Origin of the sequence: Promicromonospora sukumoe 327MFSha3.1 (assembly GCF_000385135.1) — a bacterium.
In the GTDB taxonomy this organism is placed as follows: domain Bacteria; phylum Actinomycetota; class Actinomycetes; order Actinomycetales; family Cellulomonadaceae; genus Promicromonospora; species Promicromonospora sukumoe_B.
The window spans coordinates 1-45,563 of sequence record NZ_ARQM01000007.1 but is presented as its reverse complement, the minus strand read 5'-3'; the positions used below and the strand labels follow the sequence as shown (position 1 = coordinate 45,563).

The 45,563-nt window shown below is 72.3% G+C and carries 42 protein-coding genes and 2 riboswitches; of the genes, 14 read left to right on the top strand and 28 right to left on the bottom strand.

Features of this window, described 5'->3' with window-relative positions:
• Together H291_RS0103635 and H291_RS0103630 are read left to right on the top strand one after the other, a co-directional pair.
• The coding region (locus tag H291_RS0103635; protein WP_020013624.1) for a zf-HC2 domain-containing protein at nucleotides 1–1,108 on the top strand (1,108 nt) is incomplete at its 5' end.
• 199 nt (nucleotides 1,109–1,307) lie between these two features.
• On the top strand, nucleotides 1,308–2,705 hold the full coding sequence (locus H291_RS0103630; protein ID WP_033325650.1) for a zf-HC2 domain-containing protein: 1,398 nt from the start codon (nucleotides 1,308–1,310) through the stop codon (nucleotides 2,703–2,705).
• On the opposite strand, the gene rlmC is transcribed toward H291_RS0103630, so the two are convergent.
• The 6 genes from rlmC to H291_RS0103600 form a co-directional block, all read right to left on the bottom strand.
• Entirely contained in the window at nucleotides 2,672–3,850 is a 1,179-nt protein-coding gene (rlmC, locus tag H291_RS0103625) for a 23S rRNA (uracil(747)-C(5))-methyltransferase RlmC (protein ID WP_026365361.1), read from the bottom strand. The genes H291_RS0103630 and rlmC overlap by 34 nt on opposite strands.
• A 91-nt stretch (nucleotides 3,851–3,941) precedes the next feature.
• Complete coding sequence (locus tag H291_RS32200) at nucleotides 3,942–5,147, bottom strand: M15 family metallopeptidase (RefSeq protein ID WP_020013621.1); 1,206 nt, start codon at nucleotides 5,145–5,147, stop codon at nucleotides 3,942–3,944.
• A gap of 186 nt (nucleotides 5,148–5,333) precedes the next feature.
• Nucleotides 5,334–5,957, bottom strand: coding sequence for a DinB family protein (locus tag H291_RS0103615; protein WP_020013620.1), 624 nt, complete (start codon nucleotides 5,955–5,957; stop codon nucleotides 5,334–5,336).
• A 29-nt stretch (nucleotides 5,958–5,986) separates the two neighbouring features.
• Nucleotides 5,987–6,685: a DUF2306 domain-containing protein gene (locus H291_RS0103610; RefSeq protein WP_020013619.1), complete on the bottom strand. Its 699-nt coding sequence runs from the start codon at nucleotides 6,683–6,685 to the stop codon at nucleotides 5,987–5,989.
• A complete protein-coding gene (locus H291_RS0103605) occupies nucleotides 6,672–7,448 on the bottom strand; it encodes an ABC transporter permease (protein ID WP_020013618.1) in 777 nt (258 codons plus the stop codon). The genes H291_RS0103610 and H291_RS0103605 overlap by 14 nt, the downstream gene beginning before the upstream one ends.
• Nucleotides 7,445–8,428 carry a daunorubicin resistance protein DrrA family ABC transporter ATP-binding protein gene (locus H291_RS0103600; RefSeq protein WP_020013617.1) on the bottom strand — a complete coding sequence of 328 codons (984 nt, stop codon included), beginning with the start codon at nucleotides 8,426–8,428 and terminating at the stop codon, nucleotides 7,445–7,447. The genes H291_RS0103605 and H291_RS0103600 overlap by 4 nt, the downstream gene beginning before the upstream one ends.
• Before the next feature lie 125 nt (nucleotides 8,429–8,553).
• Between H291_RS0103600 and H291_RS0103595 the strand changes: the two genes are divergently transcribed.
• Together H291_RS0103595 and H291_RS0103590 are read left to right on the top strand one after the other, a co-directional pair.
• The gene (locus H291_RS0103595) at nucleotides 8,554–9,420 is read left to right on the top strand and encodes a TetR/AcrR family transcriptional regulator (protein ID WP_020013616.1); all 867 of its coding nucleotides are present in this window, start codon (nucleotides 8,554–8,556) and stop codon (nucleotides 9,418–9,420) included.
• Between the two features lie 120 nt (nucleotides 9,421–9,540).
• Nucleotides 9,541–10,179, top strand: a complete 639-nt coding sequence (locus H291_RS0103590; protein WP_020013615.1) for a DNA-3-methyladenine glycosylase I — start codon at nucleotides 9,541–9,543, stop codon at nucleotides 10,177–10,179.
• Nucleotides 10,180–10,182: 3 nt separating this feature from the next.
• Here the strand turns inward: H291_RS0103590 and H291_RS0103585 are convergent, their stop codons facing one another.
• Both H291_RS0103585 and H291_RS0103580 read right to left on the bottom strand, forming a co-directional pair.
• A complete protein-coding gene (locus tag H291_RS0103585; RefSeq protein WP_020013614.1) occupies nucleotides 10,183–11,055 on the bottom strand; it encodes an LLM class F420-dependent oxidoreductase in 873 nt (290 codons plus the stop codon).
• Nucleotides 11,056–11,134: 79 nt separating this feature from the next.
• Nucleotides 11,135–11,755, bottom strand: a complete 621-nt coding sequence (locus tag H291_RS0103580; protein WP_020013613.1) for a TetR family transcriptional regulator — start codon at nucleotides 11,753–11,755, stop codon at nucleotides 11,135–11,137.
• Nucleotides 11,756–11,904: 149 nt separating this feature from the next.
• On the opposite strand from H291_RS0103580, the gene H291_RS0103575 reads away from it, so the two are divergent.
• Complete coding sequence (locus tag H291_RS0103575) at nucleotides 11,905–13,161, top strand: NYN domain-containing protein (RefSeq protein ID WP_020013612.1); 1,257 nt, start codon at nucleotides 11,905–11,907, stop codon at nucleotides 13,159–13,161.
• A gap of 199 nt (nucleotides 13,162–13,360) precedes the next feature.
• On the opposite strand, the gene H291_RS0103570 is transcribed toward H291_RS0103575, so the two are convergent.
• Nucleotides 13,361–14,293, bottom strand: a complete 933-nt coding sequence (locus tag H291_RS0103570) for an AraC family transcriptional regulator (RefSeq protein WP_020013611.1) — start codon at nucleotides 14,291–14,293, stop codon at nucleotides 13,361–13,363.
• A gap of 139 nt (nucleotides 14,294–14,432) precedes the next feature.
• Between H291_RS0103570 and H291_RS0103565 the strand changes: the two genes are divergently transcribed.
• Nucleotides 14,433–15,185: an SDR family NAD(P)-dependent oxidoreductase gene (locus H291_RS0103565; RefSeq protein ID WP_026365358.1), complete on the top strand. Its 753-nt coding sequence runs from the start codon at nucleotides 14,433–14,435 to the stop codon at nucleotides 15,183–15,185.
• Between the two features lie 10 nt (nucleotides 15,186–15,195).
• Here the strand turns inward: H291_RS0103565 and H291_RS0103560 are convergent, their stop codons facing one another.
• From H291_RS0103560 to H291_RS0103545, 4 genes are read right to left on the bottom strand one after another with little or no spacing between them, the layout of a single operon-like run.
• Nucleotides 15,196–16,350, bottom strand: a complete 1,155-nt coding sequence (locus H291_RS0103560) for an App1 family protein (RefSeq protein ID WP_020013609.1) — start codon at nucleotides 16,348–16,350, stop codon at nucleotides 15,196–15,198.
• A 16-nt stretch (nucleotides 16,351–16,366) separates the two neighbouring features.
• Nucleotides 16,367–17,278: a carbohydrate ABC transporter permease gene (locus tag H291_RS0103555; protein WP_020013608.1), complete on the bottom strand. Its 912-nt coding sequence runs from the start codon at nucleotides 17,276–17,278 to the stop codon at nucleotides 16,367–16,369.
• Nucleotide 17,279: 1 nt separating this feature from the next.
• Entirely contained in the window at nucleotides 17,280–18,248 is a 969-nt protein-coding gene (locus tag H291_RS0103550) for a carbohydrate ABC transporter permease (RefSeq protein ID WP_020013607.1), read from the bottom strand.
• Nucleotides 18,249–18,262: 14 nt separating this feature from the next.
• Nucleotides 18,263–19,561, bottom strand: coding sequence for an extracellular solute-binding protein (locus tag H291_RS0103545; protein WP_020013606.1), 1,299 nt, complete (start codon nucleotides 19,559–19,561; stop codon nucleotides 18,263–18,265).
• Nucleotides 19,562–19,765: 204 nt separating this feature from the next.
• Here H291_RS0103545 and H291_RS0103540 point away from each other — a divergent pair, with 204 nt between their 5' ends.
• The 4 genes from H291_RS0103540 (at nucleotide 19,766) to H291_RS0103525 (ending at nucleotide 24,158) form a co-directional block, all read left to right on the top strand.
• Complete coding sequence (locus H291_RS0103540; RefSeq protein WP_026365356.1) at nucleotides 19,766–20,803, top strand: LacI family DNA-binding transcriptional regulator; 1,038 nt, start codon at nucleotides 19,766–19,768, stop codon at nucleotides 20,801–20,803.
• 118 nt (nucleotides 20,804–20,921) lie between these two features.
• Nucleotides 20,922–22,796, top strand: a complete 1,875-nt coding sequence (locus tag H291_RS0103535) for a glycoside hydrolase family 2 protein (RefSeq protein WP_051109375.1) — start codon at nucleotides 20,922–20,924, stop codon at nucleotides 22,794–22,796.
• Between the two features lie 152 nt (nucleotides 22,797–22,948).
• Nucleotides 22,949–23,590, top strand: a complete 642-nt coding sequence (locus H291_RS0103530) for a lysophospholipid acyltransferase family protein (protein ID WP_020013603.1) — start codon at nucleotides 22,949–22,951, stop codon at nucleotides 23,588–23,590.
• Nucleotides 23,591–23,603: 13 nt separating this feature from the next.
• Nucleotides 23,604–24,158 carry a hypothetical protein gene (locus H291_RS0103525; protein ID WP_020013602.1) on the top strand — a complete coding sequence of 185 codons (555 nt, stop codon included), beginning with the start codon at nucleotides 23,604–23,606 and terminating at the stop codon, nucleotides 24,156–24,158.
• A 54-nt stretch (nucleotides 24,159–24,212) separates the two neighbouring features.
• Here the strand turns inward: H291_RS0103525 and H291_RS0103520 are convergent, their stop codons facing one another.
• From H291_RS0103520 to H291_RS0103490, 7 genes are all read right to left on the bottom strand, one after another.
• The gene (locus H291_RS0103520; protein WP_020013601.1) at nucleotides 24,213–25,403 is read right to left on the bottom strand and encodes a golvesin C-terminal-like domain-containing protein; all 1,191 of its coding nucleotides are present in this window, start codon (nucleotides 25,401–25,403) and stop codon (nucleotides 24,213–24,215) included.
• 119 nt (nucleotides 25,404–25,522) lie between these two features.
• Complete coding sequence (locus H291_RS0103515) at nucleotides 25,523–26,434, bottom strand: methylenetetrahydrofolate reductase (RefSeq protein WP_232215981.1); 912 nt, start codon at nucleotides 26,432–26,434, stop codon at nucleotides 25,523–25,525.
• A gap of 37 nt (nucleotides 26,435–26,471) precedes the next feature.
• Nucleotides 26,472–26,588: riboswitch (SAM riboswitch) on the bottom strand.
• Nucleotides 26,589–26,682: 94 nt separating this feature from the next.
• Nucleotides 26,683–27,606 (bottom strand): carbohydrate ABC transporter permease, encoded by a 924-nt coding sequence (locus H291_RS0103510; protein ID WP_020013599.1) that lies wholly within the window; start codon nucleotides 27,604–27,606, stop codon nucleotides 26,683–26,685.
• Nucleotides 27,606–28,481: a carbohydrate ABC transporter permease gene (locus tag H291_RS0103505; RefSeq protein WP_020013598.1), complete on the bottom strand. Its 876-nt coding sequence runs from the start codon at nucleotides 28,479–28,481 to the stop codon at nucleotides 27,606–27,608. The genes H291_RS0103510 and H291_RS0103505 overlap by 1 nt, the downstream gene beginning before the upstream one ends.
• 73 nt (nucleotides 28,482–28,554) lie before the next feature.
• Nucleotides 28,555–29,799 (bottom strand): extracellular solute-binding protein, encoded by a 1,245-nt coding sequence (locus tag H291_RS0103500; protein WP_020013597.1) that lies wholly within the window; start codon nucleotides 29,797–29,799, stop codon nucleotides 28,555–28,557.
• Between the two features lie 255 nt (nucleotides 29,800–30,054).
• Nucleotides 30,055–30,273, bottom strand: a complete 219-nt coding sequence (locus H291_RS0103495; RefSeq protein ID WP_020013596.1) for a hypothetical protein — start codon at nucleotides 30,271–30,273, stop codon at nucleotides 30,055–30,057.
• A gap of 9 nt (nucleotides 30,274–30,282) precedes the next feature.
• A complete protein-coding gene (locus H291_RS0103490; RefSeq protein WP_232215980.1) occupies nucleotides 30,283–33,945 on the bottom strand; it encodes a phosphodiester glycosidase family protein in 3,663 nt (1,220 codons plus the stop codon).
• 155 nt (nucleotides 33,946–34,100) lie between these two features.
• On the opposite strand from H291_RS0103490, the gene H291_RS28485 reads away from it, so the two are divergent.
• Entirely contained in the window at nucleotides 34,101–34,922 is an 822-nt protein-coding gene (locus tag H291_RS28485) for a 2-phosphosulfolactate phosphatase (RefSeq protein WP_084467701.1), read from the top strand.
• Between the two features lie 25 nt (nucleotides 34,923–34,947).
• Here H291_RS28485 and H291_RS0103480 read toward each other — a convergent pair whose 3' ends face one another.
• From H291_RS0103480 to H291_RS0103455, 6 genes are all read right to left on the bottom strand, one after another.
• A complete protein-coding gene (locus tag H291_RS0103480; RefSeq protein WP_020013593.1) occupies nucleotides 34,948–35,373 on the bottom strand; it encodes a (deoxy)nucleoside triphosphate pyrophosphohydrolase in 426 nt (141 codons plus the stop codon).
• A 117-nt stretch (nucleotides 35,374–35,490) separates the two neighbouring features.
• The gene (locus H291_RS0103475) at nucleotides 35,491–35,715 is read right to left on the bottom strand and encodes a helix-turn-helix domain-containing protein (protein WP_026365353.1); all 225 of its coding nucleotides are present in this window, start codon (nucleotides 35,713–35,715) and stop codon (nucleotides 35,491–35,493) included.
• 207 nt (nucleotides 35,716–35,922) lie between these two features.
• Nucleotides 35,923–36,294, bottom strand: a complete 372-nt coding sequence (gene gcvH, locus H291_RS0103470) for a glycine cleavage system protein GcvH (RefSeq protein ID WP_020013591.1) — start codon at nucleotides 36,292–36,294, stop codon at nucleotides 35,923–35,925.
• Between the two features lie 20 nt (nucleotides 36,295–36,314).
• A complete protein-coding gene (gene gcvT / locus H291_RS0103465) occupies nucleotides 36,315–37,484 on the bottom strand; it encodes a glycine cleavage system aminomethyltransferase GcvT (protein ID WP_020013590.1) in 1,170 nt (389 codons plus the stop codon).
• 87 nt (nucleotides 37,485–37,571) lie between these two features.
• Entirely contained in the window at nucleotides 37,572–40,556 is a 2,985-nt protein-coding gene (gene gcvP, locus H291_RS0103460; RefSeq protein WP_084467698.1) for an aminomethyl-transferring glycine dehydrogenase, read from the bottom strand.
• Nucleotides 40,557–40,718: 162 nt separating this feature from the next.
• Nucleotides 40,719–40,836, bottom strand: a riboswitch (glycine riboswitch).
• A gap of 75 nt (nucleotides 40,837–40,911) precedes the next feature.
• The gene (locus H291_RS0103455; RefSeq protein ID WP_026365352.1) at nucleotides 40,912–41,817 is read right to left on the bottom strand and encodes a LysR family transcriptional regulator; all 906 of its coding nucleotides are present in this window, start codon (nucleotides 41,815–41,817) and stop codon (nucleotides 40,912–40,914) included.
• A gap of 190 nt (nucleotides 41,818–42,007) precedes the next feature.
• Between H291_RS0103455 and H291_RS28480 the strand changes: the two genes are divergently transcribed.
• Both H291_RS28480 and H291_RS0103445 read left to right on the top strand, forming a co-directional pair.
• Entirely contained in the window at nucleotides 42,008–42,403 is a 396-nt protein-coding gene (locus H291_RS28480; RefSeq protein WP_020013587.1) for a hypothetical protein, read from the top strand.
• A 219-nt stretch (nucleotides 42,404–42,622) separates the two neighbouring features.
• Entirely contained in the window at nucleotides 42,623–43,033 is a 411-nt protein-coding gene (locus H291_RS0103445) for a VOC family protein (RefSeq protein WP_033325648.1), read from the top strand.
• 41 nt (nucleotides 43,034–43,074) lie between these two features.
• Here H291_RS0103445 and H291_RS0103440 read toward each other — a convergent pair whose 3' ends face one another.
• Nucleotides 43,075–43,929 (bottom strand): endonuclease/exonuclease/phosphatase family protein, encoded by an 855-nt coding sequence (locus H291_RS0103440; protein WP_020013585.1) that lies wholly within the window; start codon nucleotides 43,927–43,929, stop codon nucleotides 43,075–43,077.
• 33 nt (nucleotides 43,930–43,962) lie between these two features.
• Entirely contained in the window at nucleotides 43,963–44,643 is a 681-nt protein-coding gene (locus tag H291_RS0103435; RefSeq protein WP_020013584.1) for a PAS and ANTAR domain-containing protein, read from the bottom strand.
• A gap of 136 nt (nucleotides 44,644–44,779) precedes the next feature.
• On the opposite strand from H291_RS0103435, the gene H291_RS0103430 reads away from it, so the two are divergent.
• Nucleotides 44,780–45,563 (top strand): SDR family oxidoreductase (locus tag H291_RS0103430; RefSeq protein WP_026365351.1); only part of this gene is annotated, 784 nt, incomplete at its 3' end.

The following is a 45,563-nucleotide window of genomic DNA, read 5'->3' as shown; positions in this document are numbered from 1 at the left end:
GGACCGCCACGTGCACGACATGGCCGTCACCGACATCGCCGGCGACCTCGGCGTACGCCCCCACGCCGTGACCATGCGACTGCGCCGCGCCGAGGAACGCCTCGCCGGCGCGTTCGCCGCCGCGCACGCCCAGAACGTCAACGAACCCGAGTGCCGCACCACCCGCGCCGCGATGCACGACTACCTCAAAGGACGCCTGCTGCCGCGCCGGCAGCGACGCCTGGAGGTCCACATGGACGGCTGCGGGGAATGCACCCGCGCGTTCATCGACGTGCGCGAGGTCTCCTGGATGCTCCGCGACCTCGGCCAGCACCTCATCGCCGGCGGACTGCTCACCGGCGCCGTCGGCACCGCCGCCGGCGCGGGCGGTGCGGGCGCGACCAAGCCGCGCTTCGGCAAGAAGGAGACCGCGGTGGCGGCGGGCGTGCTCGCCGCGCTGGCCATCGGCTCCGGCGCCGCCGCGATGATCCTGAACCAGCTCGACGACCCGCCCATCCAGGCCGTCGAGGACGCCGGGGCCGCGGGTGGCGGTTCCGGCGCCGGCGGGGCCGGAGGTGGCTCAGGTGCCGGCGGCGGTGGAGGCGACGGCGACTCGTCGTCCGCCTCGGACAAACCGTCGACGGACGAGAAGCCCCCGTCGATCCCGCCCGAGGACCCACAGCCGCGCCCTGCGACCACGCCGAAGGAGGACGCGGCGGCCACGCCTGCCGACACTCCCCCGGTGGTGGCCGAGCCGGCTCCCGCGCCCGAGTCCGACGGCGCGCAGGAGGAGACCCCGAAGCCCCCGTCCTCCGGCTCCGGGTCCGGGTCCGGGTCGAACGAAGGCAGCGGCACGGACAAGCCCGACCCGCCCAAGGAGCCCGAGGAACCGGCGGAGCCGCCGACGGAGCCCGAGAACCCGGCAGAACCGCCGGAGGTCCCGGAGGAGCCCGAGACACCCGAGACGCCGGGCCTCGGCAGCGCGCTGGACGAGCTGCTCGCCAGTCTCGGCCTCTCGGACCTTCCGGGCATCGATCTCGCGACCACCACGCTGGACGAGATCTGGAACCTGATCTTCGGCACGTTCTCGGACGCCGCCGAGGACGCCGAGTCGGCGACCGGGGACTGATGGGTGTGCGGGCCTCCTACCAGGCCCGCATCTCCTCGACGCTGTGCGGACGCACAGGCCTTCTGGGCGTGAGCCCAAGATCTTCCCGTGATCACACGGGTGCCTTCCATGCGCATGCATTCTTTGCGAGCATGCACGCCCGGGGGCACGCGCGACGTGGTGTCGCGGGGTGTCACGTCGCGTGCGGGAGGGGGGCAGCGTGACCGTCACGAGTGCCGACCTCAGCCTGTGGGCGGCTCACCGCCGCGCCGTGGTCTTCACGGTGTCCCGGCGGGTTCCGGGCGTCGACCCGGAGCTGGCCGCGAGCTGCGGCCTCGAGCTGCTGTGCGTGGAGCTCCTCAAGCAGGGCGACCTCGCCGACCCGCTCGCGTTCTGGACCACCGCGGCCGTCGAGGTGGCGCTGCGGATGACCCAGGAGGAGGAGCCGGTCGTCGGCGGTCCTGCGGGCGAGCCCGCCGCCCTGGCACCGGTGCGGCACGCGCTCGACTTCGAGGTGCTCAACCTGGCCATGGAGCGGCTCCCCGCCGGCGAGCAGCAGCTCCTCTGGGACCACCACGTGGGGTCCCGGCCCGTGTCGGCGATCGCCGACGAGATCGGTGTGCTGCCCTACGCCGCCAAGCGCCGGCTGCGCCGGGCCGAGAACCGGCTCGCGAGCACCATCGCCACGGCCCACGCCGGCACCACCGCCGACCTGGAGTGCCGGTCCACCCGGGCCGCCCTGCACGACTTCGTCCGGAACCGCCTGCTGCCGCGCCGACGCCAGCAGGTGGAGGACCACATGGTCGGCTGCCCGGGCTGCACCCGGGCCTTCGTCGACGTCCGCGAGTCCTACTGGATGCTGCGCGCCGGAGCGCCCGTGCTGCTGCTCGGGGCCGCGGCGGCCGAGTCCGGGCTGGCGACCGGGGCGGGCGCCGCCGCGACGGGAGTTGCCGCGGCCGGGGCCGGCGCGACGGGTGCGGCCGCGACCGGCGGGGCCGCGTCCGGCGCCGGGGGCTGGCTCACCAGCGCCGGGGTCCGCGCGGCCGTGACCGCCCGGACCCTGCTGACCGACCCGGTGAGCCTGACCGCGACCGTCGCCGGCGGCCTGTTCGTGACGACCGCCGTCACCACCGGCGTAGCGGGCAGCATCGAGGCCGCGCCGTCGTTCCACGAGACCGGGACGGTCTCGGTCTCGACGCAGGACCGGTCGCCCGCCGCGGCCCGGAATGCCACCCGGTCGGTCCAGGAGGATCCGACCCACGTTCCCGAGCTGACCGGCACGACCTCGACGGAGTACACGCCGCCCGGCCAGGCCAAGAAGGACGGCGTCCCACCGGGCCTCGCCAAGTCGGACGGCGTCCCACCGGGCCTCGCCAAGTCCGACGGCGTCCCACCCGGCCAGGCGAAGAAGGAGACCGTTCCGCCGGGGCAGGCCAAGAAGGACATGACACCGCCCGGCCAGGCGAAGAAGGACGCGTCGCCCGCCGAGTCGAAACCGAACATCCCGCCCGGTCAGGCCAAGAAGGACGTTCCACCCGGCCAGGCCAAGCAGGACGGCAAGGCCAAGGACCACACGCCGCCCGGTCAGGACCGTTCGAGGAGCACCAGCACCTCGTAGTGCGAGGTCTGCGGGAACATGTCGAGCAGCCGCGCCCGGACCGGCCGGAGCGACGGCATGGCGGCGAGGTCCTTCGCGAGCGTGGTCGCGTTGCAGCTCGAGTACAGGACGTGGTCGATCCCCGAACCCTCCAGCCACTGCGCCAGGTCCGCGCCGATACCGCGCCGGGGCGGGTTCACGATCACCATCTCGGGCAGCCCGGGCGCCTGCGGCCCGACGGCGAACGCCGTCGCGTCGCCCGCCGCGAACGTGACGTCCCGGAACCGGCCGGCCCCGTCGACCTCGCCGTCGCGCAGGCGCTCGACCGTGTCCGACGCCGCGACGACCGCCTCGGCGCTGATCTCGATGCCCGTGACGGTCCGGCCGGGCGCGGAGCAGTGCAGCGCGAAGCCGCCCACCCCGCAGTAGAGGTCCCAGAGGCTGCGCGGGTCCACCTCGTCGACCCAGGCGCGGGCCTGCCGGTACAGCTCGGTGGCGACCGCCGTGTTGGTCTGGAAGAAGCTCTGCGGACGCAGGTCGAGCGTGATGTCGTCGATGCGCATCGGGAGCGTGGTGCGCTCGGTCAGCGGGATCTCGAGGTCGCCCTCCAGCACCGCTGCGTGCGCGGGCTGGATGTTCGCCGACGCGACCGCGAGGGCCGGGAGGTCGGCCAGCAGCGCGGGCAGGTGCTTGCGGATCCGCGCGATCGACTCCTGGGAGCGCAGCACGAACCGGACCATCAGCTCGCCGTCCGGTGACAGCGTGACCAGCAGGTACTTGAGCTCGCCGCGCTGCTGCGCGCGCTTTCCCGTGCCCGAGACCTGGTACGGCTCCAGGTTCGCGCGCGTCACGAACGCCGCCAGCGGGCCGAAGGACGCCTGGAGCTCGTCGGGGTAGAGGCCGCAGTCGGTCAGGTCGACGCCGTGACCGGCCCGGTCGAGGATGCCCAGCACGGGCTCGGCGACGGTGCCGCTGACGACCATCTTCGCCTTGTTCCGGAAGGCGGACTCGACGCTGCGGACCGCCGGGAGCCAGGTCAGGCCGGCGGAGACCGGGTCGAGGAGCGTGGCGACGTGCCGCTCCTTGTCGAGCACCTGGGTGGGGTAGTCGATCTCCAGGAGGGTGCAGGAGTGGCAGCGTCCGGCGTCGTAGTGAGGGCACTGCACGCCCTCCATTATCCAGTGCCCGCGCACCACCGTGGTCGACGGCGGTGCGCGGGCACCGGACGAGCGGCGTCAGCCGCGGTGTCCGACGGCGTCAGCCCTGGTACTCGAAGTGCCAGGGCTCCTCGCGGCCGCCACCCGCCCGTGCCCAGTCCGGGTGCTCCCAGCCGAACTTCGGCCCGTTGGCCGCGAGCCACTCGAACTCGGGCTCGCCGAAGCGGAAGCCGTCGTCCACAGGCACGTCCACAGCGGCGGCCCAGCCGTGGTTGGAGGTGCCGGGCTCGGCGACCTGGCCGGCACCGAACTCGTCGAGCGCCTGGAGCTGCCAGTCGTAGGGGCGGTAGCCGTACTCCACGCGCAGCGGCTTGCCGAGCTCCGCCTCGAACGCCTCGGCCAGCTTCGTCCAGTCCTCGGCGGCGTCGCAGCGCAGGTACTGCTCCTGCCCCTCGGGACCCAGCCCCATCTTGCACAGGTCCTTCTGCGCGATCCGCCCGTTGCTGCCGTCCGCCAGTGTGGCCCGCACCGCCCACGCGCCGTCCTCGATCGCCAACCGCGCGGTCTCGCGACGGTCCAGGAGGTCCTGCACGGCACCGAGCTCCTTGGCTTCGGCCCGCGCCGCGAGCGCCGCGGCGCCCTCCTTGCGGTGCGCGAGGAGGGTCTTGCGGGGTCCGGTGGGGCCGTTCAGGCCGGCGGCCCAGTCGAGGGTGTACTGGGAGTCCCGCACCGAGATCTTGAGCTGGTCGGTCGTGGTCGACAGGGACTTCAGGGCCTTGTCGAGCTGGTCGGCGGCCTGCGCGGCCTCGTCGGCGGCCGCGTCGGCCTCGGCCTGGGCGTCCTTGCGGTCCTGCTGCCACTGCCGGTACGACTCCTGCACGTCCTCGGTCGCGGACGTGAGGGTGGTCGAGGCGGTGCGCATGGTCATGGCCCACTCGGTGGCCTGCGCCTCCAGGGCGTCCAGGTCCGCCGGGGCCTCGAGGCCCGCGGCACCGGCCTCGGGGACCGACGGCGGCTGCTGGTCGCCGAGCTTCTTGGCGGCGGCGATGTGCCCGGCGAGCTCGTCGCGGAGCGCGCTGTCGACCACCTTGCCCTTCGAGGCGACGAGCGTGCTCTCGGCGGTCTCGATCTGCGCGGTCAGCCCCTCCTGTGCGGCGCGCCCCTCGTCGACGGCCTGCACGACGTCGGCCCGTGCGTCGGCGAGCTGGTCCGCCTCGCGGTCGTTCGTGGCGTGCACGAGCGCGAACACGATGCTGCCGACCAGTGCCAGCGCGGCGACGATCAGGAAGACGAACAGCGGTCGCATGGAGCCGCTGTCGCGCCGTCCGCTCGGCGGGATGTCGGATCTACCGGCCGCCACCTCGGCTCTCGGTGCGGGACGTGCGGTCTTCGGTGCTTCGGCGAGGGCAGGTTCGGGCGCGGGCCCGGAGGATGTGGACGGCTCCACGTTGAGGGGCATGGCCCGCAGTTTGGCGAATCTCGGACGCGGGCGCTAGTTGCCTGCCCCCTCGGCGAGGGTCTTGAGCTTGTCGACGTACGCGGCCATCTGGTCGCCCTGCCAGTCGGGGATGTTGGTGTTGCCCGCGTAGAGCCCGACGGAGCTGTCGGTGAGCTCGCGCAGGATGTCCGCGTGACCGGCGTGCCGGGCGGTCTCGTCGGTGACGTGCACGATGATGCGGAACAGCGTGACCTCGCCGTTCTTCCACCACGGCACCCGGCCGACGGCGCTCAGCGGGAGCGTGTCGATGGTCTCGTCGCAGAATGCCCAGCCCCGCTTGTAGAGGTCGACGACGGAGGCGACGGTCTCGTCCGCGGTCGCGTACCAGTCGGCCTGCGGGTCCGTCTCGTAGATGTCGTCGGGGACGAGCTCCCCCGGGTCGGGCCACTGCCGCCCGAAGACCGGCCCGAGGTAGCCGATCTCCACGTTGGCGCAGTGCTTCACGATGCCCAGGAGGTTGTTGCCGGAGGCCACCAGGGGCCAGCGCGCCTGCTTCTCCGTGAGGCCCTCGAGCTTCCACACGAGGGCCTCACGGGTCTCCTGGAGGTACTTCTTCAGGATCTGCTTCTGCTCGAGCTCGGTCGCGTCGCTCGCGTTGTCGCTGGTCGTCTGTGACATGAGGACAGTGTGTCCCGAGCCACCGACACTTACCGAGCCTTTTGCACCCGGGCCCGCCCCTTCGGCCTCCGGTGGAGCCACCACTCGGCGAACAGGAGGTTCACGACCCAGGACATCCACGCCGAGGCGATGGCGGCCCCCTCGATCTCCGGGGAGCCGAACCCGATGTCCGGGTTCGTGAGTGCCCCGGGGACGTAGATCGCGATGAGCACGGGCGCCCAGAACCGGTTGGCCACGATGGAGAACGCCAGCGCGGTGCTGCGGACCATCCACTCCCGATGGTCGGCGAACCGGCGCTGCCGTACGGCGCGGTAGCCGAGCAGCGTGCACGTCAGGAGCAGGACGGCGAGCATCGTGTTGCCCACCTGCTGCCCGACGCCGGCGCTCGGGAACTGCGAGGTGACGAGCGCCCCGGTGCCGGACACGAGCGCGGAGACCACGTAGACGCGGCCGCTCCACCGGTGCACGCGCGGGTGGTTCGCCCGCAGCCACGGCCAGAGCTGCAGCACCCCTGCGGTGAGCATCACCGAGCCGGCGAGGATGTGCGTCACCAGGGCCGGGTAGAACGCCGGCCCGCGGTCGGTCGGCACCAGCGACAGGGTCGGGTCGAGGCCCACGTAGCGCGGCAGGGCGGTCACCAGGAACACCCCGGTGACCACGGCGAGGGGCGCGATCCAGGGACGGCGCCACCAGCGGGTCGCCGCCCGCTCCCGCTCAGCGCCGGGCACGGAACGCCAGCCCTGCTGCGACGGCGAAGACCAGGCCGAGGCCCACGCACCAGGTGATCGCGAGCGCCGCGGTCCCGCCCGGGTCGGCCAGGCCGGGAGTCCCGGCGACGTCGCCCGTCAGCAGCCCGCGGACCGTCTCGATCACGGGCGTGACCGGCTGGTGCTCGGCGAACCCCCGCAGCCAGGACGGGAGGGTGTCGACGGGCACGAACGCGCTCGACACGTAGGGCAGGAACATCACGAAGAACGAGAAGCCGCCCGCGGCGTCGGGCGAGCGGACCAGCACGCCCACGAGGGTGGCGAGCCAGGTGATCCAGCCGACGAAGAGCAGGATCATCCCGACCGCGGCGAGCCACTCCAGCGCTGTGACCTGGGGCCGGAACCCGAGCAGGATGGAGACGCCGAAGACGATCGCGGTGGTGGCGAGGTTCTTCACCAGGCTCGCCACGACGTGCCCGGACAGCACGGTCCAGGCGTTCACGGGCATCGAGCGGAGCCGGTCGACCATGCCGCCCGACATGTCGCGCTCCACCGCCATCGCGGTGTTCGCGGCGCCGAACCCGGCGGCCAGCAGGATGACGCCCGGCGTCACGTAGTCGATGTACTCCGTGCCGGTGTCCAGCGCCCCGCCGAACACGAGCACGAACATCAGCAGGATGATCACGGGCAGCACCACCGCGGTGATCATGGCGTCCGTGTCGCGCGCGACGAGGCGCAGGCCGCGGGTGGTCATGGTCGAGACGTCGCTCAGCACGTGGGTCATGCCGCCACCCCCGTCGTCGTGGCCGGGCGGTCCTGACCGCCCGGACCCGTCGTCCCGGCGTGCCCGGTCAGCGTGAGGAAGACGTCGTCGAGGCTCGGCGCGCGCACCTCCCAGTGCTCGGGCGCGACGCCGGCGGCCTCCACCGCGGACAGCACCGACCGCACATGGCCGACCGAGCCGTCCGTGGCCACGCGCACCCGCGCGCCGTCGACCGTGGCGGCGAGCGCCGGGGCGACCCGGGCGGCGTCGGACGGCGTGGCGAAGGTGAGCTCGACGCCGGCCTCGCCGACCTCGCGCTTGAGCCGGGCCGGGGTGCCCTCGGCGACGACGCGGCCGCCGTCGACCAGGGCGACACGCTGGGCGAGCCGGTCGGCCTCCTCCAGGTACTGCGTGGTCAGGAGCACGCTGGTGCCGTCGGCCACGACGCCCCGCACGACGTCCCACAGGGCCTGCCGCGACCTGGGGTCGAGGCCGGTGGTGGGTTCGTCGAGGAACATGACGCGGGGCCGGGTGAGCAGGCCGGCGGCGAGGTCGAGCCGGCGGCGCATTCCGCCCGACCAGGTGCCGACGTGCCGGCTCGCGGCGTCGGCCAGGTCGAAGGCGGTGAGCAGCTCGGCCACGCGGTCCCGGACCACGCGGCGGGGCAGGTGGGCGAGGCGCCCCATCATCGTGAGGTTCTCGGCGCCCGACAGCTTGTCGTCGACGGCGACCTGCTGCCCCGTGAGGCTGATGATCTCGCGCACGCGGCGCGCGTCCCGCACCACGTCGAGCCCGCCGACGGTCGCGCGGCCCGCGTCGGGCCGCAGCAGCGTGGACAGGATGCGGACCGTGGTGGTCTTGCCCGCCCCGTTGGGGCCCAGCAGCGCCAGCACCGTTCCCTCCTCGAGCTCCAGGTGGAGCCCGTCCAGCACGGGCGGGCTCGTCGAGCCTCGCCTGGCGAAGGACTTGCCCAGTCCTTCGGCCGTGACGATCGCAGCCATGGTCGTTTCCTCTCGGATCCAGTTACTGTTTATGTCCTACGCGTTTTAGTGTGTGGCGTAAACAGTATGGGGTCAAGAGAGTTTCGGGTCGGATCACCCGGGTCGGGCAGGGCAGGATGGAACCGATGCGCACCGACGACACGTCCGGGCCGGCCGAGCAGCCGCCGAGCACCGGCCAGGAGCACGAGCTGCCCGCAGTCGTGCAGCGCCTGTGGGGGGACACGGCGCCGCGCCGGCGCGGGCCCAAGCCCGCCCTGTCCACCGCGCAGATCGTGCGGGCCGCCATGGAGCTTGCCGACGCCGAGGGGCTCGCCGCCGTCTCTATGGCGCGGGTCGCCGAGGCCGTCGGCTACACGCCCATGGCCCTGTACCGGCACGTGTCCGGCAAGGAGGAGCTGCTGATCCTCATGTCCGACGCGGTGGCGGCCGACCTGCCCGAGATCCCGGCCGGCTCCGACTGGCGCGCCGGGCTGGAGGCCTGGACCCGGGCGCAGATCGACCTGGCGCTGCTCAGGCCGTGGATGCTGGAGCTGCCGCTGTCGGCCACGCCGCCCGGGCCGAACCGGGTGCGCTGGATGGACCAGGCGTTCGGCGTCCTGCGGGAGGTGGACCTGCCCGCGGACGAGAAGCTCTCGGTCGTCGGCCTGCTCGCCCAGCACGTACTGGGCGAGGCCCGGGTGCAGGTGGAGACCCGGCGCGCGGCGGTACAGAAGGTGCGGCGCGACGCCGGGCTGCCCGACGACGCCCCCGAGTCCGAGCTCGATCCCGCCGCGGTCGAGGCGGCCAACCCCTACGCGGACTTCGAGGTGGTGCTCGGCCGGTACGCCGGCCCGGACACCTATCCGCACATCTTCGCGTCGTTCGCGTCGTGGTCAGGGCCTGCCGTCGACGGACCCGGCGACGACGACATCGCCTTCGGGATCTCGGTGGTGCTCGACGGCCTCGAGGCGTACCTGCGGCGCCGGGGCGCGATCACGCCCAAGGGCTCCTGAGCCCCTCGGCACGGCGCCGCAACGGTTCTGGCGCGACCACAGGCAGCGGTTTTCGGACGTCGTGCACAGGCAGGCGGCCGACCGGCGCGGAGTGTCGGTGACGTGGGTCAGAGTGGTCCCGTGACCACCGAACACGGGACAGACATCAGCACGACGGCCGACGACGCCGGCCCGGCCGGGCGCTGCTTCGGCGACGGCGACCCGCTCTACTCGGCGTACCACGACGAGGAGTGGGGCGTGCCCGTGCACGGCGAGCAGGCGCTGCTGGAGCGCATCGCCCTGGAGGGATTCCAGTCCGGGCTCTCGTGGATCACCGTGCTGCGCAAGCGGCCGGCGTTCCGCGAGGTGTTCGAGGGCTTCGACCCGGAACGGGTGGCGGCCTTCGGCCCCGACGACGTCGAGCGGCTGCTCCTCGACGCCCGAATCATCCGGAACCGCATGAAGATCGAGGCGACCATCGACAACGCGCGCGCCGTGGTCGCGCTGCACGACTCCGGGCGCACGCTCGACGAGCTCTTCTGGTCGTTCGCACCCGACCCGGCCGGGCGCGTGCGGCACGCCACGTTCGGTGACGTACCGGCGACGACCGCCGAGTCCAAGGCCATGAGCAAGGCGCTCAAGAAGGAGGGCTTCCGGTTCATCGGGCCCACGACGGCGTACGCGGCCATGCAGGCGTGCGGCCTGGTGGACGACCACCTGGCCACGTGCCCGGTCGTGCTGCGCCGGGCCGGCGCGGTGCCTACCGCGCCGGCCGGCTGAGGGTCACAGCTCGGCGCACGGCTCCACGACCGGCAGCACCGCGTCGCGCACCCAGGCGGCGAGGGAGGTGCCCGGCGGCCGCAGGATCACGGTGTCCACGCCGTGCACGGCGAAGCCCCGCATCTCCTCGACGAAGGCCGCGGTGTCGCCCGGACCGATCGGCTTGCCGCGGTGCAGCATCGTGATGCGGATCTCGGCGGGGTCCCGGCCCACGTCGGCGCAGTGCGCGTGCAGCACGTCGAGCAGGTGGCGCAGGCGCTCCGGCGTCTCGGCGAACAGGTTGCACGCGTCCGCGTACTGCGCCACGAGCCGCAGGGTCTTCCGCTCGCCCGAGCCGCCGATCATGATCTCCGGGCCCGACAGCGGCGGCGGGTAGCAGAGCGTCTCGGCGAGCTGGAAGTGCTTGCCCTCGAACGGCCCGTCCTGCTCCGGGTCGTACATCTGCCGCGCGATCCGGACGGTCTCCTCGAGCATCTCGAACCGCTCCTTGACCGGCGGGAACGGCACCCCCAGCCCCGCGTGCTCCTTGTCGTACCAGGCCGCGCCGATGCCGTACGTCGCCCGGCCGCCGGAGACCACGTCGAGGGACGCCACGATCTTGGCCAGCAGGCCCGGGTAGCGGTACGTCACCCCCGTGACCAGCGCGCCGAGCTGCACCTTCTCGGTCACCCCGGCCAGGTAGCCCAGGGTCGTGTAGGCCTCCAGCATCGGGTCCGAGGCCGGGAAGCCCTGGTGCTCCATCTGGAAGTAGTGGTCCATCACGGAGATCCACGAGACGCCGCCGTCTTCGGCGTACCGGGCGGCGTCCGCCAGCTCGGTACGCATCCCGGCGGGCTCCATCGAGTCGAAACGCATGAAGTGGGTGCCGATTCGCATGCCTCGATCCTCCTCCGCCGACGCGGCGCGTCAAGCCATGGACCGGGTGCGTCCCCCGGGCGAGCCCGGCGGCGCGCGGTCAGACGCCCGTGCCGACCAGCTCTTCCGTGCGCCCGAGCACGCACGCGACGAGCCACGTGATCGACTCGGCCGTCTCGCGCGGGGAGGCCGTCGGCTGCATCACGTGGCTCAGCGCCGAGCGCACCACGATGTCGATGATCACCGCGATCCGTTCGGGCGGCAGCGTCACCTCGTACTGGTCCACCCGGTCCTGGATCACCACCTTCACGGTGCCCAGCAGCGACTCGGAGTGCGTGGTGAGCAGCGGCAGCAGCTCGGTGTCCGCGCCGTGCGTCGCGGACACCACGGCGCGCAGCAGCGCGTTGCCCTCGGCGAACGTCAGCGTGTTCTCGACGGCGTCGTGGATCGCCGCCAGCAGGTCGTCGGGGTGCCGGTCGAACGCCTCGGCGATGTGGAAGATGAACTGCGCCGACTCCGTCAGCACCATGGCCTCGGCCAGGTCGTCACGGCTGCCGACCGCGTTGTAGACGGTCTGCCGGCTCACGCCGGCCTCGGTCGCGAGGCGGCCCATCGTCACCTTCGACCAGCCGTGGGCGCAGGTCAGGCGCGCGGCAGCGGCAATGATCCGGTTCCGGTTGGAGATCGGGTCGTCGTCGTGTGCGGCAGTCGCCTCGGCCATGGGCAAATCCTAGGCAACGGGTGAACTTCCGGGCTCTTCGGAAGGGCCCGAGAAGGCCCTTTTCACCCCCTCGTCATTTCGCCCTGCGGATCGCCGGCCCGGCGCGGCTCCCGACCCCGGCTTCCGGCAGACCCCCTAGAGTGGCGGGCATGGATCTCGAGGAACGCCTGGCAGTCTTCATCGACTACGAGAACCTGGCGCTCGGCGCCCGGGAGCACCTGGGCGGGATGCAGTTCGACTTCGGTCCCATCGCCGACGCGCTCGCCGTGCGAGGTCGGGTGGTCGCGCGCCGCGCCTACGCGGACTGGTCGTACTTCGACGAGGACCGGCGCATGCTGACCCGGCACCAGGTCGAGCTCATCGAGATGACCCAGCGGATGGGCGCCTCCCGCAAGAACGCCGCCGACATCAAGATGGTGGTCGACGCCATCGAGATGGCCTTCGAGCGCGACTACATCTCCACGTTCGTCATGTGCACCGGCGACAGCGACTTCTCGCCGCTCGTCCACAAGCTCCGCGAGCTGAACAAGCGCGTGATCGGCGTCGGCGTCGAGAAGTCGACGTCGCGCCTGCTGCCCGCCGCCTGCGACGAGTTCCTCTTCTACGACCGCCTCGAGGGTGTCGAGGTGCCCGACGAGGACCAGGGCGCCCCGGCCCCCAAGCGCGGCTCCCGCACCCGCAAGGCCAGCACGACGACGGAGCGCGCCACCGCGCAGAAGGCACCGGCCGCCTCGCGCCGCACCAAGGCCGCCGAGGCGGTCGCGGAGGCCGTCGCCGAGGCGAACGCGCCCGAGACCCCGGCCGAGCCCGAGGCCGAGTCCAAGCCCGCGACCCGGCGCCGCAAGAAGCCGGAGCCCGCCCCGGCGCCCGCAGACGTGGCGCCCGAGGTCGAGCCCGACGTGGACGTCAGCGAGCAGGACGAGGCGCCGGCGTCGGACGACGTGCCCATGGAGGTGCGGGTGGCGCAGACACTCGGCGACCTGCAGTCGTCCACGAGCGGCCCGGTCACGGCCTCCGCCCTCAAGCGGACGCTGCTGCGCAAGGACGCCACGTTCAGCGAGTCGGACTACGGGTTCCGCACGTTCGGCGAGTTCCTGCGGTTCCTCGCGGACCGCGGGTTCGTGGAGCTCGCGCCGGGCCCGTCCGCGGGCGACCCCGAGGTGTCGCTGCCGGAGCAGGGCGACACCGACGCGGCGTTCGCGCTGCTGCGCGACGTGGTGCAGGAGTCCAGCGGCTCCGCCGCGCTGTCCGGCCTGAAGAACGCGGTGCGCAAGCGTCGTCCCGACTTCTCCGAGAAGGCGCTCGGCTTCCGCGGTTTCCTGCAGTTCGCCAAGGCGGCGGAGGCGGCGGGCACGGTCTCGCTGGCCTGGGACGACGACGCGGACGACTACCTGGTCACCGCCTGAGCCGGAGGCGCAGCGCAGGGTGGGGGCTGAGGCACGAGGCACCCGCCCGGAGCGGAGCCGCAGGCTCAGGCGGCAGAGAAGCAGAGCCCGAGCCGGAGGTGCGGCGTCAGCTCTCTCCTTCGAGACCTAAGTTTCTTCGCTTTGGGGCGGCCCAAAGCGAAGAAACTTAGGTCTCGAAGGGGATGAGCGAGCCGCAGGCTCAGGCGGACACAGACCCCGCCTGAGCCTGAGCCCTCCGCGCCTCGCCCCGGAACGTGGCGGGTGACGACCCGACGACGCGGCGGAACGCGGTGCTGAACGCGCTCTCGGACTGGTAGCCCGTCGCCTTGGCGAGCTCGGAGATCGACAGCGTGTCACGGGCGAGGGCGTCGCGCGCGAGGCTCATGCGCCACTGGATCAGGTACTCCAGCGGCGGGACCCCGACGTGGTTCCGGAAGGCCTCGGCGAACGCGGACCGCGACATGTGGCTGATCCCGGCGAGCTCGTTGAGCGTCCACGAGTGCGCCACGTCCGCGTGCAGGGCCCGCAGCGCGGCGCCGATGCCGTCCTGGTTCAGGGCGCCCAGCCAGCCGGTGGGCCGGTCGGTCCGGCAGGCGTGCGCCCGCAGCATGTGCACAAGCAGCACCTGCGCGAGGTGGTTCTGCACCAGCGGGCCGCCGGGGGCGGTCGCCTCGACCTCGGCGGCCAGGAGCGTGATGAGCTGACCCAGGTCGCCCCCGCGCGGGTCGTCGGCGCGGACGATCACGAGCGGCGGCAGGAGATCGGTCAGCAGGGCGGCGTTGTCGTCGTCGAACCCGATGTGCCCGCCGCAGAGGTAGAGGTCGTCGTCCGACGCGGGGCCGATCCGCACCAGCCCGTCCTCGGCCGCCGCCCAGACAGGGTCCGCGGGTCGCGGCCGCGCGTCGGGCGTACTGGCCAGCACGTAGGGCGGGGGGTTGCCCAGCATGAAGGTGTCGCCCTCGCGCAGGAGCACCGGCTCGTACCCGTCGAGGACCAGCCAGCACGTGCCACGCACGAGGCCGCCCACCCGCACGTGCAGGAACGGCTCGAAGCGCAGCGCCCACTCCCCGGTGGCGCGCAGGCTGGGCCCGATCACCGTGCGGGGCCGCAGCAGGCCGATCGCGTCCGCCATCGGATCCCGGAAACCGAGCACGGCAACCCCATGGACGATGCGTAAAGAATCCCGGACTCTACGCGATGGATCGTACGCCACGACGCGCGCAGGATCGATGTCGTACCACTCGACACGAGAGAGCGACGGAGAGATCGACATGGGACAGCTGGAAGGCAGGACGGCGGTCGTCACCGGGGGCAGCACCGGCATCGGCCTGTCGAGCGCGGTGCGGCTGGCGGACGAGGGCGCGCACGTGTTCGTCACCGGCCGGCGTGAGGCCGAGCTGGAGGCCGCCGTCAAGACCATCGGCGAGGACCGGGCCACGGGCGTGGCCGGCGACGTCGCAAGCCTGGCGGACCTGGACCGGCTCTACGCGGCGGTCAGGGCGCGGGGCAAGGGGCTGGACGTGCTCGTGGCGAACGCGGCGGTCGGCGCGTTCGTGACGCTGGACCAGACCACCGAGGAGCACTTCGACCAGACCTTCGGCGTCAACACCAGGGGCGTGCTGTTCACCGTGCAGAAGGCGTTGCCGCTGCTCAACGATGGCGCCTCGGTGATCCTGACCGGTTCGACGGCCGCCGACCGGGGCATGGCGGCGTTCGGCGCCTACGCGGCGTCCAAGGCCGCCGTCCGGTCCTTCGCCCGGACCTGGTCCGCCGAGCTCAAGGACCGCGGCATCCGGGTCAACGTGATCTCCCCGGGCTGGATCGAGACGCCCGGCGGCACCGCCATCAACGGCGGCGAGGAGGCCATGGGGGCGATCCGGGAGTACGCCGCCGGGACGGTGCCGAGGGGTCGCATGGGTGAGGCCGAGGAGGTCGCCGCGGCCGTGGCGTTCCTCGCCTCGGAGCAGAGCAGCTACGTCGTCGGCGCGAACCTGTACGTCGACGGCGGGGCGAACCAGGTCTGACCCGCCGGGTCTAGTCCTGGTCCGGGCCCGAACCCGGCTCCACGTCACCGAGCACGTCCGGTACGGCGGCCAGGCGGCGGGCGAGCTCGTCCCCGTCCTGGCCGGCCACGATCGGCACCGGCGGCCCGCCGGTGCCGGACGCCGCCGCGCCGCCCCGCGACCCGCTCCCGGTCCGCGAGCCGTGCCCCGTGTGCGACCCGTTCCCCACGTGCGGCGCGTTCCCGGCCAGCACCTGCTGCCCGCCGGTGAGCTGCCGGATCGCGACGACCCGCACCCGGTCGGGCCGCCGGCGCGCGGCCTCCTGGTAGATCGCGACGTCGTGCTGGCCGTCGTCGCCGATGAGCACCCAGCGCACGTGCGGGAACCACGTCATGAGCAGCTCGAGGCTCGCCCGCTTGTGCGCCTGGCCGCTGCGGAACCAGCCGGTGAGCGTGGGGCCCCAGTCGGTCAGCAGCAGGGGGCCCGGCGGGTACGCGTGGCGCGAGAGGAACGCGCGCAGGGTGCCCGCGGTGTTCCAGGCGCCGGTCGACAGGTAGAAGAAGGCGGCGTCGGGGTGGGCCTGCTGGATGCTCCGGTACAGCTCGGGCATGCCCGGCACGGCCCGCCGCGCGCTGGAGTGCCGCACGAACGTGTTCCAGGCCGCGAGCAGGGGCCGGGGCACGGCGGTGACCATGGTCGTGTCGTCGATGTCGCTGACCACGCCGAGCCGCGTGCGCTCGTCGAGCACCCGGATCGGGGCCTCGGCCTCGGTCGGTTCGGGGGCGTCGAGGCAGGTCAGCAGCGCGGTGTGCCAGCCGTCGGAGAGCGGGGCGCCGGCGGGGAGCTCGACGTCGACGTAGCCGGCCCGGTCGCTCGTCAGCTCGGAGGTGCTGCCGCCCGCCTCGATCCGCACCCGGCGGTGGGGCGCGGGCACGGTGAGGAAGTGTCGGAACCCGCGCCGTCCGGCCCGGACGGCGTCACGGTTCGGCGTGCCGGGGCGCCGCGGCGAGAGCACCACGCGGGCGAGCACCCGCACCTTGTCCGGCGTGCCGTACCCGGCGTACGGCTCCAGGCGGGGCTGCCAGCCCGCGCGGGCGAGCACCCACCCCGCCGCGGCGTAGAGGTGGTCCTCCACGACCGCGGCGAGGTGCGGGCGCTGCGAAGGGTGCGGGGTCGGAGTGGCCACACCCGATTGTCGCGTACTACTGCCCACCCATGCCCGTGGTCGCGACACCCTGGACGATGCGCCGCTGGAACAGCATGAACACGATGAGCAGCGGGAGCGCCGCGATCATCGCGGACGCCATGTTCTGCGCGTACTGCACGCCGTAGGCGTTCTTCACGGTGGACAGGCCGACCGGCAGGGTCATGAACTGCGGGTCCGTGGTGACGATGAACGGCCACAGGAAGTTGTTCCACGCGCCGATGAACACGAAGATCGCGACGGCCACGAGGATCGACCGCGACAGCGGCAGGACGATGGTCCAGAACAGCCGCCACGTGCCCGCCCCGTCGATGCGGGCGGCGTCGAGCAGCTCGCTGGGGATGGCGTCGAAGAACCGCTTGAGGATGAACACCATCACGGGAGCCACGATCTGCGGGAGCACGATGCCTGCGAACGTGTCCACCAGGCCCATCACCTGCATCTGCCGGAACAGCGGCACGATGAGGATCTGGCCGGGCATCATGATCGACGCGATGGTCAGCCACTGGAGCAGGCTCCGGCCCTTGAACACCGTCTGCGAGAACGCGAAGGCGGCCATCGCGGAGATCAGCACGGTCAGGAGCGTGACCAGTCCGGCCACGACCAGGCTGTTCCACATCCAGATCAGCAGGTCGCTGTTGCTGAGCACCTGCTGGTAGGCGTCGAGCGTCCACCCCATGGTGGGCCACCACGACGCCGGCAGCGCGGCCTCGGCCTCGTGCTTGAAGCTGGTGACCGCACCCCAGGCCACGGGGAGCAGCCAGAGGGCGGCCAGGACGACGAGGGCGGCCAGGGACGCGACGCGCACCCAGGGCGAGGGTCCGATCGTCAGCTTGGTGAGGGCCCGGTTCTCGGCGCGCTCCTGCTGCGCCCGCGTCCGGCGGTCTGCGACAAGTTCGGCGACGGACATGTCAGGCCTCCTTCCTGGACGGCAGCAGCCGAACCAGAGCGAACACGAGAATCAGGGCGAAGAAGACGTACGAGATCGCGGAGGCGTACCCGAGCCGGTAGTTGGTGAAGCCGGTGTCGTAGACGTACTCCAGGATCGGCCGGGTGCTCCCGTTCGGTCCGCCCGCGGTCAGCAGGTAGATCTGGTCGAACACCTTCAGCGAGGCGAGGAGCTGAAGCACCACGATCACGCCCGTGATCGTGCGCAGCTGCGGGAGCGTGATGGAGAACAGCCGCCGCCAGCCGCCGGCACCGTCGATCGTGGCCGCCTCGTACTGCTGCTGCGGGATGCCCTGCAGGGCCGCCAGGTAGAGCAGGAAGTTGAAGCCGACCGTCCACCACACCGTGACGGCGGCGATGGAGAACATCGCGACGTTCTCGTCGGTGAGCCACCCCACGGGCTGCAGGCCGAGAGCCGCGAACCACGTGTCGAGCAGGCCGATGTCGGGCTGGAACAGCCAGCTGCTCAGCGCGGAGACGACGGCGCTGGTCAGCAGGTACGGGGCGAAGAACGACATGCGCCACACCCACTGGCCCGGCAGGCCTGTGTGCACGAGCAGCGCCATCACCAGGGCCACGACCACCAGGGGGATCGTGCTGAGCACCGTGAACCACACGGTGTGCCACAGCGTCTGCCAGACCTGCGGGTCGCTGAAGGCCTCGGCGTAGTTGGCGAAGCCGATGAACTCGCTGCCGGTGCCCGTCAGGCTCTGGTTCGTGAAGCTCATCCACAGGCCGTAGAGCGTGGGCAGCAGCAGGAAGAGCCCGGTCGCGACCGCGAACGGCGCGACGAACAGGTATCCGGACTTGTCCCGCTCACGCAGGGACTTGCCGGTCGCGGCGGTGCGGGTACCGGACCGGCCGGGGGATCTCTTCGGGTCGGACGGCGCCCTTCCGGGGGGCGCCGTGACGCCGGCGTTCGAGACAGTCATCGTCGTCCTCTCGATCAGGCAGGGTTGGGCTGGGAGAGGAACCGGTCCATCTCGCTCAGCATGCGGGTCACGGCGGTGCGCGCCGGGGCCTTGCCGGCCAGGGTGTCGGTCATGGCGTCGGCCATGCGCGTCTGGAAGTCGCTGCCGCCGCCGGTGAACCAGGCGTCGGGGTCGAAGACGGCGATCTCGGCCGCGGGCGCGTAGTCGCGCTGCGGGGTGAGCTCCTGGTAGGCGGGCTCCTTGACGATGGGCTGGTAGGCCGGGATGTGCCCCGCCGAGGCCCAGGTCAGGCCCTCCTTGAGGAGGCCCGCGAGCACCCGGTAGGTCGCCTCGCGCTTCGCCGGGTTCGGCGTGCCCTGCTTGGGCAGCACGAACGCGTGCGAGTCGGCGTAGTTCGCCGGGGTGTCGAAGACCGCGGGGAACGGTGTGGCGCCGACGTCGGGGTTCGCGTCGCGGAACATCGGCAGGTCCCACTCGCCGGCGAACATCAGGCCGGTCCGGTTCGACATGAACCGGCCGGAGGCCGCGTTGCCGTCCTGGTTCTTGGCGGCGACCTTGCCGTCGACCATCTCCTGGAGGAACTCGAAGACCTCGGTCGCGGCCGTCTCGTCGAGCTGCGCCGGGCGGCCCGGCGTCAGCTCGTAGCCGCCGCCGTTCTGGGAGTAGAGGCCCCAGAACATGCGCCAGCAGCCGGCGGGGTCACGCTGGTAGCCCCAGCTCACGCCGGTCTCGCCCGTGACCTCGGCCATGGCCCGCCCGGCCTCGAGGAACTTGTCGGCCCCGGCGACGGCGGACAGGTCGAGCTTGCCGTCGGCCCCGGCGAGGCCGGCCTGCTGCACGATGTCGGGGTTGTGGAACGCGATGTACGGGTGGGTGTCCAGCGGGAGCGCGTAGAGCTGGCCCTCGAACTGGGCCTTCTCCCAGACCGCGGGCGCGAAGTCGGCCTCGGTGATCCCGAGCTCGGCCAGCGCGTCGAGGTCGAACGGCTCCAGCAGCCCGCCCGGCGCGTAGCCCGCGAGCCGGGACATGTGCATGACGGCGGCCTCCGGCGGCCGTCCGCCGGACGAGGCCATCGCCAGCTTGGTGTAGTAAGGCGGCCCCCAGGCGAGCGTCGTCGTCTCGACGCCGATGTCCGGGTTGGCCGCGGCGACCGCGCCCGCCATCTCCTGCATGAGCGCGCCGTCACCGCCCGAGAACAGGTCCCAGACCATGACGGAGGTCTTTCCCGCGCCCGCGGCGCTGGGGGTGGCGCAGCCGGCGAGCGCGCCGCCGAGCGCTATCCCGCCCGCCCCGACGAGGGCCGCGCGGAGCACGTCTCGCCTGCTCAGCCCCCCGGAACTGCCCAAGAGGCTGCGGGCTCTCGACATGGCCTCGGGGCTTCCTTGGCCCGGAATGCCACGTCCTCGTACTACGGTCATCATCGACCTCCAATGGTGCAACGTTGCGCTCCAACGTTGGATCACGATGGACTAGGACGGGCGTCCAGTCAAGAGGCGCGGTGTGGAAGGAAGTGAAGCTTGTCCGAGCAAGGTGGCCGACGGGTAGGGATCAAAGAGGTCGCGGCGGCGGCGGGGGTCTCGTGGAAGACCGTGTCGAACGTCGTCAACGACACGGGCCGGGTGGGGGACGCCACGCGCTCACGCGTGGAGGCGGTGATCGCGGAGCTCGGCTACCGGCCCAACCTCGCCGGCCGCCAGCTGCGGCGGGGCCGCACCAACACGCTCGCCCTGGCGGTGCCGTGGGTGCACGCGCCGTACTTCTCGGTGCTGGCCCACGAGATGATCGACGTCGGGGGCGACCGGGGCTACCGGGTGCTCATCGAGGAGACCCGGTCCTCGCGCGAGACCGAGCTGGAGGTGGCGCGGGGGTTCGACGTGCAGGCGATCGACGGGATCATCTTCTCCCCGCTGGAGCTGAACCCCGCCGAGGTCGACGAGGTGCGCGGCACCGTGCCGCTGGTGCTGCTGGGCGAGCGGGCCGACCCGGACCCCGCCCGCGAGCGCCGCACGGACCACGTGAGCATCGACAACGTGGACGCCGCGGCGCAGGTCACCAGGCATCTGCTGGACACCGGACGACGCCGGCTGGCCTTCCTGGGGGCGGAGCCGCCCGGCGCGGGCCGGACGGGTGCGCAGCGCGTGCAGGGCTTCCTGGACGCCCACGTCGCGGCCGGCCTGGAGGCCGACGAGCGCTGGGTGCTCCAGTGCCCGCAGTTCTCCCGGCCGGCCGGCGCGGCCACCGTGGAGTCGGTGCTGCCCCGGATCGACCAGGTCGACGGCATCGTGTGCGCCAACGACGAGCTCGCCCTCGGCGCGCTGTACGCGCTGCGCCGCAACGGGGTGCGGGTGCCCGAGGACGTCGCCGTGACCGGCTGGGACAACACGGAGGACGGCCGGTTCTCGAACCCCACGCTGACCACGGTGGCGCCCGACCTGCGGGCGATCGCGGAGACGGCGGTGGACCGGATCATCGCGCAGCTCGAGAACCGCTCCGTCGAGCCGGTCGACGAGGTGGTTCCGCACCGCCTGCTGGTTCGCGAGAGCAGCCGCGCGTGACCTGGTGACGCCCCTGGTCCGGGGCGTCGCCGGGTCGCCCGGTTGATACAACGTTGCATTCTTGGCGGAAGACGTGTTGAATCACCGCGCACCTGTCGTAGACGCAATGGAGCAGCTGATGACTTTCCTCGACCGCTTCTCGCCCGAGGGCACACCGACGGCGACCGCCGTCCCGCGCCCCGAGTACCCCCGGCCCCAGCTGGTCCGGGACCGCTGGCTCAACCTCAACGGAACCTGGCAGTTCGAGATCGACGCGGGCGACTCCGGTCTGGAGCGCGGTCTCGTCGAGCGGCCGCTCCAGGCCGAGATCACCGTGCCGTTCGCCCCGGAGTCGGAGCTGTCCGGCATCGAGAACACCGACTTCCTCGAGGCGGTCTGGTACCGCCGCGAGATCACCGTGCCCGCGGACTGGTCCGCCGTCGGCGACGACCCCCACGTGCTGCTGCACTTCGGGGCCGTGGACCACGACGCGACCGTGTGGGTCGACGGCACCGAGGTGGTGCGGCACCGCGGCGGCTTCACGCCGTTCGTGGCCGACCTGCACGGTGTCGCCGCCCCCGGCGACACCGTGACCGTCGTCGTCCGGGCCCGGGACACGCGCCACGGGCCGCAGGCCCGCGGCAAGCAGTCCAACCGCTACGCCAACTTCGAGTGCAACTACACGCGCACCACGGGGATCTGGCAGACGGTGTGGCTGGAGCCCGTGCCGGCCGTGCACGTGCGCCGCCCGCGGATCACGCCCGACCTGTCGAGCTCGGCGTTCGACGTCGTCGTGCCGCTCTCGGCCAACCGCCGGGGCTACACGGTCTCCGTCACGGTGACCGACGCCGACGGCGAGGTCGCGAGCGCCACCGCGCGCGCCGACCTCGACCTGGCGCCGGCGCTGCGCGTCGTCGTCCCGGCGGACCGCGTGCGCACCTGGGGCACGGCGGACCCGCACCTCTACGGGGTGGACATCGAGCTGCGCGACGCCGACGGCGCCGTGGTGGACTCGGTGCGCTCGTACGCGGGCCTGCGCTCGGTCTCGATCGACGGTCAGGCGATCAAGATCAACGGCGAGCACGTGTTCCAGCGGCTCGTGCTGGACCAGGGCTACTGGCCGGAGTCGCTCATGACGGCGCCGTCCGACGCCGCGCTGGTGCGCGACATCGAGCTGGGCCTGGAAGCCGGGTTCAACGGCGCGCGCCTGCACCAGAAGGTCTTCGAGGAGCGCTACCTGTTCCACGCGGACCGGCTCGGCTACCTCGTGTGGGGCGAGTTCGGCGACTGGGGCGTCAGCGGCTACGGCACGCCGCAGGACGGCCAGAAGCAGACGACGTCGTTCGTCGCCGAGTGGCTGGAGGCGCTGCAGCGCGACCACAACCACCCGTCGATCATCGGCTGGTGCCCGCTCAACGAGACGCACCAGGACCTGCACGACCGCATCACGCAGCTCGACGACGTGACGCGCGCCATGTGGCTGGCCACGAAGGTGGCGGACCCGTCGCGGCCCGTACTGGACGCGAGCGGCTACTCGCACCGCGTGCTCGAGACGGACGTGTGGGACTCGCACCTGTACGAGCAGGACCCGGCCAAGTTCACCGAGCTGGTGGGCGGCCTGGCCGAGGGCAAGCCGTACGGCAACGAGCGGGACAACGGCACGCCGATCTCGCAGCCGTACAACGGCCAGCCCTACTTCGTCAGCGAGTACGGCGGCATCTGGTGGAACCCGGAGACGGCGGCCAGCGCGTCGGGCAGCTCGCCCGACTCGTGGGGCTACGGCCAGCGCGTCGTCGACGAGGAGGAGTTCCACACCCGGTTCGCCGGGCTGACGGACCCGCTGCTCGACGACCCGCGGATGTTCGGCTACTGCTACACGCAGCTGACGGACGTGTTCCAGGAGGAGAACGGCATCTACCGGTTCGACCGGAGCGTCAAGCTCGACGTCGACCGCGTGCGCGCCGTGCAGGTGCGTCCGGCCGCCTTCGAGAAGGGCGGCGACGAGGCCTCCTGACCTCGCGAGCCAACGTGTCAGACGTACAGGTCACCCGGGTGACCTGTACGTCTGACTCGTCTACCGGACTGTGCACCTTGTAGGTCTCTTTAGTATTTTTCACCACATAACACCCCGACCACAGCGGCGCTTGGGGGGTGCACAATAGGCCGGTGACGTACCGGTTCCTCAAGCTCATCCTCTCGATCCTCGTGCTCGTGCTCCTGCGCCCGCGCGTGACTGGGCTGCAGAACATCCCGAAGCGTGGCGCCGTGATCCTCGCGAGCAACCACCTGTCGTTCATCGACTCGCTGCTGATCCCGATCATGGCTCCGCGGCACGTCGCCTTCCTGGCCAAGGCCGAGTACTGGACCGGCAAGGGCATCAAGGGCCGCCTGTCGCGATGGTTCTTCACCAAGATGGGCGACATCCCGGTGCAGCGGGACGACCCGCGCGCCGGGCAGCGCTCGCTGGAGGACGCGCTGGCGGTGCTCCAGCGCGGCGGCGCCTTCGGCATCTACCCCGAAGGGACCCGCTCCCGGGACGGCAAGCTGCACAAGGGGCACACGGGCGTCGCGTGGCTCGCCCTGACCGGCAAGGCCCCCGTGGTCCCGGTCGCCCTGCTGGGCACGGACAAGGTCAAGCCCATCGGCAAGATGCCGCGGTTCGCGCGCGTCGAGCTGCACTTCGGGACCCCGATCGACCCCTCGCGGCAGATCGCGGCCGGTACCAAGCCCGCCCAGGCGAGGCGGGAGCTGACCGAGCAGGTCATGCAGTCCATCCAGGCGATGAGCGGCCAGGAGCGCGCCGAGTGAGAGCCGCCTGAGCATGCCGGCGGGCCGGAGCCGGTCGTCCGGTCCGAGCCGGACGTTCGGCCTGGGCACGCGCGGGCCCTGGCTCGGGCTGGTCGCCGGCGTCGCGGCGCTCGGCGCGGTCGAGGTGCTCGTGCTCCACCTGGTCGCCGCCGCCCTCCTGCCACGCCCGGTCGCCCTGGCCGTCGACGTCGTCGCCGGCGCGCTCACGGCCGCGCTGCTGGCCGCCTTCGTCTCGCCGCTCCGGTCGCGGCACCGCGTGGTCGACGGCGTGGCCCGGCTGCGGCTGGGCTGGGTCGCCGCGGTCGACGTCGTGCTCGACGACGTCGCCTCCGCGACCGTGCACCGGCCGACGGCGGCCGCTCCTCTGGAGCTCGGCGCCGCGTTCGACGAGGACACCGGCCGGGTGTCGCTGGTCCGGGCGACGACGGCCCCCGCCGTGCTGGTCGAGCTGTCCCGGCCCGTCGCGGCACGGGTACAGGTGCTGCGGAAGGTCAGGACGACGTCCGTGCTCGTGGGCGTCGCGGAGCCGGACGAGCTGCTCCGGGCGCTGGCTCCGGCACCCCGCTGAGGCACGTGTCAGACGTACAGATCACCCGGGTGACCTGTACGTCTGACACAGGGGTCAGAGGCGCGTGATGCGGATCGCGTCCGCCACGACGTACGCCGTGCCCTGCGTCCACCGGCTGACGGCGACGACGGTGCGCGTGCCCGCCGTCATCGCATAGGTGCCGAGCGAGAGCCAGGCGCCGCCGCCCGCGGACTGGTCCACCCGGATCGTCGACGACCCGGTGCCCGTGTAGACGATGAACGGCGTCGACGTGTTGTAGCCCGCGATCCCCGGGAACCACGCCTCCACCCGGTACGAGCCGCTCGACGGGATCGTCGCCGAGTACGTCGCCAGGTCGCTGACCTCGGCGGGCGTCGCGTAGCGGTAGTCGGCGCCGTACCGTTCGCCCGAGAACGACGACGCGAGCCACGCGGAGCCCGCGGAGAAGCCAGCCGAGGTGTTGTCCACGATCACCGACCAGCTCGTGCCCGCCAGGGCCGCGGCCACCTCGGAGCGGAGCTGCGGCAGCATCGAGTACAGGACGTCGCCCGGGCAGGCCGTCGCCGTGTAGTCCCGGTGCCCGTAGATCTGCGTGGGCGCGATGCCGTACTGGTCGCAGATGTAGGCGCACAGCTCGACCAGCCGGCTCCAGAGCTGCGCGGGCGGCGTCGCGCTCGTGTAGGTGCCCTGGTTCTCGATGCCGATGGCCTGGCTGTTCTGGCCGGGGGCGTGCGCGCCCACGACCGTGCCGCTGCCGTTCTGCAGCCGCGACAGCGAGCCGTGCCGGCCCTCCATGACGTACCCGCCGCGGCTCAGCGTGAGGTGCTGGCCGGTGTCCACCCAGCCGTTGGCGAAGTGCCACTGCTGGATGTCCCGGGCGATCTGGTACCCGGCGGCCTGCGAGTAGTCGGTCACGTTGGCCGACGCCGTGTGGTGGATCAGGATCTTGTTCGGGTTGGCCGCGACGGTGTCGATGGTGCCGCGGGCCGCCGCGGCGCCCCAGGTGGCGCAGCTCGCGATCGTCGGCGCGGCCACCTCCACCCCGGCCAGCGCGCCCGGCGGGGCGTCTGCGGGGGCCTCCGGGTCCGGGGCCAGGGACGGCGGGGCGTCTGCCGTCCGCGCCGCCGCGGCGCCGGCAGGCGCGGCGATCGTCGCGCCCGCGGCACCGATGCCGAGGACGACAGCGCCGCGCAGCAGCTCGCGCCGCCCCAGCGAGGTGTGGCTGTCAGGACTGCACTCGGTGGAGCTGTGGTCGTGTTCGTGCACGGTGGGGCCTCCACGGGTCGGTCGCGCTGGTACGTGCCGATTTTTCATCCGTAGTATCGGCCGACGCCGCAGCGCCCCGGTACATCACATCCGGGGTATACCCCGCGCACGATGCCGCGTCAGGCGGCGGCGCGGCCCGACAGACCCACCCGCTCCAGCAGGTCGAGGGCGGGGCGGTGCTTGTTGAACGTGTACACGTGCAGGCCGGGCGTGCCGGCGTCGAGGACCTCGCGCGCGAGCGCCGCGGAGTACTCGATGCCGTGCGCGTGCTGGGCCTCGGGGTCGACGCCGCCGTCGGGCGCGGTGAGCCGGTCGAGGTCCCGCAGGAGCTCGGCGGGCGCCGCCACCCCCGTGAGCTCCTGGACGCGGCGCAGGCGGCGGGCCTCGGTGGTGGGCAGGATCCCGGCGAGGATCGGGATGGTCACGCCCTCCGCCCGGGCCGCCTCGACGAACCCGGTGTACGAGTCCGCGCGGTAGAAGAACTGCGTGATCGCGAAGCTCGCGCCCGCCTCCTGCTTCTCCAGGAGCCGGCGTACCTCCTGCTCGCGCGTGGTGCCCGCCCCGGGGTTGCCGTCCGGGAACGTGGCGACGGCGATGGCCAGCGGGCGGGCGGCCGAGCGCAGCGCCGTGCTGACGTCGGCGGCGCAGCGCCGCTCGTCCACCTGCCGCAGCAGCCGCACCAGGTCGATGCTGGACCCCACGCCGTCGGCCGGCGGACGCCAGTCCGGCTCGTCGCGGGGCGGGTCGCCGCGCAGTGCCAGGAAGGACCGGACGCCGGCCTCGAGGAACTCCTCGATCACCTCGGACACGTCCTCGCGGGACGCGCCCACACAGGTCAGGTGGGCCACCGGGAGCACGGGCGTGCCCCGCAGCAGCGTCGCGAGCACCTCGCGCGCGGTGGCCCGGTCACCGCCGGCCGCGCCGTAGGTCACGGACACGAAGTCCGGGCGGGCCGCCACGAGCCGCTGCGCCGTCTCCCAGAAGTTGGGCGCGGCGTTCGGCCGACGCGGGGGCATCAGCTCGAACGACACGGTGGGACGGTGTGGGTGCGGCTCGGCGACCATGGCTGCTCCATCGAACCTGGCGTGAGCACCTTGCCTTCTCGGTCCCGCGGCGACGCGGTGCCGGGTCGGCAGGTTGCTGCGGTGTCAGGGAGCCAGGACTCTCGACCGCTCTGGATGGGGTTCGCCACCATGCTAAGCGACCGTCCAGCACTGGGACAGAATTCGTCCGGCGGTCGAGACGGCCCGGTCCACGGAGCGTGGACCGGGCCTGCCCGCTACTTCACGGAACCGGCCACCAGGCCGCCGACAAGGCGCTTCTCGATGATCATGAACAGGATCACCACGGGCACGATCGCCACGACGGACACGCCGAACACGTAGTGCCAGGACGTCTCGTACTGCCCCACGAACTTGGTGAGCGCCACGGACAGCGGCTGGTTGCCCGCCGTCGTCAGCAGCACCAGCGAGGCGGCGAACTCGTTCCACGAGGCGACGAACGTGAACACGACCGCCGTGACGATCCCCGGCCAGACGAGCGGCAGGTTGATCTTGGTCAGCACGGCGAACGTGCCCGCGCCGTCGAGCTGCGCCGCCTCGTCGACCTCCTTGGGGATGCCGGCGAAGAAGCTGTGCATGATCCAGACCGCGAACGACAGGTTGAACGCCGCGTTGACCAGGATCATCGCTGCCCACGTGTCGAGGATCCCGAGGGCGATGAACTGGCGGAACAGGCCCGAGGTGAGCACCGCGGGCTGCACCATCTGGGTCACGATCACGAGGAACAGGAAGAGCAGCCGCCCCCGGAACCGGAACCGCGCCGTGTAGTAGGACGCCGGCAGCGCCACGGCGAGCACGAGCAGCGTGGCGCACAGCGAGATCACCAGGGTGGAGATCAGGTTCTGCGCCAGCGGCGTCTCGGGCGTGGACCACATGGTGACGTAGTTGTCCCAGTGCCACTCGGTGGGGAAGTAGGTGGGATCGACCGACCTGATCTCGGCCTTCGTCTTCACCGAGCCGAAGAACATGATCAGGTACGGCAGCAGGAACACCACCAGCACCACGAGCCCGGCCAGCAGCCGCAGCAGCAGGGACCCCAGCGGCACCTGGTCGCTCGTGTACTTCCTTACCCTCTGGCGGTTGTCCGACGGCGGCCGGGTCGCCTTGCGCGGGGTGGTCCCCGAGTCGGTGATCGCGGTCATCAGACCTCCTCCAGGGGGCGGACGACCCGCACGTAGACGGCGACGATCGCGATGACCACCAGGAACGCGATGACGGACAGCGCGCTGGCCAGGTCGATCTGCCGCTGGTTCTGCATGTACTTGAAGATCATGGTCATGACGGTGTCGGCGTCGTACCCGGGGATGGACCCCGTCATGACGCGCAGGATCGGCAGCGAGTTGAACACGTTGATGATGTTGATCAGCACTGCTACCGAGATGGCGCCCCGTAGCTGCGGCAGCACCACGCTGAAGTAGGTCCGCGGGCCGCTGGCACCGTCGATGCGCGCGGCCTCGACGGTCTCGCCGGGAACCGTCTGCAGGCCGGCCAGGATCGTGTACGTGGTGAACGGCAGCGACACGAACACGGCCACCGCCATCGCCCACGCGAACGCGGTACCGGGGTGCCGCGTCCAGCCGTAGCCCTCCGGCGTGCTGATCAGGCCCACGTCCACGAGGAACGAGTTGATGATGCCGAAGTACGGCTCGAGCCCGTAGTGCACCACCAGCGTGGTCATGACGACGCTGGAGGCCCACGGCACGATGACGGCCATCCGCACCAGGCGCCGGCCCGGGAACGCCTTGTTCAGCAGCGCTGCCAGGGCCAGCGACCCGATGAGGGTGCAGCCGACGACCACCACGACCCACACGACCGTGCGCCCGAGGATCGGCCAGAAGTACTGGAAGCCGATGACCGTCGCGAAGTTCGCGAGGCCCACTCCCCCGTCGTCCACGCCGCTCTGGCTGATGTCGCGTGTCGAGTTCCAGAACATCAGGCCTACCGGGAACAGGACCACGGCCGCAATGAGTGCGACCGCGGGCCCGATCCACGGCAGGGCCTTGGCAAGGTCCTTCACCGGTTTCCCCTGTTGCTTTTCGTTCGGCGTCGTTCGTGGCAGGCCGTGCCGGGCACGGCGGTCGGTGCGGGCATCAGCCCGCGTCGACCTGCTCCTGGATCTCCGTCAGGACGTCCTGGGCGGACTTCTTGCCGTCCAGCTGGCCGAAGAGCGCCTTGAACGCGGAGTCCGCGGAGGCCCAGCCCGGGTTGGTGCTCGGGTAGAACTGCGCGTCCGGCAGCACCTCGAGGAACGGCGCCAGGGCCTCCTCGCCGGCGAGCTGCTCCGAGCCCGACAGGGTGGTGGGCAGGAAGCCCTCGGCCTGGACCCACGGCACGTAGACGTCGGCGGTGTAGAAGTAGTCGAAGAAGGCGGTGATGGCCTCCTGCTTGTCGCCGTCGTTCTGGAACGCCATCAGGTGGTCCGCGACGCCCAGCGTGAACGGCGAGCCGTCCTCGGTGGGGATCGGGTGGATGGAGTACTCCAGGTCGGGGTTGTCGGACTCGATCTGCCCGACGCTCGGCGGCAGGCCGATCTGCATGCCGACCTTGCCCTGCACGAAGATGTCGAACAGCGGGCTGCGGTCCGTCGCGCCGGCGTCGGCCTGCGTGGCGCCCTCGTCGATCATCTTCTTGACGAACTCGGCGCCCGCGAGGTTCTCGGGGGTGTCGATCGTGATGGACTCGGCGTCGCCGAAGCTGCCGCCGCCGCCCCACAGCCACACCGCGGCCTCGGCCTGCGCCTCCTCGGAACCGAGCGGCATGCCGTAGCCGGCCACGCCGCCGCCGAGGTCGGAGACCTTCTTGGCGGACTCGAGCAGCTCGTCCCAGGTGGCGGGCACGTCGGCGCCCGCCTCCTCCAGGAGCGCGTCGTTGACGAACAGCGCACGGGCCGAAGCGATGAACGGCAGGCCGTAGGTGGTGCCGCCCACCTGGGCGTTCTCCAGGAACGTCGGCTGGAAGTCGGCGTAGGTCTCGTCAGAGGTGACGTCCTCGACCGGGTACAGCAGCTCGTCCTCGGCGAATCCGGCGAAGGGGCCGCCGTTGTAGATGTCGGGTGCGTCGCCGCCCTGGATCTTGGTGGCGATGACGGACTCGAGGTTGTCCCATGACTCGACCTGGAGGTTCACGTCGATGTCGGGGTTCGCCTCCTCGAACCCGGCGATCACGTCGTCCCAGTTCCCCTGGGTGGCGTCGGAGTAGCTGGGGACGAGCAGGTCGAGAGTCGTACCGTCACCGGTCGCCTCCCCGGTGGACCCGCCGAACCCGCAGGCCGTCAGTCCGGTCGTAGCGGCGAGCGTGATCGCCATGATCCCGCCGAGCCTCTTGTACTGCGCCATTGCCGTCCCTCTCCGTCGTGGTGGTGCAGGTCACGTTTTCACTTGGGTCATAATCTGTCAATGGTTCTAACAAACCTGTGACAAACGGGTGACGCGGCGTGTCGCGAGGGTTCGGCCGCTCGGCGCGGCGGCAGCAAAAAGGGCCGCAGCACGCGGCTGCGGCCCTGTTCCGGCAGGCCTCGAGGGCCGCCGTCGTGGGTGCGGAGATGCGGCAGCGCCCGCCCGGTCAGGACCGGGCGGGCGCCGCACGTGCTTCTATCGTTCGGTGGCGCCGATCATCGGCAGGCCGAACGACAGGCCGACGGCGAGGATGCCGCCGACGAACAGGTAGGGCGACGACGCAGCGTCACCGATCGAGCCGACGGCCATCAGCGCGAACCCGCCCAGGAACAGGGCGAAGCACACGATGAAGCGAACCACCAGCGCCGCCGTGGGCTCCTGCTTCTGCCTGCGGGCCACCTCGAAGTTGCTCATGAGGTAAATCTACCGGCTCGTGGTGACCATGAGCTCGCCGCGCGCCCCGTTGACCGTGACGGTCACCGTGGCGCGCCCCGGGCGCAGGGCCGTCAGCTCGTGCGTGGCGGGGTCGAGCGCGAGCACCGCGCGGCGCGAGCAGTCCCGCAGGGCGGCGCGGCCCTGCTCGTCGGTCACGCACACGCCGGTCCCGCCCCAGCTCGCCGAGACCGGCCACGCGACCGGCACCTCACGGGACCCGTCCTGCACGACGACGGCGCTCACCGGCGCGGAGCCGCCCACCCGCAGCGCCTCCGGCCCGGAGAGCGTGACCTGCTCGGCGCGCGTGTTGACCTCCCAGGTGAGCCACGGGTCCGTGGACCAGCGGCCGCCGCCCGAGGTCTTGCCCGACGCCGGCCGCACGCCCAGCATCGACCAGCCCGTGAAGCCGCCGTCAGCCGGGGTGCTCGCCGGGCTCTTCCCGGAGTTGCCGTTGACCAGGTACGGGACGCCGTCCTGCGTGCTCGCGTGGAAGACGCCCACGTGGGAGCCCACCGACGCGACCGACTTGCCGGACGTCTCCTCGAAGTCCTCGAACCAGCCGCGCAGCGTGTCGGCCTCCAGGCGGTCGGTGAGCTGGCTGGCCTTGGTCGGCAGCGGATCGTCGAGCGGATGGTGCGCGAACACCACGACGCCGGTGACGGCCCGGTCGGTCGCCGCGTCGTCGAGCGCCTCGCGCAACATCTGGACCTGGGCGAAGTCGGCACCCAGGCGGCCGGCCGACGAGTCGAGCATGACGAGGCGCGTGGTGCCGCCGGACCGGCCCGGCGTCGGGACGTCGAGCACGCGGGTGCGCTCGCCGAACTCCTCCTCGAAGTTCGCGATCGAACCGCCCATCACCTCGTGGTTGCCCGGCAGGTAGTACCAGGGGAAGTCCGCGTCGGCGAGCTCCTCGTTCAGGACGCGCCGCGCGAGGTCGAAGTCCTCGGGTGCGGCCTCGTCCACCAGGTCCCCGTTGATGACCAGCAGGTCGGGGTCGTCGGCCACGATCTCGCGCAGCGCCGAACGCGCCCCGGCCACCGCGCCCGACTCCGGGTCGCGCGCGACGAACTGGGCGTCGGACAGCACGGCGACCCGCAGGGGCGCGTCGTCGGTACCGCCGTCGGCAGCCACGACCGCGTCCTCGACGCGGGGCGCCTCGGGCGCGTCCACCGCCGGCGGCACCTGCGCGGCGATCGAGGACAGCGTCAGCGCGCCCGTGTACTGCTCGCCCGCCGTGGTCTCCAGCGCGCGCACGCGCTGCAGCTTCAGGGGGAACGCGACGCCGTCGGGCACCGGGAACGTGACCTGCCGCCAGCCGGTCCAGGTGACCTCGGGCCCGTCGAGCTGCGTAACGACGCCGTCGCCCTGCCGCACCTGGAGCCGCAGCCAGGCGCCGTGGCCGTCGCCGTCCACCCACATGGTCACCGCTCGCGGCGCGCCGGGCAGCTCACGGCCGCCCGCCGCGGACTCGGGCAGCACCGCGTACTGGCCGCGCGTGGCCGTGGACCGCGTGAAGTCGTAGGTCATGCGCAGGCCGGCCGCGCCGTCGTGCCCGGCCGCGGGGGCGAGGGTGCCGCCCGGCGCGCGGTCGTTGGCCGAGGTCCAGGAGGCAGCGTCGGCGAAGTCGGCGACGACGTCCTCCTCCAGGCTGACCGTCACCGCCACGCGGGTGGTCAGCGTGGTCCCGTCCGGGCCGGGCACGGACAGCTCGAAGGTGGTGCCGCCCACCTCGGCGAGCGCGCGGACCTCGAAGGAGCCGTCGGCGGCCGGGACGAGCTCGGCGACCGGTTGGCGGCTCGCGCGCACCCCGGCGATCCGGGGCTCGCCCGGCTCGACGGCCGTCACGGTGACGTCCCGCGCCTCGATCGGGGCGGTGAAGCCCTCGGCGTCGTAGCCGGTCAGGACCAGCGGCGCGGTCGCGTCGGCGTTCTCCAGCCCGACGACGGGGGTGTCCACGCCCGTGCGGACGAGGTCGCCCAGCACCTCCACCTCGGTGGTGCCGGTGGCCAGGCCCCAGCGGCTCAGGGACGCCGCGGTGACGACGGTGCTGCCTGATCTCCGGCCGGTCACCACGCCGTCGCGCACCGAGGCGACGGCGCCGTTGCGGGCGCGCCAGGAGGAGGGCTCGGTAGCGACGGGGCCCATCGCGTCGTCGTACCCCTTGCCCACCAGCGTGCGGTGCAGGCCCGGGAAGACCCGGTCGGCGTCGTCGGCCGGGACCGTGGTGCGCACGTCGTACGCCGCGACGCGGCCCGAACCGGCCGGGACGTACAGGCCGAGGCCGTTCGCGTCGGACCGCTCGAACCCGTCGGACGGGCTGTTCAGGATGGTGTTGGCGGCATCCCCGGGGAGCCGGGCGACCATCTCGGAGGAGCCGCCGCCGTCGAGGTTGATCGCGTCGTCGGCGCCGAGCTGGGCCATGAGGCCGCCGAGCTCGTACAGGTTCATGCCGATGCTGTGGGTCTGGCGGCCGTCGACCACCACGAAGTACGCGCGGGTGCCGGACTCGTCGAAGCCCACCGCGGTGCGCGGGTGGCGCAGCTCCACGTGGTCGCCGGTCGCGGAGGTGACCTCGCCGTCCTCCAGCAGCGGGTCCTCGACGCCGCCGCCGATGGCGACCGCGACGTCGCCCGCGTCCTCGCGCAGGCCGTAGGCCAGGTCGACCCGGTCGCCCGGGCGCAGGGTCGCGAGCGCGTCGGCCGCGGCCCCGGGCCGCGCCACGACGGCGCGCGTCCCGGCCGGCAGCTGCCCGCCGGCGGGCTGCCCGACGGCGGTCACGGTGCCGTCCGCCGAGACCGTCACCTCGACGCCCTGCTCGCCCGCGGCCAGGGGGCGCGTGCGGGTGAAGGCGCCCCATCCGGCGTCGAACACGGCGACGCCGCCGGACGGCAGGGCGGTGACGTTCAGGCCGTTGACCGGCACCTCGGTGCGCGTACCGCTGTCGGCCGGGGCCCAGTTCACCGAGCCCTCCAGGAAGAGCTGGGCCAGCCGCCCGACGGCGCGCTGCCCTGAGCCTGTCGAAGGGTCGGACCCGATCACGACCGAGCGCTCACGGCCCGGGGACGCCGACTTGAGGAGCGTGCCGTCGTCGACGCTCGCGCCGAGGGCGGCGCCCGAGTTGTTGATGTCGAAGTAGTCGCCGTTGATCGCGGCGATCGCGCCGCGCGCGGCCGCCATCTGGGAGACCGTGGCGTTTCCGGCCACGTGCTCGGGGCCCACGTAGCCCACCTGCACCTTGCCCTTCGGCACGACGCCGTCGGCCCCCGGTGCGCCGAGGTCCGCGACGAGCACCTCGCCGCTGAGCCAGCCGTTCTCGCCCAGCCGCGCGAACCGGGTGAGCTCCAGGCCGGGCGCGATCCGGCGCTCCTCGCGGCGCGTGACGATCGCGGCGCCGTCGTCGTCGAGGTCCAGCGGGGTGACTTCTCCGGACTTCTCGGCCGACGCCCCGGAGACGAGCGGAGCGCTCGCGAAGGGGACCGGAGCGCTCAGCGCGGCGGCGGCGCGCGGCACGTCCTCGGGGGCCGGGAGCGGCGCCGCGAAGGCGGCGCTGCCCGGTGCGACGAGGAATGCTGCGGTAACTGTGCAGGTCAGCGCTTTGGTGACAATTCCTCGCGGCTTTTTCGGGCGCACCGATGCCATGTCTGGTCGCATGCTCGTTCCTTCTGGGGATTCGGGGGGAGCGGTCTGCGGCAGGCTTGCGCGGCGAGGTTATGACCCAACGACCAATGTGTGAATATCACCCGAATCGCAACGTTGTTCACTGAACGCGAAACATGGGCGAGTTCGGGTGACACTACGATGCCTTCGTGGCAAACACGTCCCCGGCCTTCGACCAGCGTCCTGCCCGTGTGCGCACGGACTGGGGCATCTCAGGCGCTCTCGCCCTCACCGCCACCGATGCGCGCTCGTCGCTCGTGGTCGTCGTGGACGTGCTCTCCTTCTCGACCACGGTCACCGTCGCCTGTGAACAGGGCGCCGGCGTGTACCCGTTCCCGTACCACGACCCCGCCGGGGCGGCCCGGCTGGCGCGCACCATGCGCGCGGCCCTCGCCGGCCCGCGGTGGGAGGACGGCATCAGCATCTCGCCCGCGTCGCTGCAGGACCTCGACGCCGAGCGCCTCGTCATCCCGTCCCCGAGCGCCGCCCAGATCTGCCACACCATCGCGAACCGCGGCGCCCTGATCGTCGCGGGCAGCCTGCGCAACGCGAAGGCCGTCGCCGGTCTCGCGGCCGCGCACCTGGACGCGTCCGAGCGGCACGACGTGGTGCTCGTGCCGGTGGGCGAGCGCTGGCCGGACGACACGCTGCGCCCCGCGCTCGAGGACTACCTGGCCGTTGGCTCCATCGCCTCGCGGCTCACCTCGATGCTGCCCGACGTGAGCATCTCCCCCGAGACCGAGGCCACGGTCACGCTGTGGAAGGGCACCAAGGACATCGCCGACTCCGTAGGCGGCACGGCGAGCGGCCGCGAGCTGCTCGACTCCGGGTTCGCCGACGACGTCACGATCGCCACCGAGGTGGACGCCACCGACGTGGTGCCGGTGCTGATGGACGGCGCGTTCGTGCCGCTGGGGCACCGCGTCGCCGCGGCCCGCGGGCGCAGGAACGTGGGCGCGGGCGCGCGCTGAGCGCCCGCTTCTCGACAGGGGCCTGCTACCTCGGCGCGAGGTAGGGCGCCAGGGCGCGCACGATCTGCACGTCGCCGGCCAGCCAGGGCACGTCGTCGAGCTCGTCCGCCGTCAGCCAGCGCAGCTCGTCGTGGTCCTGGAGCGGTTCCGGCGTGCCGTGCTCGGGCAGCGCGAACCACACCCGCATCCGGTGCCGGGCCGTGATGGGCCACGCGCCGTCGGTGGGTCCGGGCACCTCGGTGCCCACGACGACCCGTACGCCGAGCTCCTCGGCGAGCTCCCGGCGCAGCGCGTCGAGCGGCGTCTCGCCGGGCTCCACCTTGCCGCCCGGGAGCTCCCAGCGACCGGCGAGGGACTCCGGCGCGGACCGCCGGGCGGCGAGCAGCCGGGTCGGGCGGTCCAGGTGGTCCACGATCGCGGCGGCCACCACGTCGATGAGGGTCTCCTGCATGCGGAGCAGTCTCCCACCGGCCGGACGGTGGCGGCCCTGCGGCTCACCACCACCCGGATACAGCACGACGACGGCGCCTCTGGGGAACGGCGCCGTCGTCGGGTTTACTGCTGCGTGTCAGGCGACGATCTCGAACTCGTTCGCCTTGGCGATCGCCTCCGCGCGCGAGGACACGCCGAGCTTGCGGTACACGCTGCGGACCTGCGTCTTCACCGTGTTGCGGGTGACGTACAGGCGTCGAGCGATCTGCTCGAGAGTGGCGTCCTCGGTGAGGTTCGCCAGGATCACCCGCTCACGACGAGTGAGGCTGGGGAGACGGTGGTCAAGGGTCATCGCGGTCATGGTCGTTTTCCTCCACACAGCGGCCGGTTCTGGGGTTCCGGCCTACGGTTGCTGCTATGAGAAGGACTCGGCGGGCGCAGATTCATGACGCGGTTCTGCAAGAACTTCTTGACCGTTATCTTTCCGAGACCAAAACCGCCCCCCGAGCGCATGAAAGTGCACGTCGGAGGGCGGTTTCGCCCGAAGGGCCAGCAGGCCCGAGGCCGGTCAGCTCCCGGTGTGCTCCGCGTACTGGGCCGCGGAGAGCAGCTCGCCGGCGCCGGTCACCTCGACCTTGAAGAGCCAGCCCTTGCCGTACGGGTCCTGGTTGACGATCTCCGGGTTGTCCACGGCCTCCGAGTTCACCTCGGTGACGGTGCCGCTCACCGGGGAGTAGAGCTCGGACACCGACTTGGTGGACTCGATCTCGCCGACCACCGAGCCCGCCTCGATCGTGGCGCCCACCTCGGGCAGCTCCAGGTAGACGACGTCGCCGAGCGCCTCGGCCGCGACGTCGGTCACGCCGATGACGGCGGGAGTGGACTGGTCCAGCCACTCGTGCTCGGTGGTGTACTTCAGGTTCTCGGGGAAGTCAGCCATGACAGCTCCTTGCGTGTAGGTCAGTTCTGGGGACGACGGTAGAACGGCATGGGCACGACCACGAACGGTTCGGCCCGGCCGCGCACGTCGACGGCGAGCTCGGTGCCCTCGGCCGACACCTCGGGCGTCACGTAGGCCATCGCGATCGGGTAGCCGAGCGTGGGGGACGGCGCGCCCGACGTCACGCGGCCCACGACGGCGCCCACCTCGGTGCCGACGCCGCGCTGCACCACCTCGTAGTCGGCGCGGGCGGGACGACGGCCCTCGCCGCGCAGCCCGACGAGCACGCGCGCGGGCGCCGACTCCTTGCGGGCGGCCAGGGCGGCGCGACCGACGAAGTCGACCGGCGTGCCGTCGTCGGACACCTTGTCGAGCCGCACCACGCGGCCCATCCCCGCCTCGAACGGCGTGGTGGTGGTGTCGAGCTCGTGGCCGTAGAGCGGCATGCCGGCCTCGAGGCGCAGCGAGTCGCGGGCCGAGAGCCCGGCCGGAACCAGCCCGAGGGGCTCGCCGGCGGCGAGGAACGCGCGCCACAGCGCGACGGCCTTGTCGGCGGAGACCCAGATCTCGAACCCGTCCTCGCCCGTGTACCCGGTGCGGCCCACGAGCACGGGCGTGCCCTCGAACCGCATGCCCATGCACGCGTAGTACTTGAGGTCGGCGAAGGCGGTGCCGCCCGAGATCTCGGCGTCCTCCACCAGGCCCGCGGTGGCGAGCATGATCTCGACGGCCCGCGGACCCTGCACGGCGATCAGTGCCTGGCCGGGCTGGATGTCCTTGAGCACCACGTCGAACCCGGCGGTGCGCTCCTGGAGCTTGGCCAGGACCAGCTCGGCGTTGGACGCGTTGGCGATGACGGAGTACTCGCCGGGCGCGTTGTGGTAGACGATCAGGTCGTCCAGCACGCTGCCGTCCTCGGCGCAGATCATCGAGTAGCGCGCGCCCATCTCGCGGACCTTCGAGATGTACCCGACCAGCGCGTGGTCGAGGAACGCCGCGGCGTCCGGCCCGGTCACGCTGATGTCGCCCATGTGCGACAGGTCGAACAGACCGGCGGCCTCGCGCACCGCGCGGTGCTCGGCCAGGTCGGACGTGTAGCGCAGCGGCATGAGCCAGCCGCCGAACGGCGTCATCGACGCCCCGAGCGCCACGTGCTCGTCGTGGAGCGGGGTCTTGCGGTCCTCACCCATGGATCAATCCTCTCGTCGGCGACGTGTCAGACGTACAGGTCACCCGGGTGACCTGTACGTCTGACACGGGCGGCGTGTTCTGACAGGTCACTCGGCGAAGGCCTCGACGGGCGGGCACGCGCACACGAGGTTGCGGTCGCCCTTGGCCCCGTCGATGCGCCGCACCGGCGGCCAGTACTTGTTCCCGCGGAGCGACGCCACGGGGAACGCGGCCAGCTCGCGCGAGTAGGGCTTGTCCCACTCGTCCGTCATGACCGACGCCGCCGTGTGCGGCGCCCCGCGCAGCGGCGAGGTCTCGGCGGTCCAGCGGCCGGCGGCGACGGCGTCGATCTCGCCGCGGATGGCGATCATCGCGTCGACGAACCGGTCGAGCTCCGCCAGGTCCTCCGACTCCGTGGGCTCCACCATGAGCGTGCCCGGCACCGGGAACGCGAGCGTGGGGGCGTGGAAGCCGTAGTCCATGAGGCGCTTGGAGACGTCCTCCGCGGTCACGCCGGTCTCGGCGGTGATCTTGCGCAGGTCGAGGATGCACTCGTGCGCGACCAGACCGTTCGGGCCGGTGTAGAGCACGGGGAAGTGCGGGTCGAGCCGGCTCGCCACGTAGTTGGCGGTGAGGACGGCGGCCTTGGTCGCCTCGGTCAGCCCGTCGGGTCCCATGAGGGCCACGTAGGCGTACGAGATCGGCAGGATGCCGGCCGAGCCGTAGCGGGTGGACGCCACGGGGATGCCGGCCGCCCCTCCGCTGGTCGAGCCTGCCCCAGCGCTGGTCGAGCCTGTCGAGACCCCCGGCGTCGGGTCCCCGGGAAGGAACGGCACGAGGTGCTCGGCCACCGCGACCGGGCCCACGCCCGGGCCGCCGCCGCCGTGCGGGATACAGAACGTCTTGTGCAGGTTCAGGTGCGAGACGTCGCCGCCGAACTCGCCCGGCTTGGCGAGGCCGACCAGCGCGTTCAGGTTGGCGCCGTCGATGTACACCTGGCCGCCGGCCTCGTGCACCAGGTCGCAGACCTCGCGCACGTGCTCCTCGTACACGCCGTGCGTGGACGGGTAGGTGATCATGATGCCCGCGACCTGGGGGCCGTGCTGGTCGAGCTTGGCGCGCAGGTCGTCGAGCAGGATCTCGCCGTCGTCGGCGGTGGCCACGACCACGACGCGCAGGCCCGCGAGCGCCGCCGACGCCGCGTTGGTGCCGTGCGCGGAGGCCGGGATGAGCACGATGTCGCGGCTCTCCTCGCCGCGGGATGCGTGGTAGCCCTTGATCGCGAGCAGGCCGGCGAACTCGCCCTGGCTGCCGGCGTTGGGCTGCACGGAGACGGCGGCGTAGCCGGTGATCTCGGCGAGCTGGCTCTCGAGCGCGGTGACGAGCTCCGTGTAGCCCTGCGTCTGGTCGACGGGGGCGTACGGGTGGATGTCCGCGAAGCCGGGCCAGGAGATGGCCTCCATCTCGGCGGTCGCGTTGAGCTTCATGGTGCAGGAGCCCAGCGGGATCATGGTGCGGTCGAGCGCCAGGTCCTTGTCCGAGAGCTTGCGCAGGTAGCGCAGCATGCTGGTCTCGGAGCGGTGCTGGTGGAAGATCGGGTGCTCCAGGAACGCGGTCGTCCGGGTCACCTCGGCGGGCAGCACGGACGACGTCGCCGGGACGGTCGCCTCGACGGGGCGGCCGGCGAGCACGGCGAGCACGTTCGCGACGTCCTGGGCCGTGGTGGTCTCGTCGGCGCTGATCTGCACGTGGTCGGCGTCCGGCACGTAGAGGTTGTAGCCGGCGTCGGCCGCCGCGCGGGCGATCTCCTGGGCCTTGCCCGGGACCGCGGCGCGGACGGTGTCGAAGAAGACGTCGTGCTCGACGTCGACCCCGGCGGCGCGGAGGCCCCCGGCCAGGGACACGGCGTGCCCGTGGACGCGGGTCGCGATCGCCCGGAGCCCCTCGGGCCCGTGGTAGACCGCGTACATGCTGGCCACGATGGCCAACAAGGCCTGCGCGGTGCAGATGTTGCTCGTGGCCTTCTCGCGGCGGATGTGCTGCTCGCGGGTGGCCAGCGCGAGGCGGTAGCCGGCGGCGCCGTCGACGTCGATCGAGACGCCGACCAGGCGGCCGGGGAGCTGCCGCTCCAGGCCCTTCTTCACGGCCATGTAGGCGGCGTGCGGGCCGCCGTAGAACAGCGGGACGCCGAAGCGCTGCGCGGAGCCCACGGAGATGTCCGCGCCGAGCTCACCGGGGCTGACCAGGAGCGTCAGGGCGAGCAGGTCGGTGGCGACGGTGACGAGCGCGCCGGCCTCCTTGGCCTCGGCGACCACGGCGCGGGCGTCGAGCACCCGGCCGGACGCCCCGGCCTGCTGCAGCACGACGCCGACCAGCTGGCCGGCCGGCAGCTCGGCGGGCAGGCCGGCCTGGAGGCCGTTCGAGAGGTCCGCGACGACGACCGGGAGGCCGATGGCCTCGGCGCGGCCCCGCGCCACGGCGAGCGACTGGCCGAACAGGTCGGCGTCGAGGACGACGTAGCCCTCCTTGGCGCGCGAGGCGCGCCACATCAGGGCCACGGCCTCGGCCACGGCGCTGGCCTCGTCGAGCAGGGAGGCGTTCGCGATCTCGAGGCCCGTCAGGTCCTCGACCGCGGTCTGGAAGTTGAGCAGCGCCTCCAGGCGGCCCTGGCTGATCTCCGGCTGGTACGGCGTGTAGGCCGTGTACCAGGCGGGCGACTCGAGCACGTTGCGGCGGATGACGGCGGGCGTGTGCGTGCCGTAGAAGCCCTGCCCGATCATCTGGGTCTTGACCTGGTTCTTGCCCGCGAGCTCGCGCAGGTGGGCGAGCACCTCGGCCTCGGTGCGGGCGGCGGGCAGGTCCAGCGGCGCCTGGGTGCGGATCGCCTTGGGGACGGCCCGGTCGACGAGGGTGTCCATCGTGTCGATGCCGAGCTGGTCCAGCATGGTGCGGACCTCGCGGCCGCGCGGGCCGAGATGCCGGTCGGCGAAGACGTCGGGGTCGAAGACGTCGGAATTGTGGGGCGTGCTCACGGCGGGCTCCTGGCTGTCCGAGGGCGTGGGGACGACTGCGGTCCCTCCCCGCTCTGTCATCGGACTCCTGCCCGCTCGCGGGCACGCGTCGACCTGAGAGTTTTGCCGGTCCGTCTTGTTCCCTCCCGGCGTCGGGGAGGAGGGCGGGACGCGCCGGCTTGCACCGTCGGTGGAGCCGCCGCGCCCGGTTGCCCGCGGCGGCGGCTCGCTTTCCAGAGTTGCCTCACCGCGGCGGTACGGGGGCCTGAGAGATTCCCGGGGAGGAACTTGCTCCTTCGGCGCCGGTTCGCGCGGCGTCGGACGACGACGGCGCGGGGCCGGACTCTCCCGCCGCGGTTCTGGCGGCACGGTCCTGGTCGGCTGAGCGAGCCAGGGCCGTTGAAGATGTTCAGTTATGCGGACATCGTAGCCGCCGCTACCCCAGGTCGATCTCGCGCGCTGCGAGGACCATCTCGTCCACCACCGCGCGGACGATCGGGCCGGGCTCGTGCCGGTTCTGCCGGTGCCGCACCACGAGCCGGCGCGAGCCGAGCCCGGCGAGCGACACGACGACGACGTTGTCCGGCACCTCCCGCTGGAGGGCCAGCGCGGGCAGCATCGCGACGCCCTGGCCGGCGGCGACCAACGAGATGGCGGTGTCGAAGTCGTTGTACGCGTGCCGGGTCTCGAACGTGGTGCCGAGCTGGGCGGCCAGCCGGCTCAGCGCGCGCTCGGCCGCCGACTCCGCCTGCGGACCCACCCAGGCGAGCGTGGCGAGGTCGTCGAGCCGCTCCGGCTCGGGCAGGCTGGTGGGCACCACGATGCGCCACGGCTCGTCGAGCAGCGGCACGTCGTGCGCCCCGCGCGGCGCCGGGGCGTCGACGGCCACGTCACGCTCCAGCACCACGGCGTCCAGGTCACCCGCCCGCAGCCGGCGTACCGACTCGATCGGGTCGTACTCCTGCACGTCGACCTCGATGTGCGGGTGCCGCTCGACGAGCGAGACGAGCATCGGCGCGATGACGGTACGGATCGCCGTCTGGATGGACCCGATCGAGATGCGGCCCGTGAGCTCGCCCTCCAGGGCGGCGACGGCCTGCCGCGCCTGGACCAGCTCCGCCTCGATGCGCTCGGCCGCATCGGCGAGCACCCGGCCGGCGGGTGTGAGGGTCACGCCGCGAGGCCCGCGATCCAGCACGTCGATGCCCTCCTCGGCCTCCAGCCGGGCGATCTGCTGCGACACCGCGGACGGCGTCACGTGCAGCAGGTCGGCCGCCGCGAGCACCCCGCCGGCACGGTGCACGGCAAGGAGGAAAGCGAGTCTTCGCGGGTCAGTGGCCATGTAGCGATGCTACATCCCGGAGTCACAAACATTCGATTGTGCTGAAGGCGCAAGTGACTCATGATTGATCCTGGCAGCGGCCGGACCAAGCTCCTCCCGGACCGCCGGCCACCCCCTTCCCCCTGGACACCGTATCTCGGTCTCCGCCACCTCCTCGAATCGTTTCGAGCAGTTTCCCCAGGAGTTCCTCATGTCCCTCATGCTGGTCGTCACCGTCCTCGGCTGGGTTGGCGCCATCGCCGGCCTCGTGGCCTATGCCATGGTCAGCCGCGGGCGCTGGAGCGCCGACTCCCTCGCGTTCCAGGGGACCAACATGCTGGCCGCCATGACCCTGCTCAGCGTGGCCGCCGCCAACGGCATCTGGCCGTCCGCCGCGTCGAACATGGCCGCCCTCCTGATCGGCGTGAACGCGGTGTTCACCGTGGTGCGCGGCAAGAAGCGCGCCGCCAAGGAGGCGGCCGCGCTGCGGGTCGTCGAGGACACCGTCACCGACGTGGTGCCCGACCACGTCCCGGACCACCTCGTCGACGACGCGCCCGCGCCGCGGCCCGCGGTCAGCTACCGCGCGTACGCCGAGGCCGCCTGACGCACGACGTCGGGGCGTGCCCCGCGGGATCCGGTGTCTCCCCCCGGATCCGGCGGGGCACGTCTGTCTCGGTCGGACGTAGGCTTCGTCGCCCTCTGCTCTGTTTCGGTCGAACGTAGGCTTCGTCGCCTTCTGAGCGCTCAGACGCCGACGAACCCTACGTTCGCGCCGGGCGGCAGCGCGGGTTACGCGGGGGGTGGGATGTGGTGCGCTGGCACCATGACCCCGCGTATCCGACAGGTGGTGCTGGACACCACGGACGCCCGCGCTCTCGCCGAGTTCTACCGGGAGCTGTTCGAGCTCGCGTACCGCCCCGGCGACGAGCCGCCGCCGGAGGGCGACCCCGACCCGAACGGCAACGACTGGCTGGTGCTGCGCAACGACGACGGCGCGCACCTCGCGTTCCAGCAGGTCTACGACCTGCCGCGGTCGACATGGCCCGAGTCCGGCATCCCGCAGCAGCTCCACCTCGACACAACTGTGCCGGACGTCGACGCGCTGGTCGCGGCGCGCGACCACGCCCTCGCGCTCGGCGCGACGCTGCTCTACGACCGGTCGGACGACCCGGAGGAGCCGCTCTACGTGTTCGGCGACCCGATGGGTCACCCGTTCTGCGTCTTCGTGGGCTGACGGTGGCCGGCTGACGGGAGGTAGCGGGCGGCGGGGCGCGGCTAGAAGGCCACGTCCACGACCAGTGCGCGGTGGTCCGAGACACCGGTGTCCACGACCCGGCCGACGGCGGCGGGACCAGGAACGCCGGCCGCGGCGTCGGCCCGGATGCCCGTGTCGTCGTCGAGCAGCACGTGGTCGATCTGGAACCGGGGGTCGTGCCGCGGGAACGTGTCGCCGATCCCGAGCGGGCGCCAGCCCGTGCGGTCGGCCGGAACAGATCCGCGCAGGTTGAAGTCGCCCAGCAGCACCAGGGGACGTGGCAGCCCCACGAGCCGTCGCCGCAGGTAGTCCACCTGGTGCTCCGCCTGCCGCTCGCCGGGCGCACCCCGGCGGTAGCCGACGGCGCGGCGCGCTATCCCGGCCGCCCGGCCGACGGCGGAGAACCGGTACACGCTCAGGTGGGTGCAGACCACGGTGACCGGGCCGGACGGCGCGTCGACCCGGGCCGCGAGCGCCACCCGTGGCTCGTCGGTGCCGAGCTGCACCCGGCCCCAGACCCAGGGCGTCGCGGGTGGCAGCAGCACGCTGTGCCAGCTCAGCACCGGAAAGCGCGACAATAGCGCGATGCCGTAGCCGGGGGCGCCGGGCCGGTCGGCGCGCCGGGCGCGGCGTCGGACACCGGGGTAGCGGAACGGGCCGGCGAGCGCCGGCCGGAACCGGTGGTCGACGGCGCCCATCGCCGCCGCGCACAGTGCCGCCTGGTCCGCTCCCCCGGACCGCGACTGCCCGCGGTCCACCTCCTGCAGCCCGACGACGTCGGCGTCGAGCGCTGCGACGGCCTGGGCCAGGCGGTCGTTGTCGACGCGGCCGTCGGGGCCGAGGCCGTGCTGGACGTTGAACGTGGCGATGCGCACGTGCACGATCCTGGGCCCGGCGGGCGGGAAGCGCTACCCCGGCACGACCGGGTCGGCGAGGAAGGCGTCGATCGCCTCGCGGGTGGGGAACACGGTGATGCCCGGGCCGGAGATCAGGTGCACCAGCGTGACGGCGATCTCCCGAACCGCGACGTTCGCCGCGTTCGACGCCTCGCGCAGGCGGTCGAACGCCTCCTCCTCCTCGACGCCGTAGACCACCATCAGCACGCCTTTGGCCTGCTCGATCACCGCGCGGCGCTCCGCAGAGGCCCGGATCGAGGCGGTCGCGTCGCGGGCCGCCGCCTCCCGCTGCGACTCGGTGACGTCGATGTAGTAACCGAACAGCTCGGTCACCCCGCCGGACTCCGGGTCGCGGTGGCCCTGCCCGGTCACCGCGAGCGTCCGCGCCTCGCCCCGGGCATCCACGATCCGGTGCACCGAGCTGAACGGCTGCCCGCTCTCGGCCGCCTGCCGCAGCACGCCGTCCACGCGGGCGCGGTCGTCGGGGTGCTTGTGCGAGAGCAGCAGGGGCGTCGTCGGCACGACCTCGCCCGGCTCGAAGCCGTGCATCACGTATACCTCGTCCGACCACGCCCACTCGCCCGTGGACAGGTCGAGCCGGTACCTACCGACCGGTGACCGGCTACCGCCGGCGAGCACCTCCTCGGCGTCGTCCACGATCGTGGGCTCGTCGGGCGTCGGTACAGGGTTCACGAGGCTCCTTGCTGGGCTGATACGCCTGGCTTGGTGGCTCCGAGCGTACGGGATGTGCGGCCGGTCGGGCCTCGGGCTAGCGTGAATCGGGTTCAACGAGGAGCCGTCGAGACGTCGCACGACGATGGAGGACGACATGAGCCAGGACCAGGCGTTCCCACCGCAGCAGCAGAACCCGCCGGGTGCCACGGACCAGATGGACCCCGCCCCCGACCACGGCGAGACGAGCTACGTCGGCAGCGAGAAGCTCGTGGGCCGCAAGGCCCTGGTGACCGGCGGGGACTCCGGGATCGGCCGGGCGGTCGCCATCGCGTTCGCGCGGGAGGGCGCCGACGTCGCGATCTCGTACCTGCCCGAGGAGGAGCACGACGCCCGGGCGACGGCGGAGCTGGTGCGCGACGCGGGACGTCAGTGCTCCCTGCTGCCGGGCGACCTGCGGGACGAGCCGACGGCGCGCGGCGTGGCGCACCGGGCTGCGGGCGAGCTGGGCGGCATCGACGTGCTGGTCAACAACGCGGGATACCAGATGGCGCGGCGGCGGTCGGTCGCGGACGTGACCACCGAGGAGCTCGACCGGGTGCTCAAGACCAACCTGTACGCCCTGTTCTGGGTGACGCAGGCCGCGCTCGGGCACATGGGTTCGGGCAGCTCCATCATCAACAACTCGTCGATCCAGGCCTACCAGCCGTCCACGTCACTGCTCGACTACGCGGCCACCAAGGCCGCGATCAACAACATCACCGTCAACCTCGCCGCCGAGCTGGGGCCGCGAGGCATCCGGGTGAACGCCGTCGCGCCCGGACCCATCTGGACCCCGCTGCAGCCCGCGACCCAGCCCGAGGAGAAGATCACCGTGTTCGGCACCGACACCCCGCTCGGCCGGGCCGGGCAGCCCGCCGAGGTGGCACCCGCGTTCGTCT

What these genes read in the sequence shown, in the direction of transcription:
- H291_RS0103580 (WP_020013613.1), bottom strand. Translation starts at nt 11,755, where the DNA reads ATGGCCGAGGCGACTGCCGCACACGACGACGACCCGATCTCCAACCGG.
- H291_RS0103585 (WP_020013614.1), bottom strand. Translation starts at nt 11,055, where the DNA reads ATGCGAATCGGCACCCACTTCATGCGTTTCGACTCGATGGAGCCCGCC.
- H291_RS0103455 (WP_026365352.1), bottom strand. Translation starts at nt 41,817, where the DNA reads ATGGCCACTGACCCGCGAAGACTCGCTTTCCTCCTTGCCGTGCACCGT.
- H291_RS0103570 (WP_020013611.1), bottom strand. Translation starts at nt 14,293, where the DNA reads ATGGCGGACGCGATCGGCCTGCTGCGGCCCCGCACGGTGATCGGGCCC.
- H291_RS0103490 (WP_232215980.1), bottom strand. Translation starts at nt 33,945, where the DNA reads ATGCGACCAGACATGGCATCGGTGCGCCCGAAAAAGCCGCGAGGAATT.
- gcvH (WP_020013591.1), bottom strand. Translation starts at nt 36,294, where the DNA reads ATGGCTGACTTCCCCGAGAACCTGAAGTACACCACCGAGCACGAGTGG.
- gcvP (WP_084467698.1), bottom strand. Translation starts at nt 40,556, where the DNA reads ATGACAGAGCGGGGAGGGACCGCAGTCGTCCCCACGCCCTCGGACAGC.
- H291_RS0103605 (WP_020013618.1), bottom strand. Translation starts at nt 7,448, where the DNA reads ATGACCCACGTGCTGAGCGACGTCTCGACCATGACCACCCGCGGCCTG.
- H291_RS0103535 (WP_051109375.1), top strand. Translation starts at nt 20,922, where the DNA reads ATGACTTTCCTCGACCGCTTCTCGCCCGAGGGCACACCGACGGCGACC.
- H291_RS0103555 (WP_020013608.1), bottom strand. Translation starts at nt 17,278, where the DNA reads ATGTCCGTCGCCGAACTTGTCGCAGACCGCCGGACGCGGGCGCAGCAG.
- H291_RS0103550 (WP_020013607.1), bottom strand. Translation starts at nt 18,248, where the DNA reads ATGACTGTCTCGAACGCCGGCGTCACGGCGCCCCCCGGAAGGGCGCCG.
- H291_RS0103495 (WP_020013596.1), bottom strand. Translation starts at nt 30,273, where the DNA reads ATGAGCAACTTCGAGGTGGCCCGCAGGCAGAAGCAGGAGCCCACGGCG.
- H291_RS0103575 (WP_020013612.1), top strand. Translation starts at nt 11,905, where the DNA reads ATGGATCTCGAGGAACGCCTGGCAGTCTTCATCGACTACGAGAACCTG.
- H291_RS0103595 (WP_020013616.1), top strand. Translation starts at nt 8,554, where the DNA reads ATGCGCACCGACGACACGTCCGGGCCGGCCGAGCAGCCGCCGAGCACC.
- H291_RS0103565 (WP_026365358.1), top strand. Translation starts at nt 14,433, where the DNA reads ATGGGACAGCTGGAAGGCAGGACGGCGGTCGTCACCGGGGGCAGCACC.
- H291_RS0103510 (WP_020013599.1), bottom strand. Translation starts at nt 27,606, where the DNA reads ATGACCGCGATCACCGACTCGGGGACCACCCCGCGCAAGGCGACCCGG.
- H291_RS28480 (WP_020013587.1), top strand. Translation starts at nt 42,008, where the DNA reads ATGTCCCTCATGCTGGTCGTCACCGTCCTCGGCTGGGTTGGCGCCATC.
- H291_RS0103500 (WP_020013597.1), bottom strand. Translation starts at nt 29,799, where the DNA reads ATGGCGCAGTACAAGAGGCTCGGCGGGATCATGGCGATCACGCTCGCC.
- H291_RS0103525 (WP_020013602.1), top strand. Translation starts at nt 23,604, where the DNA reads ATGCCGGCGGGCCGGAGCCGGTCGTCCGGTCCGAGCCGGACGTTCGGC.
- H291_RS0103475 (WP_026365353.1), bottom strand. Translation starts at nt 35,715, where the DNA reads ATGACCGCGATGACCCTTGACCACCGTCTCCCCAGCCTCACTCGTCGT.
- H291_RS32200 (WP_020013621.1), bottom strand. Translation starts at nt 5,147, where the DNA reads ATGCGACCGCTGTTCGTCTTCCTGATCGTCGCCGCGCTGGCACTGGTC.
- H291_RS0103480 (WP_020013593.1), bottom strand. Translation starts at nt 35,373, where the DNA reads ATGCAGGAGACCCTCATCGACGTGGTGGCCGCCGCGATCGTGGACCAC.
- gcvT (WP_020013590.1), bottom strand. Translation starts at nt 37,484, where the DNA reads ATGGGTGAGGACCGCAAGACCCCGCTCCACGACGAGCACGTGGCGCTC.
- H291_RS0103615 (WP_020013620.1), bottom strand. Translation starts at nt 5,957, where the DNA reads ATGTCACAGACGACCAGCGACAACGCGAGCGACGCGACCGAGCTCGAG.
- H291_RS0103445 (WP_033325648.1), top strand. Translation starts at nt 42,623, where the DNA reads ATGACCCCGCGTATCCGACAGGTGGTGCTGGACACCACGGACGCCCGC.
- H291_RS0103600 (WP_020013617.1), bottom strand. Translation starts at nt 8,428, where the DNA reads ATGGCTGCGATCGTCACGGCCGAAGGACTGGGCAAGTCCTTCGCCAGG.